The following is a 56,246-nucleotide window of genomic DNA, read 5'->3' as shown; positions in this document are numbered from 1 at the left end:
GCGGCGGTAGGCAACCCGAGGTGTTCACCGGGGCGACGCGCGGGCAACACCTCGGCAACACCGGCGTCCGGCACCCTGCTCGGGTCCTGCCGACCGAAAAACGGAACGCTCATGACCACTTCCCCCGTGGACACCGACGAGCAGCTCCCCGCCCCCGCACGGCTGGCCGATGTGCCCGGCTGGTTCTTCCCGGTCGACCAACTCCTCTTCGACTGGTTCCTGACCCGGCAGCGCCAACGCGACGAACCCGGCGACCTGTTGGAGGTCGGCGCCTACCTGGGCAAGAGCGCGATCTTCTGCGGCCGCTACGTAGGGGACGGCGATCGCTTCACCGTGTGCGACCTGTTCGACTCGCCCGCCGAGGACTCCTCCAACAGCGCCGAGATGGCGAAGTCCTACTCCACCCTGACGCGGCGCGCCTTCGAGGCCAACTACCTGTCCTTCCACGACGCGCTGCCCACCGTCGTACAGGGGCCGTCCTCACTCGTCCCGGAACATGTTCGGGAGAACAGCTGCCGCTTCGTCCACATCGACGCCTCGCATCTGTACGACCACGTGCACGCCGACATCGAGTGCGCCCGCGCCCTGCTGCGGCCGTACGGCATCGTCGCCCTGGACGACTTCCGCGCCGAGCACTGCCCGGGCGTCGCCGCCGCCACCTGGCAGGCGGTCACCACCGGCGGCCTGAACGCGGTCTGCATCACCAGCACCAAGCTCTACGGCACATGGGGCGACCCCGGCCCGGTGCGCGACGAACTGCTCGGCTGGCTGGGCGAGCGCCGCGACCTGTGGCACGAGGTGCAGTCCGTCGCCGGCGCTCCGCTGATCCGCATCGACGGCAGAAAGGCCGTGGCCCCGCCCCACCCCGCGTCCCGGCACCGGTCAGCAGCCGCCCCGGGACAGGCCCAGGGCGACCGCCCGCGGCCCGCGGCCCGCCGCCTGGCCGCACGGGTCGTGCCGTCCGCGGTGGCCAAGGCGATCGGCGCCGCACGGCGGCGCCGCTGAGCCGGAGGCGGCCCACGGTGTCGTGAAGTAAGCACAATCCCCCTCGGGTTGGCCCGTCCACGTGGCGGCCCGGCGCTTCGCCGGGCATGCTGCGGTGTGCAGGCCACAAACCGGCGGAGGAGGGACACTGTGGGAACGGCCTTCGCGCTGCCGCTCGTTGGTGTCGCGTTCGCCATCGCGGCACCGCGGATCCTGGCGCGGGCCGACTGGCAGGAGCGTGAACCCGTGGTCGCGCTGTGGGTTTGGCAGTGCGCCGTCGCCGCCGTACTCCTGTGCTTCGGGCTGTCGTTGCTCGTCACCGCCGCCGCCCTGTGCGCTCCGCTGCGCGACCGGCTGTTCTGGATCGCGCCGCGCGGTGTACAGGACTCCTACGACCTGACGGTGGGCGGGGCCTGGCGCGGGGTGTTCGCCGCGGTGCTGGTGACCGCCGCGGTCCACGTCGTGCTGCACCTGGTGCGGGAGGCGCACATCGCCCGCATCAGCCGTCGCCGCCGCTACCACGAGCTGCGTCGGGCCGCCCCACCGCTGCCGTACGAGAGCCGGCAGCGGTGGCGGGCGCGCCGAGCCGAGCGGCTGCTGGTGATGGAGAGCCCACGGCCGCAGGCGTGGTCGCTGCCGCTGCCGCGCAGGCCGCTGCCGCTGCCGCGCAGGCCGCTGCAGCTCGTGGTGTCCACGGGGGCGATGCGCCGACTCAGCCAGGAGCAGTTGGACGCGGTGCTCGCCCATGAGCGCGCCCACGCCAGGGCCAGGCACCATCTGCTGCTGCAGTCCGCCGGGGCCCTGGCGACCGCGTTCCCCGGCGCCTCGCTGTTCACCGCCTACGCGGACCACTCCGCGCGGCTGGTGGAGCTGGCCGCCGATGACGCGGCGGCCTACCGGCACGGCCATCTGGCGACGGCCCTGGCGCTGCTCGACCTCAACGAGACCCGGCTCGGCGCGTCCCGTTCGGTGCCCGCCGCCTGGGCCCCGGGGACGCCCCCGCCACCGCCCGTCGAGGAGGTGGCGGCGCGCGTCGACCGGCTACTCACCGGGGCGCCACGGCTGCGGCCGCTGCAACGGCTCAATCTGACCGCGGTGGGCCTGCTGATGATCCTGGTGCCGGTACTGGTCACGCTCGCCCCCGGGTTGGGCACGCTGCTGACGATGGGCTGGCGGAGCTGAGACCGGTTCCGCTCGGTGAGTCGGACAGGTGCGTGTGGTAGGCATGCGTCGAAGTGGCAGTCGCCAGCAGTGCAGTGGGACGCAAGTGGCACCGTGGACAACGGGAGACGACATGAGCGACACGATGACGGCCGGAACGGTCACCATCACCGCCGGAGACGGCGATCCCGTCGAGGCGTACCTGGCCCGGCCGGTGGACCGCACCGGGTTCGGCGGCGTCGTGGTGATCCACCACATGCCGGGCTACGACGAGGCCACCAAGCAGATGGTGCGCAACTTCGCGGCGCACGGCTACGCGGCACTGTGCCCGAACCTCTACTTCCGCCAGGCACCCGGCGCCAGCCCGGACGACGCGGCGGCCGCGGTCCGGGCCGCCGGGGGCGTCGCCGACGAGCAGTTGATCGGTGACGTGAAGGGCGCGGTACGCCATCTGAAGTCACTTGAGGGCGCCAACGGCAGGATCGGCGTGATCGGGCACTGCTCCGGTGGCCGTCAGACGTTCCTGGCCGCCTGCTCGATGCAGGTGGACGCGGCGGTGGACTGCTACGGCGCCTTCGTCGTCAATGACCCGCCCGCCACCATGCCCGCCACGATGAAGCCGGTGATCGGTCTCGCGCCGCAGCTGTCGTGTCCGCTGCTCGGCCTGTTCGGCGCCGAGGACTCCTTCCCGGCGCCGGATGAGACGGCCCAACTGGCCGCGGAACTGGACCGGTTGGGCAAGGAGCACGAGTTCCACACCTACGACGGCGCAGGGCACGCGTTCTTCTCCGTCGACCGCCCCAGCTACCGGCCGGAGGCCGCCGTGGACGGCTGGCGGCGGATCTTCGACTTCTTCGGCCGCCACCTGTCCGCCTGATCAGGAGCCCGACATGTGCACCTACCTGACCGAGAAGATCTCCATCGACGGCAGCGGCAAGGGCGCGCTGGGGTGGTTCCCGCTCACCCATGCGACGGTCTATGTGGACCACCCGCAGCACGCGCCGCAGGAACACACCCTGAACATCGACTTCATCAACCCCGAGCAGGGGCCGGGGGCTCGGGTGGCGGTGGAGCTGACCGAGGAGTCCGCCCTGGCGCTCGTGCGCGCCATCCACGACGCGCTGGCCGCGGCCCCTCCCGGCCTCGCCTCGGCCAACCAGGGCAAGTAGCGGCCCGACCAACCACCGTGCTTTCAGCGGTAGTTGCCCGTGTGTCCCAGGCTGTAGCGGCCGGGCTGCGGGAAGAACGCCAGCCCGTGCGGGTTGGCGCCGACCGGGATGCGGGCCAGTAGCCGACCGTCCGCGGTCCCGAACACGTACACCTCGTCGTTGTCGCGGCCGGACAGCCACAGTTGGGTGCCGTCGGCGCTGACCCCGCCCATGTCGGGCGAGCCGCCGCCCGGTATCCGCCAGGTGGCCGTGGTGGTACGGGTACGCGGGTCGACCACGCTGACCGAACCGTCCTGGCGGTTGGAAACGTACAGCAGCGTCCCGTCGCGGTTGGGGTAGATCCCGTGCGCCCCGGCCCCCGTGGGAATCCTGCCCTGCTCGCGCATGGTCGAGCCGTCGACCAGGACCAACTCCCCGCTGTGGAAGCCGGCGACGTAGAACGTGCGCCCGTCCGGCCCGAGCCGGACGTCCTGCGGCATCGCCTCCGGGCCGAGGTCGAGTTCACCGAGGATCCGCAGGGTGGCCGTGTCGTACTTCAGCAACTGTCCGGAGAACTCGCAACTGGCGATGAAGTAGCGGCCGTCCGGTGAGAAGTCGGCGTGGTTGATGCCTGAACAGGGCACGGTTACGCTGCGCCGCAGCGCCATGGTGCGGGGGTCCCGCACGTCCAGGTGGTTCCGGCGCTCCGCCATGACGAGGGCGGAGCCGCCGTCCGGGGTGAAGTACAGGTTGTATGGCGCGTCGACCGCAACCGGCTTGCCCGGCCGGGCGGTTCGCGGGTCGAGCGGTACGAGCTGGTTGCTGCCGCTGGCGTCGACCCACAGCGTCCTCAGGTCCCAGGACGGGGTCACGTGCTGCGGCAGCCTTCCGACCGGGTAGTGGCCGACGACGCGGAAGGTCCTCGGGTCTATCACGGTGACGGTGTCCCGGTCGCGGTTGGGCGAGTTGCTGGAGCCGCCCATTCCGGTCTCTCCGCTGTTGGGCACATAGACCAGTTCGGGGTCGCCGGCGACGGCCGGGCTGAGCATTCCGGTCCGGGTGAACGCATAGGCGTCGGCCAGCGTGGGCGGGCGGTTCGGCGGGTTGGCCGCGCCGCCCTGCGCTATCCAGGGGATCCCGCCGGTCGGGTGATGAGGGGCGGTGGCGGCCTGCCCGGCCCGCGCCGGCTGGGGGCGGCCTGGCCGGACGGACGCGCTGGCGCTGTCCTCGTGTGCGGCCAGCGTACTGGCCGCCACGGCGCCCGCGATGAGCGCGAGGCCGCAGACCAGTGAGATGCGGAGGGGGCGCGCACGCACCGGTGGCCTCCCGTCGTCGTGTGGACTCGATACGGGACAAACGTAGGCACAGCGCATTGATGTCGCGACTCGTCGACCAGGGCGCGGAGCCGGCTCCCAGAGCAAACGAAGATCGACTGGCGGAAGTCCGGGGGAGGGCGTATGCGTTCGGCTCCCTTGGCCTGCGGTCCCCTCGGCCCACCACACGGCTTCGGCGCTCACCGGGCCGGGGGCCGCCCCGTGCGGTGCGCGGTCGATAGTGGGGGGATCGGCTGGGCATCGCACGGGGCGGTGTTGCTGTGAGAGCGCACTCCCGTTACGCGCCTGCCCTGAACCACGTCCACCAAACCACATCGGTTCAATCGGGGGCGCGCACATTGGTGGCCGCCCCGCTGAGAGGCGGCCTCACCTGCTGCTACGGGTAGTTCACCAGATCCGCCACACTGTGCGCCGAACTCGACGGCCCACCGGTGTTGTTGACGATGCGAGGGATCGTCCACGTGCTGCCCGGGCCCTGCTGTACGGCGGTGCGGCGCCGCTGTTCTTGTTCCCCACGGTGGCCAAGCCCGACGGCGGAGCGCCGACCGCCTTCGCGGTGCGCGCCGACACCAGGGCCAGACAGGCCGCCCGCGACCGGGGCCAGCGCGGCGCGAGAGCGCTGATCGGTGCTGTGGGGGTGCGGTCCTCGGGCCACATCGCCCTCCTGGGGCGGAAGTTTGGTCAGGACTTAGTTCAGGGCGTGATTCAACTGGTGTGGTGATGGCCCGTCAAGGGATTCGCCAGCCTGGAGCGTGGGTGCCGGGGGCCGCCGCCTAGGATGTGCGGCGTATCGATTCCGCTGGGGCGACCGAGGAGCCGCGGGAATGAGTGTGCGCGTCGAGCGCGAGGGTCCGGTCACCACGGTCGTGCTGTCCCGGCCGGAGTGCCGCAACGCGGTGGACGGGGCCACCGCCACCGCGCTGGCCGAGGCGTTCCGCACCTTCGACGCCGACCCGCGGGCGCGGGTCGCCGTGCTGTGGGGCGAGGGCGGAACGTTCTGCTCCGGAGCCGATCTCAAGGCGGTCGGCACCGAGCGCGGCAACCGGGTCGAGCCGGACGGCGACGGCCCCATGGGTCCCACCCGGCTGCGGCTGACGAAGCCCGTGATCGCCGCCGTCAGCGGCCACGCCGTGGCGGGCGGACTGGAACTCGCCCTCTGGTGCGACCTGCGGGTGGTAGAGGAGGACGCGGTGTTCGGTGTCTTCTGCCGCCGCTGGGGCGTACCGCTTGTCGACGGCGGCACCGTACGGCTGCCCCGGCTGATCGGCACCAGCCGCGCCCTCGATCTGATCCTCACCGGCCGAGCCGTGGACGCCACCGAGGCGCACGCCATCGGCCTGGCCAACCGCCTGGTGCCGCACGGCCGTTCACGCGCCGCCGCCGAGGAACTCGCCGCCCAGATCGCCCGGTTCCCGCAGACCTGCCTGCGCGGCGACCGAGCCTCCGTCCTCGCCCAGGACGGCCTGACGGAGGAGGCGGCGATGGCCGTGGAACTGCGGCACGGACAGGCCGCCATGGCGGAGGCGGTCAGCGGAGCCGCCCGGTTCACCGCGGGCGCCGGGCGCCACGGGGACTTCTCCCAGCTCTGACGTCGGCCCGCCGGCCCGCCGCAGCGCTTGCGTCCGCGGACCCGGAGGGTGACGGTGGGTGACAGGGGAGGGCCACGGGCGGTGCCCGCTGTCCGCGGCGGCCACTGCCTATCCGGAGGACGACCGCCATGACCTCGCGAAACTCGCTGGCGGAGTACCGTCGCAAACGCGACTTCTCCCGGACACCGGAGCCCGAGGGCGGCCCGGGCGACGAGGGGCGCGAGTCCCGGTACGTCGTACAACTGCACGACGCCAGCACCCGGCACTTCGACTTCCGCCTGGAGGTCGACGGAGTGCTGAAGTCCTGGGCGATCCCGAAGGGCCCGTCCACCGATCCCCACGACAAGCGGCTGGCCGTTCCCACCGAGGACCATCCGCTGGAGTACCGCGACTTCGAGGGCGTCATCGACGGCGAGCAGTACGGCGCCGGAACCGTGCTGGTGTGGGACTCCGGGACATACCGCAATCTGAGCGAGCGCCACGGCAAGCGGATCCCGTTCGCCACGGCGCTGGCCGACGGCCACGCCTCGTTCTGGCTGGACGGCAGGAAACTGCACGGCGGGTTCGCCCTCACCCGCATCCGCCCCGAGGCGTGGCTACTGGTGAAGAAGGACGACGAGTACGCCTCCCGCGCCGGAACCCCGGAGCCGAGCCGCGCCAAGTCGGTGCGCAGCCACCGTACGCTGAAGCAGATCGCGGCCGACGTCAAGGCGGGCCGCAAGGGACGCAAGCGCTCCGGCGGCGCCCACTGGCACGGCAGCCGGTCATGAACGACGAGCTGCGGCGGCTGCCCCGGGACCAGCGGGACCTGCTGCGTCCCGCCCCGCGCCCCCGCGAGGTGCGCCCGATGCTGGCCGTGCTCAGCGACCGGCGGTCCTTCGACGACGGATGGATCTTCGAACGCAAGCTGGACGGGGTACGCGCACTGGGCTTCCGCGAGGACGGCCGAACCGGGCTGCTGTCCCGAACCGGGCGGCGCGTGGACGCCACCTACCCCGAGATCATCGAGGCCCTGGAGCGGCAGGAGTGCCACGACTTCATGGTGGACGGCGAGATCGTCGCCCTGGAGCACGGACGCACCAACTTCGCCCTGCTGCAACGGCGGATGGGCCTGACCAGGCCGCACGACGTGCGGATGAGCGGTGTGGCCGTGACGTACTACCTCTTCGACCTGCTCCGCCTGGACGGCCAGGACCTCACACGGCTCCCGTTGCGCACCCGCAGGTCGTTGCTGCGCCGCACCATCGAATTCCGGTCGCCGCTGCGCTTCACCACCCACCGCAACACCGGAGGCCCCGACCTGCTGCGGCAGGCGTGCGAGCGGGGCTGGGAGGGCCTGATCGCCAAGCGGGCCGACGGGCGCTATGCGCAGACCCGGTCCAGGGACTGGCTCAAGCTCAAGTGCGCTGCCGGGCAGGAGATGGTGGTCGGCGGATTCACCGAACCGTCCGGGAGCCGCGTCGGCCTGGGCGCGCTGCTGGTGGGCTACTACGCGGACGGCGAACTGCACTACGCGGGCAAGGTGGGAACCGGATTCGACACCGCCACCCTGCGCCGCCTCAGAGCACGGCTGGACGAGCTGGAACAGCCCGGCTCGCCGTTCGCCGATGAGGTCCGGGAGCGCACCGCGCACTGGGTGCGGCCCGAACTGGTCGTGCAGGTCGGCTTCACCGAGTGGACCCGGGACGGAAAGCTGCGGCACCCCCGCTTCCTGGGCCTGCGCGATGACAAGAGCGCCCGCGAGGTGGTGCGCGAACGGCCCGTCGGGGCGTGAGGGGTGAGTGCGCATGGAGTCACCGGCGGACGCTCATGTGATGCCCAGTAACCCGGGGCTGCGGCGGGACATCGGTGTGATCGGCCTGATCTGGGCCTCGGAGGGGTCCATCATCGGCTCGGGCTGGCTGTTCGGGTCGCTCTACGCGGCGCAGGCCGCCGGAACCGCCGCACTGCTGTCCTGGGGGATCGGCGCGCTGGCCATCATCGTGCTGGCCTTCGTCCACGCCGAGCTGGGGGCTATGTATCCGGTCGCGGGCGGTACCGCGCGGTTCCCGCACTACGCCTTCGGCAGCGTCGCCGGGGCCTCCTTCGGCTGGTTCTCCTGGCTCCAGGCGGTCACCGTGGCACCGATCGAGGTCATGGCCTCGCTCAACTACCTCAGCGTGCACGTCGGTTGGGTGCAGACCGGCAAGAACCACCTCACCGCGTCCGGCTACGGCCTGGCCGTGGCGTTCATGGCCTTCTTCGTTGTCGTCAACTTCCTGGGCGTCAGATGGCTGGCCCACACCAACAGCGCCGCGACCTGGTGGAAGATCGCCGTTCCGCTGGTCACCATCGCGGTGCTCGCCGCCGCCAGGTTCCACGCGGACAACTTCGCCCACCAGGGCTTCGCCCCGTTCGGCGCCAAGGGGGTGCTCTCCGCGGTGAGCACCAGTGGTGTCATCTTCGCCCTGCTCGGCTTCGAACAGGCGGACCAGCTCGCAGGTGAGAGCCGCAACCCGGCCAGGGATATCCCGCGCGCGGTGATCGGCTCGATCCTCATCGGCACCCTGGTATACGCCGCCCTACAGGTGGTCTTCATCGCCGCCCTGCCGCACAGCGCCTTCGTACGCGGCTGGGCCAACCTGACGTTCAGCGGCAAGGCCGGGCCGTTCGCCGGTCTGGCCGGCTCGATCGGGCTGGGCTGGCTCGCCGCGCTCCTGTACGTCGACGCGGTGGTCTCACCCACCGGCACCGGGCTGATCTATGTGACCGCCACATCCCGCGTCTCGTACGGCCTGTCCCGCAACGGCTATGTGCCCGAGATCTTCGAGCGCACGACCAGGCGCGGAGTGCCGTGGTTCAGCCTGCTGTTCGCCTTCGCCATCGGACTGATCGTCTTCCTGCCCTTCCCCACCTGGCAGAAGCTCGTCGGATTCATCACCTCCGCCAGCGTGTTGATGTACGCCGGCGCGCCGCTCGCCTTCGGTTGCCTACGCAGGCAGGACCCGCACCGGCCGCGCCCCTACCGACTGCCGGGCGGAGGGTTCTGGGCGCCCGTGGCGTTCATCGTGGCGAACCTGATCATCTACTGGGCGGGCTGGGACACCCTGTGGCGGCTGGGCATGGCGATCGTGCTCGGGTACCTGCTGCTGGGCTGTTCCGCGGCGCTCAGGCTCAACCCGAGGGCGCCGCGGCCGGACTGGAGATCCGCGCAGTGGCTGCCGGTGTATCTGACCGGAATGGGCGTGGTCTCCTGGCAGGGCGGCTTCTGCAGCTCCGGACCCGCCTCCCGGGTGGCCTGCGGCGCGGCCGACCGCATTCCGCTGTGGTGGGACATCGCCATCATCGCGGCGTTCAGCCTGGTGATCTACTACTGGGCGCAGCTGGTCCGGCTGCCCGCCGAGCGGACCCTGGAGTACATCGGATCCGTCGAGCCCGTACCCACCAGGTGAGCCGACCGGTTCGATAGCACCTCCGGCTGACGCCCGGCGTGGGGTGCGGGCGCTCGGCTGACCTCATGCCTATGGTGAGGCTCCGCCCGAGGCGGGCCAGCACGGGGCGCGCAGGGGATCCCTGTCAACCAGTGACGCCGGGTTACCGAATAGTGACCGAGAGTCAAGAGGCCGTGCTCCGTACGCGGTTGGCTCGTTGAACCCGTACGACCACGCCGATCGCAGACCGTAGAACGCAGCCCTGAAGACCGCAGACCCGAAGGAGGAGGCGTGCCCCCATACGCTCCTGCCGCCGGACCGGAGCCCCGGTCACGCAGCGCGCCCGCCGCCCCGCAGCAGCGCACCCGGTACGTGTCCGAGCGGCCGGACAGGGTGGACGACGGCCCGAGCGCCGGACCGCCGGACGGTCGGCCGCCCCGGCACAGGACACCGGATCGGGACCGGCTGACCTGGCTGATCTGCGCGGGCGTCGGCCTTGGGGTGCTGGGCACCACCGCCCTGTACGCCAACCCGGGCGCCATGTTCCGGTCCACCCGGTCGGCGTCCGCCGAGGTGCGCCCCACGCACCACGCGGTCGCCCCGCCCGCCGCGCAACCCCGGCCGTCGGTGCGGCGGTTGCCCGGAATCGGGGCGCGGTTCGGCTCGGCGATCCCGGCGAACGCCCGGCAGGCCCTGGTGGTGGTCGGTCAGGGACCGGGCTCGTGGATGTCCACCGCGACCCTGTGGAGCCGTGACGACCACGGCGACTGGCACCCGAGCGAGACCTGGACCGCACACAACGCACTGCGCGGCTGGACCCCCTCCCACCGGATGGACGACCTGCGCAGCCCCATCGGCGTCTTCTCCCTCACCGCCGCCGGAGGACTCGCCCCGAACCCCGGCACCAGGCTTCCGTACGACCACTCCCCGGCGTTCCGCGCGGTGGGGGCGGGCTTCGAAGGGGAGCCGCTCACCGGCTCCTTCGACTACGTGGTGGCGATCGACTACAACCGCGTGCCGGGCAGTTCACCGCTCGATCCGCGCACACCACTCGGCCGGGGACGCGGCGCGGGCCTGTGGGTGCACGTGGACCACCAGGGGCCGACCCACGGCTGCGTGGCGCTGTCCCGCGAGCACATGGTCGAGCTGCTGCGCAAGCTCGACCCGGCCGCCCACCCGGTGATCGTGATGGGGGACAAGGCGGCGCTGCGGCAGTGACGGCACCGCCGGGCAGCCGCACACGCGGGCCAACCGCCCGGCGGCCGGGCCGGATTGTCAGTGGGTCACGGCATGATGGCGGCATGGAGACTCCGCCGCGCCACGACCGGCTCCTGGCCCGGGTGACCGCCCGCGCCAGGGAGCGCTGTGCCCCGCTACGACCGCCGGTGTCCGAGGGGGAGTTGGCGGCGGCCGTGCGGATACTGGGGTTCCCGCTGCACCCACTGCTGGACCGGCTGTACCGGGAGGTGGCCGACGGCGGCTTCGGGCCGGGGTACGGACTGTTCCGGCTGTCAGCGCTCGCTGACGACCGGTCGAGTGAGACGGCGGGACCCCTCACCGCCGCCTACCGGGACCGCCGGGCACCCAACCTCCGGGACCGGGACTGGTTCTGGCCGGAGGGCGTGGTGCCGGTCCTGACCTGGGGGTGCGGCATGCTCGCCTGCGTGGACTGCCGCAGCCCGCGGGGCACCGTGCTGCTGTTCGAGCCCAACGCGGTCCAGGACGACTGGGCGGACGCCTGGTTCGTCGACTCCGACAGCCTGGCCGACTGGCTGGAGACCTCCCTCGACGGCACCGGCTGGTACAGCGATCCCGATGCGGACGACCCCTGGGCCGAGGCGGACCGTGCCGCCGCCCCGACGCAGCCGCGCCCGTGGGGCGCGCCGGCGAGAGCGCGCGGGGCGGCGGCTCAGCACGGATCGGTCAGCGACCTGCGCGGATGCGCCTCGGGCTCGGTAGAGGAGGCGGTCATCACCATATAGGTGCTGCCCGGCTGTCCAGCCGCGCCGCCGTGCCGGCCGTCCGGGGTGAGGGCCAGCGCCCGCAGCTCGGAGCGGAACGCGTCGGGCAGCGTGGCCGCGTCCCGTAGCGCGGTCTGGCAGGCCTCGCCGGGATCGTGCCCGGCGGCCAGCAGGTCCACCACGGTACGGGCGGTGCCGCCACGCATCGCCAGCTCACCGCGTCCGGTGCAGGCGGCACCGCCCGCCCGCAGATCACACCAGTTGCCCGCGCCCGGCACCGCCGAATCGCCCACCCGCCCCGGGTACTTGTAGGGGAAACCGGAGGTCGAGACGCCCACGCACATCTCGCCGGAGGAGTCCAGGGCGATGATGTTGATGGTGCCCCACGGCTCGGCGTGCGGTGCCAGCCGGCGGATCAACTCCACCGCGTTGGCGCGGTAGTGGTGGTCCCCGGGGAGCGCCGCGGTGTTCTCTCCCTCGATCGACGCGGTGGACCACGCGACCTGCTCGCGCCACATGGTCCGGGACTTCTCGGTGATCAACTCGGCCTTCTCGAAGCCGCATTCGCGGGCGAACAGCGCGGCCCCCTCGCCCACCAGCAGGCAGTGCTGCGGCAGTTGCTCAAGTACCGCCCGGGCGACCGAGATGGGGTGCGGATAGTCGCGCAGCGCCGCCACCGCCCCGAACCGCCGGGTGGAGCCGAGCATCATCGACGCGTCCAGCTCCACCACACCCTGGGCGTTGGGGAGTCCGGCAGTGCCCACGTAATGGTCGTTCGGATTGTCCTCGCAGTGGTGCATAGCGGCCTCCACCGCGTCCGGGGCGGAGCCACCGCGCCGTAGCACGTCCATCCCCGCTGGCAGGCCGACCTCGCTGCGCTCGCTCCCGATGATGACTGCGTTCGCCATGGCCCTCCGTACGTAGGACGTGCAGGTGCTCGGGCGCAGTCTGGCACCGCGCACCCTGTCCGTTCCAGAACGCCTTGCTGGCTTACGGGTGATACACGTCGGAAGTGAGGTTGCGCAGCGTGACCGGCGGCAGGTACTCGCGGATGAGCGTGCGCTCCCACCACGCGCCGGTGCGCCGCAACTCCCGCCAGTTGGTGAAGCGGTATTCGTACAGGCGGGCGCGGACATGGGTCGGCGGGGAGCCGGGGAACGGGTTGTCCCGCAGCAGCTTGAGGGTGGGCCGGTCGTTGTGCAGCAGCTTGGCGGCGAACGGCAGGAACCACGACTCGGCGTAGATGGACGACATCCCGGCGAACCACATCAGCCAGTCGAGCCGCAGATGGTAGGGCGCCCACTGGCGTGGCAGCCGCTTCGGGTCGCCCGGCTTCCCCTTGAAGCCGTACTCGCGCCACACCGTGTCGGGGGTGATCTCCGGCTCGTCGGTGCCCTCGACCACGATCTCGGTGCGGATCCGGTTGATGCTGCCGAACGCGCCGTAGGCGTTGACCAGATGGAACCGGTTGAACGAGTAGTTCATGACCTGGCCGCGCGAGAAGAGGTTGCGTGCGGGCCAGTAGCTGAGGACGGCCACCCCCGTGACGAAGGCGAGCACCAGGACCTCGAACCACAGGGGGGCGGCGGGCTGCGGGGGCGGCTTGGGCAGCCCCAGTACGTCCGCGGCGCGCGAGCCGTCCACCGCGGCGAGCGCGAGGACGATCGTCAGCCAGTTCAGCCAGGCGAAGTTTCCGGAGGCCACCAGCCACAACTGGGTGACGATGACCAGCCCCGCGGCCACGCTGGCGGTGGGCTGCGGGGTGAACAGTGCCACCGGCACCACGAGTTGGGCGACATGGTTGGCACCCACCTCGACACGGTGCAGCGGCTTGGGCAGATGGTGGAAGAACCAGCTCAGCGGGCCCGGCATGGGCTGCGTCTCATGGTGGTAGTACAGGCAGGTCAGATCGCGCCAGCACGGGTCGCCGCGCAGCTTGATCAGGCCCGCGCCGAACTCGACCCGGAACACCAGCCAGCGGAACAGCCACAGCACCAGCACCGGCGGGCCGGTGCGGGCGTTGCCCAGGAAGACCGCCAGGGCGCCCGCTTCGAGCAGCAGCGACTCCCAGCCGAAGCCGTACCAGAGCTGCCCGACGTTGACGATCGACAGATAAAGCGCCCAGAGCAGCAGCCACATCAGCATGGCGGCCCACAGCGGTACGAGATCCGCCGCTCCCACCATGATCGCGGCCGACACCACCGCGCCGGTCCAGGCGGTGAGGGCGAAGAAGCGATCCGAGTAGTGCAGGTGGAACAGGCTGGGCGCACGGCGGAACGGCGCCCAGGTCAGGAACCGCGGAATCGGCAGCAGTCCGCGCTCGCCGAGCAGCGCCCGGAACTGGTTGGCCGCCACCAGGAACGCCACCAAGTACAGCGCGGCCAACGACCGTTGGACGACCAGCCGGGTCAGCCAGTACCCCGGCGCGGTGAACCACTGCATGTCCCATTGTGTGAACAACCCGCGCCCTTGCGCACACCCAGACACGGGCGCATAGTTGTTTTACGTCGGCTAACTATTTGTGACTCCGGGGCACGCGAGCGCAGGCCTCCAGATAAGGCGCCGCCACCCGAGTCCGCGCGGGAGGCGCACATGCGTTGGACCGCCCAGGACCACCTCGGCGCCAAGTGGGTGGTGCTCTCCAACACCACCCTCGGCACGCTGATCGCGATGATCAACAGCTCCATCGTGCTGATCTCGCTCCCCGCGATCTTCAACGGACTGCGCCTCGACCCGCTCCAGCCGGGCAACATCAGCTATCTGCTGTGGATGCTCATGGGCTACATGCTGGTCACCGCGGTCCTGGTGGTCACATTGGGCCGCCTGGGTGACATCTTCGGCCGGGTGAGGATCTACAACGCCGGATTCCTGATCTTCACCCTTACCTCGGTGGTGCTCGCGCTCGACCCGCTGCACGGCGGCGCCGGGGCGCTGTGGCTGATCGGCTGGCGGGTCGCGCAGGCGGTCGGCGGTTCGATGCTGATGGCCAACTCCGCGGCGATCATCACCGACGCCTTCCCGGTCTCCCAGCGCGGCATGGCGCTGGGCGTCAACGTGGTCGCCGGCATCTCCGGCTCGTTCATCGGCCTGCTGCTGGGCGGGCTGCTCGCCGAGTGGAACTGGCGCTCCATCTTCTGGGTCAACGTGCCGATCGGCCTGCTCGGCACCGTGTGGGCGTACCGCTTGCTGCACGACACCGGGATCCGCGGCCGGGCACGGATCGACTGGTGGGGCAACATCACCTTCGCCGTCGGCCTCACGGCGCTGCTCGCCGCCATCACCTACGGCATCCAGCCCTACGGCGGATCCACCATGGGCTGGACGAACCCATGGGTACTGGCCGGTCTGATCGGCGGGACCGTGGTGCTGGCGCTGTTCTGTGTGATCGAGGCCAGGTCCGCGGAGCCGATGTTCCCGCTGCGGCTGTTCCGCAACGCCGCCTTCGCGGGCGGCAGCGCCGGAACCCTGCTCGGGGCGATAGCCCGCGGTGGACTGCAGTTCATGCTGATCGTCTGGCTGCAGGGCATCTGGCTGCCGCTGCACGGTTACGACTACGCCGACACACCACTGTGGGCGGGCATATACCTGATACCGCTGACCGTCGGCTTCCTGGCGGCGGGGCCGATCGCCGGGCACCTGTCGGACCGTTTCGGCCCGCGGCCGTTCGCGGCGGGCGGGCTGGTGGTGATCGCGCTCTCGTTCGGCGGGCTCCTGCTGCTGCCCACCGACTTCGGCTACCTGCCCTTCGCGCTGCTGGTGTTCCTCAACGGGCTGGGCAGCGGCCTGTTCTCCGCGCCCAACACGTCGATGATCATGTCGAGCGTGCCCGCGGAGGCCCGTGGCGCCGCCTCCGGCATGCGGGCCACGTTCCAGAACGCCGGGATGGTGCTGTCCATCGGTGTCTTCTTCTCCCTGATGGTGGCCGGGCTGTCGGGCTCGCTTCCCACCGCGCTGACCGGCGGCCTCACCGCGCAGGGGGTGCCGACCCAGGCGGCGCATGCCATCGCCGCGCTGCCTCCGGTCGGTACGCTGTTCGCCGCGTTCCTGGGGTACAACCCGGTCCAGCAACTGCTCGGAGCGCATGTGCTGGGGCAGCTACCGCCGGGCCACGCCGCAGTATTGACGGGGCGTCAGTTCTTTCCGCACCTGATATCGGGTCCGTTCCACGACGGCCTGGTGGTGGTCTTCTGCCTGGCGATCGCGATGTCCCTGGTGGCCGCGCTGGCCTCGCTGGTGCGCGGTCGGGCGGAGGGCGCCGAGGGTACGGATACGGTGAGCGAACAACACTCCGCGACGGCGCGTATCCGCTGACCAGGCGGGCCCGCGCCCGGTCAAGGCTCCGAGGAGGGGCGCGGTGGACACGACCGACTCCAAGGCGACCGGTCCCAAGGCGACCGATCAGAACGCACTGGGCGGAATCGATCCTGCGACGGTCTCCCGGCTGCGTCTGGCGATCGCCCGCATCCACCGGCAGATGGTTCAGGCGTCCAGTGGGCAGGGCCTTACGTTCGCCCAGTTGTCCGCGCTGGCCAGGGTGGAACAGCACGGTCCGCTGCGCCTGGGTGAGTTGGCGGCCCGCGAACGGGTGGCGGCCTCCTCGATGACCAGGACCCTGGCCCCGCTCACGGCGGCCGGTCTGGTCGGCAAGGCCCCGGATCCGCAGGACGGCCGCTCCTGGCTGATCGAGGTCACCGCGCACGGCCGCGAGGTGCTGGCCGAGATCCGCCGGGAGCGCTCGGAGATGCTGGCGGCGCGCATCGGCGGGCTCACCGCCGAGCAGTGCGCGGCCCTGTACGCGGCGATCCCGGTGCTGGAGGCGCTCACCGACGAGCCCGAGTAGCCCGTTCGGCTGCCCGAGGCGCGACGCCCGTACCCGCCTGCTCGCTGAAGGGGCGTGGCTTCGGGTAGCGGTGCACAGTAGGAGAAGCAAACAGGGCGGAATGCGGGGATATGCCCCGGCGCCCCGCCCGTGCGGTGACGCAGATGGGGAGCACAGCGATGTTCGAGGCCGGCGACATCCGGGAGTGGCGCGGCCACGACGTGGTCGACGACCAGGGCAAGAAGATCGGCTTCCTGGAGTCGGTCTATGTGGACACGGCCACCGACCAGCCCGCGTTCGCCACGGTGACGATCGGCATCCCCACCCGGCGCCGCCTGGTCTTCGTACCCCTGGGCGGGGCCACGGTCGGGCCGTCGTACCTCCAGGTCAGGTATCCCAAGGCACAGGTGAAGGACGCGCCGTGGATCGGGACCGACGGCGAACTGCTGGCCGCTCAGGAGGCGGCGGTGTTCGCCCACTACGAACTGGCGTACCAGACCGGCTCCGGTGGCGAACGCCGGCTGGCCCGCCGGTGACCGGGCGCGGAAGGAGGATGGGATGGCACTGTTCCTGCTGATCGTCATTCTGGCGATCGTGCTGGGCATCATCGGCGCCGTGATCAAGGGACTGTTCTACCTGCTGGTCATCGGCGTGATCGTGTTCCTGGTCGATCTTGTCTACCTGCGCACCCGGATGCGCTCCAGGCGCCGCCGCTCCCTGCGCTGACCGCGGACGTGGCACCGGGCCCCGGCCGCGCGTTGCGCAGCGGCGGGGGCCCGGTGTGCTTTACGGGTGGGCGTCAGCCGGTGAAGGCGGCGGTGCCGTTCGGCGTGCCGAGCCCGGTCGGGCCGTCGTAGCCCTGGCCCGCGTTGCACAGGTACGACGGGTCGCAGCTTCCGTTGGAGCCCGAGGTCACGTCGTTCAACGCGGAGGTGTTGTTGTAGGGGAACGAGGCGGGGTTGCTGCCCGAGGACGGGGTGCCCGCCAGGGCGTAGACGCTGGCGATGATCGGCGACGAGGCGCTGGTGCCGCCGTAGACGTTCCATCCGCTGGCCTGGTAGGTGTCGTAGACCGCCACACCGGTGGCCGGGTCGGCGACCGCGGAGACGTCGGCGACCGTACGGTTGGAGCAGCCGGTGTCGGTCTGCCAGCTCGGCTTGGTCTCGACGGTGGAGCAGCCGGAGCCGGTGCCCTCGCCGCCCGCGCTGGAGCCCCAGACGCTCTCGGACCAGCCGCGGGAGCTGGAGTCCTGGGTGAGCGAGGTGCCGCCGACCGCGGTGACGTTCGGCGAGGCCGCCGGGTACTCCACGCCGTAGCCGCTGTCACCCGCGCTGGCGGTGATCACGACGCCGGGGTGGTTGAAGTAGTCGCTGTCGGCCTGGGTGTCCGAGGGGTCCTCGGAGCCGCCGTAGCTGTTGGAGACGTACCCGGCGCCGAGGCTGACCGCCTCGTTGACCGAGGTGCCCAGGTCGCTCATGCTCGCCGAGTTCGCCTCGACCAGGATGATGTGCGCGTTGGGCGCGATCGCCGAGACCATGTCGAGGTCGAGGGATATCTCACCGGCCCAACCGGAGTCGGCCGAAGGGTAGTTGGTGCTGCCGTCCTGGGCGACCTTGCTGAAGCAGCCGTTGGCGGTGGAACACTCCGGCAGCCCGTACTGCTGGCGGTAAGTGGCCATGTCCGCTTCGGCGTTGGGGTCGTCCTGCGCGTCGACGATGGCGATCGTCGCACCGGCGCCGCCGTTGGCGGGCAGGTTGTAGGCGCTGAGCAGGTCGGACGGCCCGTAGCCGGAGGGGGTGGCGTTCGGGCTGAGCGAGTGGTGCTGCATGATGTCGGTCCGCATGAACGCGTTGCAGGCCATCATGCCGGGCTTGGTGGGGGCTGAGCACAGCCGCTTGACGTGGGGGTGGTGAGCGGCCGGGGTCGCGACCGCGGCGCCCGCCGGAGCCGCGGTGGCCAGGCCCGCCGCGATCAGCGCCGCGGCTGAGAGGGATGCGGCGGCGGCCTGGCGGATCGGGCGTCTGGACAACGCAGAGGAGAAGGTGCGCAAGGAACAGCCCTCCAGTGGGGGTTGGGACGACCCACGGCGGCGTCGGTGTGGGGTGGCGCCGTCGTACGAGTCCCGGTGCAGGGAAATGGAGCGTGAAGTGCGCTGCGCGAAAGGGTCTCGGCAGATGCGGGGCGACGGCAGTCAGGGGGAAGATAGTCATGACCATGACATCCAACTGCCTGCCACCCCGCAAAGTGGTGTCTAACGAGGAGCAAAGTAGCCGACATGCTCCCTGGCCACAAGGGAGTTGACGTAGCCGAGGGCGGTGAACCCCCGCTTATGGCCAGGTGAGCACTGGTGGTTGAGAGATGGACGGTGCCGCTGGGAAGCCGCCCCGGCCCGGGATCAAGGGGCGGAGACAGGGACGTCGGGACTGTCGGCGAAGGCCTGGATCGGCGACATGGCAACGCCGTTGACGGTCACCGTCTTGAACGTGCTCACCTGGGCGCAGGACTTGGACTGGTCGGCGGTCTCGGCGTGCGCGTTGTCGGTCGCCGCCTTGGTGTCGGCCGGAACCGGGGTCGAGCTGGGCGGGGCGGGGTAGAGGTCACCGGTGGTCCAGTCGGTGCCGAGGACCAGGGTCACGTCGGAGACGGAGTCGTCCTGCTTCAGATGCGCGGCGGGCAGATGCAGCGCCCGAGCCACCGTCTGGGCCTCCGCCTGCTTGCCCGCGGGGTAGCGCAGAGTGGTGGCCGACGCGGCGGAAGGGGCGTTCGCGGAACTGGTGGACGGGCTGAAGCCCTTGTCCACCAGGGAGGTTGCCACGTCAGCGGCCCGGCCGGTGGCTCCGCTGCCGTTCTCCACCGCCACGGCTATCTGGGAGTCCGGCACGCTGCTGGCCGAGGGGGAGGGCGAGGCGGTCGCGGTCGAGGTCGCCGCGGCGGCGGCCGAGGACTTGTCGCCGCTACCGGTGGTCAGCGACTGGTCGTTGGCGATCGTGTCGAACAGGTTCTGCGCGGCGGGGGACACCAGTACCCGTGAGTCGTCCTGCGGGTCCGGGATGTTCTGCATCGTGGTGAACGTGATGCGGTTGGACGGCACCTTGTTGAGGTCGTCGGCCAAGCCGAGCAGCTTGGGGATGCTGTCCAGGCCATTGTCCACGGTGAGCGCCTTGGTCGCCGCGTCGGCCAGCCCGTACAGCGCGCCGGGGTTGGTCAGCGTGCCCGCGCTCTTGAGCGTGCGGATCATGGACGACAGGTATATGTGCTGGCCGTAGGTGCGCCCGAGGTCGCTGCCGTCGCCGAAGCCGTGCCGCGAGCGGACGAACTCCAGCGCGGACACGCCCTTGAGCGTGTGGGTGCCCTTGGCCAGCTTCAGGTGTGAGTACGGGTCGTAGACGTTGTTGTCGACGCACACCGGAACGCCGCCCACGGCGTCCGACATGTTCACCACACCCTGGAAGTCGATCATCATGAAGTGGTCGATGGGTATCCCGGTGAGCTGGTGCACGGCCGCCACCGTGCACCCGGGCCCGTACTGCAGGGTGCTGTTTATCTGGTCCCGGTGCGCGGACATCACCGTGCCGTTCTGTGGATCCTTGCAGGCGGGCAGGTTGGTCATGGTGTCGCGCGGCACGCTCATCACGGTCGCGTTGGAACGGTCCGCCGAGACGTGGACCACCATCTCCACGTCCGCGTTCTGCCCGCCGCCGCTGCCGCAGTCGCCGCCCAGCTTGCAGTCCGCGGCGTTGTTCCGGCCGTCGGAGCCGAGCACCAGGATGTTGATCGGCGTGCGGCCGAACGCATCCGCTTTCTCCTTGCCCGCGTCCCCGCTGGTGCCGCCGAACAGCGGCACGCCCTTGATGTTGCCGTTGAGGTGCTCGTAGAGCACGGCGACCCCGCCCGCCGTCACCAGCACCAGTACCGAGGCGGTGATCGCCACGGTGCGCCCGACGCGGCGCTTGCGCCGGGCCCGCCGCTTGGCCCTTCTGCCGCCACCGGTCGCCGAGTCGTCCCGGACACCGCGCTCGCTCACTGAGGCCTCGCCGTTCGCCACGGAGGCATCCGTGTTGTCCGTTGCGTCAGTCATGCGTCACCCTCACGCGGTCAAGCCGGGTCATCCGGCATTGGTTACCAGGCGACGGCACGATGGGACAGGCGCGCGTCGCGGTGCATCCCTGGCCGGGTAGACGAACGAGGTCGAACACAGGTTGCGCAGTTGCGCAATCCAGAAAGCCTCGCTGTGCCGTCGAACCGTCCCTGGGCTGGGGCGATACGTTACGTCAAGCACCTAGCGTGGCTGGCGCGACGTCCTGTGTGAGCCGTTCCGGCATGAGCGTGGCGGCGGTGACGAGGTGCGGGCCGACCGCCCGGTACACGCTGAGGCGGGCCTGTCCGCGGGCCTGGACCACGCCCGCCAGCTTGAGTTTTGCCAGATGCTGACTGACCGCCTGCGGCGTGCCGCCCACCCGCCGGGCCGGCTGCGAGACATCGTTTTCCCGATGGGCGAGGGCCCACACGATGTGCGGACGCATCGGAGACGACAAGAGTGCGAACGTGGCCGCCGCCAGGTGCAGAGCCTGCGCCGGGGGATCCCCGCGTCTCGCAGCCGGTGCCGCAACCTGCCCCGGACCCCGCCCTCGTCAAGGTACGCGGCCATGTACCCGCCACGGTCGTCGGGTGGCTCCAGAGTAGCCGAATAAGTTGCTACATTGCGCAACTAAGCAAGTAGCGATCCGTTGCGAGAGGTGTCACGACCGTAGCCGGGTCGCCTTGCCCTGCCCATAGGGCAAGCCCAGCACGCTGCCGGGACGGACAGCCCGGCCGATCGATTGAGGGATTGCGTATGGCGGGCCGCCCAGCCGATGCCTTGGGGGAGAACGCGGAGCGGTGGCAGGACGGGAACGGGCCGGAAGCCGAGCCGCTCTCGGCGCGGTGGGTGCCGCAGCAGGCGGTGAGCCGGTCACGGGTCGGTGCGGTCGCCGCACGGAGCCGCGCCGCGCGCGGCGCGGCGGCCAGAGCCCGCAGAGGGGAGCGGCATGCCGCTCCCGCCCGGGGCGTGATGCTGCTGCTGGCGCTGCCGGTGATGGGGGCGGCGCTGGACGAGGCACTCGGCGCGCGGCTGGGCTGGGCCTTTCTGCTCACGGCGGTCGCCGCGGGCGGGGTCGGTGCGGCCTCCTGCCCCCGGTCGGCGCTGTGGTGGCTGGTTCCGGCGCCACCGCTGGTGGTGGCGTTGGTGACGGTCGGCGCGGAGCTGCTGTACGGCCCGGCGGCGTTCCGGGGTGGCAAGGGGCTGACCACCGGCGCGGTGCGCTGGGGCGTTGACGCGTTCCCTGCCATGGCGGCGGCGGAGGCGGCCGTGCTGGCGGTGCTGCTGGTCCGGTACGTACGGACCCGGGGTGCTGGGAGGGCCGGGAGTGCCTGAGCGGTACGGCGCGGATCGGGCGAATTCGGGCGGACACGCCACGCGACGGATCTCCCAGCGGGCCGCCGCGGGCCGCAAACGGCAGCGGCCGGGGTCGCCGTCGGCGCTGACCGTGCTGTGCCGGGTCGTCATGTGCTGCGCCTCGGCGCTGGTGCTGGTGGCCAGCGGCATGGCGTGGGCCGCGTACCACTATCTGACCGGCGGGCTGAACACCTCCGACGCGCTGGACGCGGTGCGCGGTCGGGCGCCCGCGCACCTGGACAACTCGGTCAACCTGCTGCTGATCGGCCTGGACAGCCGCAAGGACATGGACGGCAACGACCTGCCCAAGCAGTTCGTCGAGGCCGAACTGCACGCCGGATCCAGCGACATCGGCGGCTACAACACCAACACCTTGATCCTGATGCACATCCCGGCCAACGGCGGCAAGGTCACCGCCTTCTCCGTGCCCCGGGACGACTACGTCGAGGTGCTCAGCGGCGACGGCACCCCCGGCGGGATGCACAAGATGAAGGAGGCCTACGGGCTGGCCAAGGCCGCCGCCGAGAACAGGCTGGCCGCCCAGGGTGTCAGCGGCGCCGACCTGGAGCACCAGAGCCGCGAGGTCGGCAGGGAGGCCACCTTGGCCACCGTGCAGCAGTTCCTCGGCGTGCCGATCGACCACTTCGCGGAGGTCAACCTGCTCGGCTTCTACGACATCGCCAAGGTGCTGCAGCCGGTCCAGGTGTGCCTCAAGCATCCGGTCCACGACCACTACTCCGGCGCCGACTTCCCGGCCGGCTACCAGGACCTCAACCCCCGGCAGGCGCTCGCCTTCGTACGGCAGCGGCACGGCCTGACCGGCGGTGATCTGGACCGTACCCACCGGCAGCAGGCGTTCCTGTCCTCCGTCACCCACAAGCTCAAGGCCCAGGGGATCTTCGGCGACCTCGGCAAGATGCAGGGGCTGCTGGACGTGGTGCGGAAGGACCTGGTCATCGACAGCAGCTGGAACGTACTGGACTTCGCCCAGCAGGCGCCCAACCTCACCGGTGGGAACGTCGAGTTCCACACCCTGCCGATCGCGGGGTTCGCGGAGCGCGGCGGGGAATCGGTCAACCTCGTCGATCCACGGGAGATCCGGTCCATCGTCGGCCGGATGATCGGCTCGGACACGGCCGCCGACGGTGCGCACCGGGCTCCCGAGCACGGCCCACCGGCGGTGGTCGACGTACGCAACGGCTCGGGGGTCGGCGGTGCCGCCGCGGCGGAGTCGAAGGCGCTGACCGCGCTGGGGTATGTCGCGGGCGTCGTCAGCAACGCCCCCGCGCACGCCACGACGACGGTGGTCTACGGCGCCGGTGTCCAGGAGGCGGCCCGGCAGATCGCGGCGGAGGTGGGGGCGGCGGCGCCGCTGGCCAGCACCGCCGTACCGGCGGGGCGTGTCGTGGTGACCCTCGGCACCGGGTTCACCCCGAGGGCCGCGGACACCTCGGAGTCCGACGACAAGCCGCCGCACGAGGCCGAGACCACCGACCGCTCCGCGGTGCGCAACGCCCCTGACCCTGTGCCGGCCTCGGTCTTCCAGGGCCAGACGGTCAGGATGGGCGGCATTCCCTGCGTGGACTAGGCCCGTACGTACCACCAGCAGCGAACCCGAGACGAGAGAAGAAGGAAAGGACGGTCGCCCAGCATGCCGCAGGGGGAGATACGACAGCGGCGGGAGGTCAATCTGCGCATCGGTGCGGCCGTGGCCGAGATAGAGGGCCTGTACGCCGCGCTGTTACGCACCACCCAGCCGCGTCAACGCGTCCGCCTGCTGGCCGGGTTGGCCAAGGCGGGCCGACGCCTCACCGTCCTGGCGCTGCTGCCGCCCGAGCGCACGCCGCCCACGCCGGCCTCCGGTTCACGGCGCCGACGCCGCCGGATGCTGGCCGAACGCGGTGCCGCCTGGATCACGGCCCGGTTCTTGGACCGCGACGCCGGATGACCCGGGCGGCCGGTCATCTCTTGAAAGGCCGCCGCAACCGGCCCCTTGTGGTACGGGCGCCACGGCGCAGCCGGTGACCGAGCGCCGACTCGGCCGGTACGGTCCTGGCCAACTGGCTTGCCAGCCACTGGGATCGCTTCTCCACGTCGAGCTCGTCCAGTAGCCGGTCGATGCTGGCGATGAGCGCTCCGTGCAGTTGCCAGCGCTCCCAGTGCTGTTGCGCCTCGGCGCGCAGCAGCGCGGCGATGTGGTCCCGGTCCTCGCGTGCGTCGTGTAGCGCCTGCTCCAGCTCGGCCTCCGCGCGCTCGGCGCCCGCGGTGACCTGGGCGCTGATCAGTTGGCCGAAACTGTGCACAGCATCGGCGATATGGGTCAACAAGTGGTCAAGTTCGGCCGACAACTCATCCTCGTACACCGATTCCTGCTGACTGCGCTCCATCGACAGATCGCTCAGGGAGCGGCACAGCGTGCGCAGTACGACGACGCACACCTCAAGGGTGTCCAGGCCGCTGCGCAGGATCAGCCGCGCCATCGCGCCCTGGCGGACCCGGGGATTGAGCCGCGTGCTCTCCTCCGCCCTGCGGAGGAACTCGTCGAACCGGGCGATGTCGTTGTCCAGTCGCCGTGCGTCGTGCAGCCAGGCGATGGTCTGCTCGGAGGTGGCACCCGCGCCCAGTTCGGCAGCGATGCGCAGCAGGAACTGCCGGATCCGTTCAGCCAGTTCGGCCACCGCCTCACCCGCGGGCTGTACGAAGACCGGTGGGGCGACCAACAGGTTGAGCAGCACCCCGATCACGGCGCCGATCACCGTCTCCAGCACCCGGTCCAGCGCCTCGCTCTGCGGAGTGGAGACCCCGAGGATCAGCATGCCGCTGATCGCGACCTCCGCGACGAACTCGTCCACCCGGATCAGATGGCCGATGAGCAGCGAGGCCAGGATGATCAGACCGAGGCTCCACCAGGTCAGCCCGAACAGCGCGCTGAACGCCACCGCGATCAGCACCCCGGCCACCACGCTGCCCACCCGGCGGATGCCGGTGGTCAGCGTGGTGTAGAGGGTGACCTGGACGACCAGCAGCGCGGTGAGCGGGGCGGTGAGCGGGGACGGGTTGTTCGACAGCCGTACGGCGGCGATGTAGCTGATGACGGCGGCGGCCGTGGACCGCAGCATCTGCACGACGACGGGTTCGTTGCGCAGCCTGATGAGGCCGACGAGCGGAGTGGGGACGGCGGGCACCTTGCAGCTATCCCCGCCGGGTGCGGCCCGGACACCGTACGCGTAGGCCACCGGGGTGAAACGGTGCAGAAACAGTCGCAGAACCATCAAATGGTGTCAGCGGAACGGAAGTCTGATGTCACATCACGGGACTACGGCTATCGCCTCCAGCTCGACCAGCGCCTCGCGGTCCCACAGCCGGGAGACGCCGATGACCGCCATCGCCGGGTAGTCGCGGCCGACCAGCCGGTGCCAGACCCGTCCCAGATCCGCGGCGTGCGCCCGGTAGTCCTCGATGTCGACGCAGTAGACGGTCAGCTTGGCCAGCTGATCCGGCTCGCCACCGCCCGCCCGCAGCGCGGAGAGCAGATTGTCCAGCGCCAGCTCGAACTGCGCCACGATCCCGTCGCCGACGATCGCCCCCTGGGCGGAGAGCGCCGTCTGGCCCGCCAGGAAGACCAGCGTGCCACCGGCCGCGCGCACCGCGTGGCTGAAACCGGTGCTGGGCGACAACTGCGGCGGATTGATCCGCTCCAACCCACCACGTGTACCGTTCGCGCTCGCGCCCATGTCGCCGTCCTCCCGCCGTCGGTGCCGGATGTGATCGCTCCGTACATCTATCCGTTGACCGGTCGGTCGGGGAAGACCCCGGCCGGTCCGGTTCCGGCACCCGGCCGCCGAACGGCGGACGGGCCCCGACCTGATGGTGGTCGGGGCCCGTCGTGAACCGTTCCCGGCGCCGCAAGCGCGGCGGCCGCCGGACCGGCTCCATCGCGTCGGTACGCCTGAAGCCTCCTCAGAACCGGTCTGCCAACGGCTCCGCGGAGGGTCGTGCCGACGGGCGAGGCGCACGGCCCGGGGCCGCCTGGCGGCGCCTACTTGCAGACGTTGCCCGCGGCCGGGTTCAGCAGCCCGATGACGTCGATCGAGTTGCCGCACACGTTGATCGGGAGGTTGATCGGTACCTGGATCACGTTGCCGGAGAGCAGGCCGGGGGAGTTTGCGGCGCTACCGCTCGCGCTCGCGCCGCCGTGGGCGGCGGCGGCGCCCGCGGCGCCGATGACCGCCGCACACGAGGCCGCGGCCAGCGCGGTGGCCTTGATGAGTCGCTTCATTTTCGTCCTCCTCATTCAGGTGGTGGAACGGAGTCCGTAATACCCAATGAAAAGGCAGATAAGTAGTATTTCGTGCCATTTGCCACCGGAGTGCACCCGGAGTGCCTAATTTCGCGGGCGTTGCGACACGGATGAGGGCCGGGCGGACGCCGTCGCCTGCGTCTGCCCGGCCCGCGTACGGCGACCTGCCGGGAGGAATGGCGGAAGGTCGCCGGGCCTAAGGTCTGAAGAATCGATTCCCCAAACCCAATTGGGTACGGCCGTAAGCGTGCACCCACGTGCGAGTACTACTACCGGTGAACGATCCCCGGGTCTGATGGGCAACGCCCTGGACTCCGTGATCACCTGTCTGGGCGACTACCGGGGGAAACCCCAGGCCAACCCGTCACACCGCGGGTCCACGGCGTGGCCGTCGGCCGCCCGCCACGTCGTCGGCGCGCCGCATCCGTGGATGCGGTACCCGGGCGACTGCCGGAGAGGAGGCGGCGCGGCACACGGGCGGCGCGGAGGCGCCGACCGGAGGGGCCGCGGGCACCCGGCACGACCCGTCAGCCAGCCGCGCACCGTGCGGATCCGTGCCGTGCGGATCCGTGCCCTGCGGGAGGGATAACACCAGCCGGGGCAGCAGGCCCGGCACCGCGAGTCCCGGAAGCAGGTACTTCCACATCTTCGTCACCCGGGATGTCAGGTCCCGCCGCTCCTCGTAGACCTGGGAGAGCAGTTGGATCCCGGCGAACGACCCGACGATGAGCTGTGCGACCTCGCCCGGCTCCACCGTGGCGAGCAGTTCGCCGCCCTCCGCGGCCTCCCGTAACAGCCCGCGGATGACGTCCGCGGAGGAGCGGTACGGCAGCGTGTCCGGCCGCGTGAACGAGGACTGGCCCGTCGTCAGCCGTACCGCCGCGCGGAGCACCGCGTCATGCTGGAGCCGGTCCGCGAAGCGCAGGGTGAGGTCGATCGCCGCCTGGAGCCTCACCGCGCGCTCCGGCGGGACCAGCACCTCCGCCCGTGCGGCCACCACCGCCTGGGCGATGGCCTCCTTGGACGGGAAGTGGAAGTACAGGGCGCCTCTGGTGAGTCCGCATCTGGCGAGGATCTCGGTGGTGCTCGCCCCGTCGTAGCCCAGTTCGTCGAAGACGGCCGCCGCCGTCTCCACGATCACCCGGCGGGTCCTCGCGGCCCGGTCCTGCTGCCCCATCCCGTCCCCCGCGCGCCTTGCCCCTGTCATCCCGATCCCGGTTCGACCGTTCCGCCGACCGGGGGCCACGCTGTCCGGCCCGCGGCGGTGCTTGTGTGGTTGTCCTGTCTGGTGGCCCTGCTGTCTGGGCATGGTGTCGGTCCGTGAACGCCTCCGGCAAGTACGGATCTTCAGCCACAGTGGCAACATCCATGGCCAACACGGGATCAGCTGCCGAAGCCGACCCAGATCCGGTGCCGCTGAGGCATCGTCATATCGCCCGTAGCCTGCCACACTGGTTGAATCAGGAATCGCCATGTCGGTCCGCGGATCTCGCCCACCGACGGGCTCGTCGACCTCAACGCTGAGGAGACGTCGCCGTGATACACACCGATCCCCTGCCCGGTGACATCGGGCTCACCCAAATCCCAGGCTCCGCAGGCACGCTCATCCGCATCGGGCAGTGGCTGAACGGCAACGGGTTCGCCGACTACGAACACGCCTTCCTGGTCCTGCCCGACGGCCGCCTGCTCCAGGCCGAGCCGGGTGGGGCGCGGATGGCCTCGCTGGAGGAGTACTCCGGCAAGCGCACGCTCTACGCCTACCCGCCGGAGCTGACCGACGGCCAGCGGGCGGCGATCTGCACGGCCGCCGCGCGTTACGTCGGCGTGCCGTACAGCTTCCTGGACTACGCGGCGATCGCCTCGCACAGGTTCCGGCTGCCGATACCGGGACTGCGCCGGTACGTGGCCTCGACCCGGCACATGATCTGCTCCCAACTGGTCGACCAGTGCTACCAGGACGCGGGCGTGCACCTGTTCAACGACAACCGCTGGCCCGGCTATGTCACACCGGAGGCGCTCTACGACCTGCTGGCGAAGGGACAGCGGGAGCAGCGCGCGGCGGCGTGACCGCCGCTCACACTCCCACCCAGCCGGGTGCTTCGGTGTGCGCCGCGCGGTGTTCGGCGGCCGAGCCGAGGATCGGCACCTCGATCACCGTGGGGCGCCCCGCGTTCAGGGCGTCCCGGATCGCTGGGCCGATCCGCGCGGTGTGCCGGACCCGTACCGCGTCCAGTCCCAACGAGCGCGCCAGCAGCGGCCAGCGCACCGCGGGACGCACCAGGTCGATGCCCGGATACCCGGCCGCCTCCGCGGGATCCGCGGGTTCCCGGACCGCCCGGTACTCCGCGTTGTTGAGCACCACCACGACCACCGGCGTCCGCTGGGCGGCCGCGCTCCACAGCCCCTGCACGCCGAACATCGCCGAGCCGTCGCCCACCACCGCCACCACCGGCCGTGCCGGATGGGCGAGTTGCAGGCCGACCGCCGCGCCGATGCCCCAGCCGAGCCCGCCGCCGACGGTGTGGTGGTAGTCGCCGGGCCGTCTGATGCGCAGCGCCCGCCACAGTGCGGGGCCGGAGCTGACCGCCTCCTCCACCACCACCGCCGACTCCGGTAGCGCGTCGGCGACCGCCTGTACCGCTGCCGTGGGCCGCATCGGTGCCGCGCAGGCCGCCGCGCGGGACTCCTCCCGCCAGGCCAGCCGCTGGGCGACCAGCCGTTCACCGGTGCGCGCGGCTCGCCGTACCGCCTCGGCGGCGGACTCCGGTGTACGGCGGGAGCGCACCTCGGCGGTGATCGCGGCGAGCGTCGGCCGCATCGCGCCCACCATGCCGACCTCGACCGGATGGTTCCGCGCTATCTGCGCAGGATCGGTGTCCAACTGGACCAGCACCACCTCCTCCGGCACCGCGCTCTGCGGCCGGAAGTGGTGCGGGCGGATGGTGACCCCGGCGAAGAACACGATGTCGTGCTCCGCCAGCACGCGGTGGATGGCGGCGTTGTCCGGCGGCAGCGGCCAGGCGGTGAGCGGGTGCTCCGAGTCGGCGTTGACCGCGTCGAACATCGGCTGCGGATAGACGGCGGCACCCAACTCCTCGGCGAGTTCGCGAAGTTCGGTGTCGGCGCCGCTCTGTCCGACCAGATCGCCGGCGACGATCGCGGGCCGTCGGGCCGCGGTCAGCACCTGCGCCGCCCGTGCCGCCTCGGGCGCCGCGCCCAGCTCGGGCAGCGGGGAGCGCGGCGGCAGTACCAGCCGGGCCGGAACGGAGAGCACATCGGTGGGGATGGAGACGAACACCGGTCCGCTCGGCGCGGTACGGGCCCGGCGAAACGCCCGGCGCATCACCACCGGCAGGTCCTCGGCGCGGTGCACCTGCTCGGCGCAGTGGGCTACCGGCGCAGCCATCGCCACCAGGTCGCCGGTGAGCATCGGGCCCTGGGCGAGGTGGCGCTGGTCCTGCTGGCAGGCGAGCACCACCATGGGGGTCCGCGAGCGCAGTGCGTTGAGCATCCCGATCGATCCGTTGGCCAGGCCGCCCGCCGCGTGCAGGCTGACGAAGGAGATCCGGCCGGTGCCACGCGCGTAGCCGTCCGCCATGGACACCGCGGAGTGCTCCTGCAGAGCGAGCACGTACGGCAGGTCGCCCGCCGCGGCCACCTCCCTGATCAGCGGAAGCTCCGTGGTGCCCGGGTTGCCGAAGATCCGGTCGACTCCCTCGTCCCGCAGCAGGTCGACCAGGAGCCGGGCGGGCGGCTCCAGGGCAGGCTGATGCCTCGTCATCTGTGGTCCCCCCGTGGTACTCGTGTTCGGTCGTGCGACGTCAACGACCAGGGTTTCGGCGGTAGTTGGCGGTGGTTACCGCCGGAAGCCCTGGTATCCGCGAACACGCCCGCACCCGCCCGCGCGGTTGCGTTCAGTGCCGCCGCATGTAGGAGAAGTAGAAGGTGCCGGCGGCCATGGCGAGGCCGAAGACCAGCCCCAGCAGGCAGGACCTGAGCAGCGACCAGCCGCTGAGGTTGAGCAGATAGCCCATCGCCATGCCGAAGACCACCCCGTAGGCGGCCGCCTGGCTCTCCGCCTGCATCCAGTGCTGCCGCCTGCCGATCACGAAGCAGACCGCCCCCAGCACGACCGCGGCGACCAGCCCGCGTAGCGCCGCGATGCCGGCGTCGACGCCGTTGGCCTGCTCAAGGAAGAGGGCGTAGGCGCCGAAGGCGAATCCGAGGACGGCGGGCACCACCCAGCCCGAGCGGTGGCGCTGTGTGACGCGCTGGTGCGGCCTGCCGTGCCGCGCCGGCTGCACGGGATGCGTCGTGCTCATGGCGGACCTCCATTTCCCCGCGCCGGGGACCCCTCCATTCAGGCGACACCCGTGCGGCGGGGACGGCAAGTCGATCAACGGGTACCGGGCGCCGCCCGTCGCCCCCACCCACGACGGCGTGGCTCAACCACCCTCCGCCGGCCGCACGTTGACGGGGTCGCGCGGGTCGGTCAGCAGCGGGCCGCCGCCCAGGGGGACACCCGGGGGCGTCTTGCGGCGCGCGCCGTCCGTCGGGGTCAGCCGGACCTCGCGGGTCGCCATCCGCAGCAGCGCGGGCCGGTGGGTGGTCATCACCACGGTCCGGTCGGTGACCAGTCGGCGCAGCGCGGCCACGACCAGCCGCTCGGCTTCCACGTCCAGCCCGGAGGTCGGCTCGTCCAGCAGCACGATCGGCGCGTCGGCGAGCAGCGCCCGGGCGATGCCCACCCGCTGCCGTTGCCCGCCGGACAGCCCGGTGCCGCCGTCGCCGAGCCGGGTCTGCAGCCCGTCGGGGAGCGCCTGGGCGAAGTCGGTGACCAGCGCGGCCTCGGCGGCCTCGGCCACCTCGCGGGGGGAGGCGTCGGGCCGGGAGTAGCGGATGTTGTCCGCCAGGGTGCCGGAGAACAGGAAGGTGTCCTGGAGCACCACCGCGACCTGGCGGTGCAGCCAGCGTTCCGGCAGCTCACTGGTGGCGTGGCCGTCGATGCGCACCGCGCCTCGGGTCGGCCGGTACAGACCGGCGATCAGGGCCAGCGCGGTGGACTTGCCCACCCCGTTGGGGCCGGTGAGCGCCACCCGTTCGCCGGGTTCGACGGTCAGGTCGAGCCGGCGCAGGGCGGGCCGCCGTCCGTAGGCCATCGTGACGCCGCTGAACTCGATCCGGCCCAGGGCGCGGGCGGGCAGGTTCTTGCCGCTGCCGCCGGACGGGCGAGGCTCGTCCAGGATCGAGATGATCCGCTCGGCGGAGGCCTGCCCCTGGCTGAAGGTGATGGACAGCTTCGACAGCGACCGGATGGGGTTGATCATCCCGGCCAGATAGCTGAGCGCCACCACCAGATGGCCCACGCTCCACCAGCCGTGCGTCACACCCGTTCCGCCGACCCACAGCAGGGACGCGGTACCGACCGCCGTCGCCACTTCCAGCAGCGGCACCCGACGGGCCTGGATGTCAGTGGCGTCCAGGCCCGCCCGCAGGGTGCCGTCGCTCTCCGCCGCGAAGTGCTGGTCGTGCAGGTCCTGCCGGCCGAAGGAGTGCACGGTCCTGATGCCGCGCAGGGACTCGGTGACCAGTCCGGCCAGCCGTCCCTCGGCCTCCCGCTGCCGTCGCGCCGCCCGGTGGCCCAGCCGGCGGATGCGTGCCCCGGTGACGAGCACCAGCGGAATGCAGCCCAGGCCGATCAGGCCGAACCGCCAGTCGAGCAGCAGCAGGGCGACGGCGAAGCTGGCGATGGACAGCAGCCCCGGGAACAGGGTGGAGAACAGCGCCACCAGGCTGTCCTTGATCCGGCCGCAGTCGGTGATGATCCTGCTCGTCGACTCGCCCACCGCCTGCCGGTCGTGGTAGCTCATCGGCAACCGCTGGAGATGGGCGTACGCGTCCGCGCGGATCGCCACGCTGATGCGTTCGCCGGTACCGTTCATCACCCGGTCGCCCGCGTAGTCGAACGCCCCGGACACCACGGCCAGCAGCACCACGGAAGCGGCGGCGGTGGTCAGCATCGCGGTTTTCCCGGTGCCGAACAGATCCAGCAGCGAACTGAGCGGATTGTGCGAGGAACTCATTCCGAGTACCCGGTCGATGACCGCGGCGACCGGCCACGGTGTCGCCAGGTCCGCGGTCATCTCGCAGATGCGCAGACCGAATCCCAACGAAAGTATCCGCATATACGGAGTGCCATAGCCGCGGAATCGCCATAGTGCGCGTTCGGTCTTGTAGGTGCCGCTCATGTCGTCACCGCCGGAGTGGATGTGCCTCTCATCCGGGCCCGCAACTCGGCGTTGCCGCCCTCGGGGTGGATGCCGTGGTCGGCCATGGCGGCGCGGACCGCCGGGGCGAGCGCGGCGTCGGCGGCGAGCAGTTCGCGCAGCAGTTCGGAGAAGCGGTTGCGCCGGTCCTGCTCGTCCGCCACCGCCCCTTCGGAGCTGCCGAGCCCGGACAGTGCGCGCAGCAGCATCCGGTCGAAGCGTTCGCCGTCGCCGCCGTCCGCCAGCACCCGGCAGCGCGCGGTCCACAGGGCCGAGGCCCAGATCGTGCCGTTGGCGTGCGCGTGCCCGCTGGACCTGGGCCGTAGGAAGGCCATGGTCCAGCGGGCGTCGAGTCGGCGGCGCCGCGGATCCCACTGCGGGATGTGCCTGCGGTGCCAGCCGTAGATGTCCGGGGTGCCCAGCAGCACCGCGGTCAGGAAGTCCGCGGTGCCCTCGTCCAGGGCGACCTTGCCGCTGTGCTGGTCGTCCGGCGGGCGCAGCCGGTTCGCCCGGAAGTCGGCGGTGTGCCGGCAGATGTGGTGGCCCACCTCGTGGTACACGATGGCCGCGTTGTGCGCCGGGGCGTTGAAGTACGGTGCCCCGGTACCCGGGACGAAGGCGCGTCCGCCACCGAGGTGGACCTCACCGGTCGGTGCCACCGGGTACGGCTCGGGCGGGCTGACGTCCCCGGGCAGCCGGTAGTGGCCGCCGCCCCAGCGGCTGGGGGAGGCGTGGGCGCCGACCCGTACCACCAGGTGCGGCAGCGGTTCCCCCAGCAGGTCGGCGGCGAAGCGCAGAGCGCGCTGGGCGTGGTACGCGGCGTTGGTGAGGCCGAACGCCCGCGCCTGCCGTTCCGCCTCCGCGCCGGCCAGCGGGCCGCCGCCCGCCGCTGGCTCGTACACCAGGTCGGGGCGGTGCAGCGGCTCGCCACCGCGCTCGTCGCACACCGTCACCTCGGCCAGCGCGAGTTCGGCGGGCCCGGCGATCTGGGCCGCCAGTTCCACCTCAGCCAACCGGCCCGGCCCGACGCCGCCGTCCGGCAGGTAAACGGCGGCCCGCATCACTGTGCGAGGGCGTGGTCGGCCAGCAGATCGAGCGCCGCCCCTTCGGCGAGCTGGGCCGGGGACAGCACCGGTAGACCGGTGACGGCGGCGGCCTCCCGGGCGGCCAGCGGGCTGGCCGTCACCAGACCGCTGACGGCCAGTACCGGCACGTCCGTCGACCGGAGCAACTCGACTCCGGCGTGGGCGGCGAGCGCGTCACCCACCGCGAGCACCGTGCCTTGGCACACCTCGGACAGCGAGGCGGTCAGCAGCCGGGTCTCATCCTGCAGCAGTCCGTCCGCGATCTCCAGCACGATGGCGTTCGCCCCGTCGTGCACCAGGGTGTCCCGCATGGTGAGCATCGTGGAGCGGAGCCGGTCGGTGGGGTAGCCGAAGGTGGAGGACATCCCGAAGTCCAGGAAGTCGACCACATGGGCCGCTCCCGCGTCGAGGTACGTCCAGCGGTCCTTGCCGCTCCCGGAGCCGGTCACCTTGGCGGCGCCCGCCACCAGTCCGGCGCGGGACCAGCCGCTGATCAGCCCGGCGGCGGTGGTGGTCTTGCCGGAGTTCATCGAGGAGCCCACCACGGCGATGGCGTGCGGGCCGTTCCCCGGCGCCGCGACCGGCGACGGGGGGCGCGGTCTGGCGAAGTGCTCCAGGGACAGCGGCAGGCTGTCCTCGTTGGTGAGCGCGCCCACGATCTCCAGCTCGGTGGGCGCCTGGCAGCTGGTGTGCCAGGAGACCGCGGTGCCGATCACGCCGCCCGCGGTGAGCAGGTGGGCGCGGGGGCCGGGGCGGTGGTAGCCCTCGTAGAAGTCGGTCGCGTACCGGTTGCCGCACGCGCCGACCACCAGGTCACCCTTGTGCAGTCGCACACCGCGGCCGTGGGCGTCCTCCAGCCGCTCATGGCCGCCCACCCGGGTGACCTCCGCCACCACCAGGTCGCCCAGCTGTGGCGGTGAGCACAGCCCGCCGAGCCGACACCTTCTCATGTCGGTGATGCGGCGGGTCACATGACTCCATTTCGCCGTGGACAAGTCCCTCATCGGTACTCCCAATAGGCCCAAAGCCTCGACCGGCGAGGAGCCTTTCGTAGATTTGAAAGCCGCAGCTGTCGCGGCCTTGCCGGTAACTGGGGCGTTTTGCACGGTCATTGCGGCTACGCCGGAATCGGGCTGGTGGAAATCTGCGGCACTGCCATCAGTACTATCAGCACTATCATCGTGATTCCTTCCCGTTGGCCTCGCAATCCGGCGCGCCAGTCCGGTAGGCCAGCTGGGTAACCGCCCCCGGTTTTCCAGGATTCTGACGGGGTGGCGGGTGTGCTCCTGACGCCGGATCGGATACCTCGCTGGTCGCCGGAGTGGCTGCGCGCTTCGGCCATGAGGGCGACGCCGCACGGCAGTTCGGGTGGGATCGAAGTCATGGGGATGGGGGGAAATAGTCGCACTCCAGGGGTGGCTCCGCTCCGGTGGCGGATCACCGGGCTGGCCGAGCGGTCCGCTCCGCGGCGGCGTCGCCGAGGCGCTCGTGGCTTCCCAATCCGCTATGCGGCGGCTGTGAGTTGGCTGTGCGCCTGATGGGTCGTCGCGCTCCGGCCGCACCTGACGTAAACAGAAATTCTTGGTAAATTCCCGGGCTTGTGCGGTCGGCGTGCCCGCCACCCGCTGCGAATCCGGGGCGGCGTTCGCGGCTCGGCCGCCGGGGGATGTGGGTGGATGTGCGTAGTTGCCGACCGCCGTCGGTCCGGGCGCTGTGAGGTTACCCGCGGTCCGGGAACCGAATCCCCGGGAATCGCATTCTTGTACAGCGGATAACCTCTCCGAGTGCGGGAGGGGGCGCGGCACGATCTGCCGGTGTCACCTCGCCGTGCCAGGCCGGACGGCGTCCGGCGTGTGCCGAAGACGACAAGCAATTCCCGAGGGACCATGACAGAAACGAGCCGGCTGCTGCACTCCAAACGGATTGTCAGGATCGGTCGTGCCCCGGACAACGACGTCGTCGTCAGGGACCTCATGGCCTCCAGGTACCACGCCGAGCTGCACACCACGGAAGCCGGCGGGTTCGAGGTCGTGGACCTGGGCAGTTCCAACGGAACCTATGTCAACGGCCGTGCGGTCGAACGGTGCGAGATAGGTCCGAGCGATCTGGTGGGCATCGGCCAGACGTCGTTCCAACTCGACGGCGACCGACTGGTGGAGCGCGGGGACGCCGAGTCCGGAGCCTTCACCGCCCGCGACCTGACCGTCAGGGAACGGCACCGCGGTGAGTACAAGACCCTGCTGGACTCGGTCAGCATCGACCTGCCGGAGAAGTCGCTGGTCGCGATCGTCGGCCCGTCCGGTTCCGGCAAGTCCACCCTGCTGCGCGCGCTCACCGGCTACCGGCCCGCCGACTCCGGCGAGGTGCTGTACGACGGTCGCGACCTCTACCAGCAGTTCGCCGAACTGCGGCACCGCATCGGCCTGGTGCCGCAGGACGACATCCTGCATCCGCAGCTCACCGTGATGAAGGCACTGCGCTACGCCGCCCGGCTGCGCTTCCCGCACGACACCGACGCCGCCGAGCGGGACGCCCGAGTCACCGAGGTGCTGGCCGAGTTGGGCCTGTCCCACCGGGCCGAGAACCGGATCACCGCGCTCTCCGGCGGCCAGCGAAAACGCGTCTCGGTCGCCCTGGAACTGCTCACCAAGCCCGCGCTGCTGCTGCTGGACGAGCCGACCTCGGGACTCGACCCGGGGCTCGACCGGCAGGTGATGCAGATGCTGCGCGGCCTCGCCGACGGCGGTCGCAGGATCGCGGTGGTCACCCACAGTGTGGCCAACCTCCACATGTGCGACCGGCTGCTGGTACTGGCCCCCGGCGGCCGGACCGCGTACTTCGGGCCGCCGCAGTACGCGCTGGAGTTCTTCGGCCACGACGACTGGGCCGACGTCTTCCGTGACTTCGACCAGTACCCCGACCGCGACTGGGCCGCCATCTACCGCCAGTCGATCCACCACCGCACCTACTCCGCGGGCAAGGCGGAGGAGGAGGCCAGGTCCACCGAGTCCGAGCGGACCGCGGACGACCCCGCCGAGCAGCCGCAGGGCGTGCCCTCGGTACGGCCGCCGAAGCCGCCGAGCTGGGGCTCACAGCTGGTGACCCTGGTGCGGCGCAACTTCTCGGTGATCGTGGCGGACCGCGGACACGTCGGACTGCTCGCCGCGCTGCCGCTGATCATGGGCGTGCTGAGCGCCGCGGTGCCGGCCGCGTACGGCTTCATGGCCGCCAGCCAGCCCGCCGGACGTCCGCTCGCCTGCGGCCCGATCGCCAACGTCGACGCGCAGTGCGTACTGCTGGTGCTGGCGATCGGCGCCTGTCTGACCGGTACCGCCAACTCGGTGCGCGAACTGGTGCAGGAACGCGTGATCTACCAACGCGACCGCGCCACCGGGCTGTCCAGATCCGCGTACGTGCTCTCCAAGGTCACCGTCCTCGGCGTCATCACCGCGGCCCAGGGCCTGATACTCGCCGTGATAGGTCTCGCGGGCCGCAAACTCCCCACCGCCGGGCTGGTCACCCAACCCTCGGCGATAGAGCTGGTGTTGGTGGTGGTGCTGCTCGCCATCACCTCGATGATGCTCGGCCTGATCATCTCCGCGCTGGTACGCACCGCGGAGAAGACCATGCCGCTGCTGGTGGTCTCCACCGTGGCGCAGGTGATGTTCACCGGAGCCATCTTCCCGATGTTCAACGACACCGGGCTCGCCCAGCTCTCCTGGCTCTCCCCGTCCCGATGGGCGGTCGCCGCGCAGGCCGCCACCATCGACCTGACCCGGATCGGGCCGCCCGCCGACGCCGCGCACCCCAAGCTCGCCGACCCGCTGTGGGCGCACACCGCGGCCCAGTGGTCCATGGACGTCAGCGTGCTGGTCGGGCTCGGCGTGATGGGCGTGGCGGTGGTGACCGGAATGCTGCGGCGGCACGAGCCACAGGTAATGCGCCGCCGCTGAGCCCAGCCGCTCCCGGGACGCGGCGGTCCCAGAACTGGCTGCCGCGGCTCGGCTTCCTCCGTACCAACTGCGAATCCGCCGCGAAGGTCATCTACTTCGCCGGACGGCCGGTCCAACTGCGCCAGTTCGTCGACGCACTTGGCGCCCGGTCGCCCGCCCGCCGCCGACTGCGCCGCGCCGAACGGCGGTTGGCCACTAGCCGACCCTGTCCGCCAGTTCCGAGCGCTGCCTGTCGCCCAGGCCACCGACGCGGCGGTCGGGGTCGATGCCGATCTCGTCCATCAGCGCGCCGACCTTCGCCGGGCCCAGACCGGGGACGGCCCTGAGCAACTGGGAGACCTTGGTCTTGGCGACGACCGGGTCGGTCTTGGCCGCGGCCAGCACCTGGCTCAGGCGCTTCTTGCCCGAGCGGACGCTGTCCAGCAGGCCGGTCCTGGCCCGCCGGGCCTCGGCGGCCTTCTGCAGTGCGGCCTGGCGCTGTTCCGGAGTCATGGACGGCAGGGGCATTCGGGGCTCCTTCGCTCGGGTCGACATCGTGAATATGTGCCCTCACGCCGGCACCGGCCTCACTGCGATCACCCGAAGGGACGGTCCGGACCGAACCGCGCCCGGCCCGCGCGATCCGTGCCGACAGGCGCTGGCCAGCGGTCGGAGATACCGTGTGGTCACTGGGAGGGAGGGAGGTGGAGGCGCCATGGCGCACGCGGTCTGGAGCGGCGTGCTGTCGTTCGGGCTGGTCACCGTGCCCGTCCAGATGTTCGGTGCGACCGAGAGCCACACCATCCGCTTCCACCAGCTCCAGCGCGGCACCGCCGATCGGGTGCGCAACAAGCGGGTCAACGAGCGCACCGGCGAGGACGTCCCGCTGTCGGACATCGTCAAGGGCTACGACATCGGCGACGAGTACGTGGTCGTGGAGCCGGAGGAACTGGACGAGGTCGCTCCCGGCCGGTCGAAGAAGCTGGAGATCAGCGGATTCATCGACCTGGACGAGATCGACCCGGTCTACTACGACAGGACGTACTACGTCGGGCCGCGCGGCGACGAGTACGCGAAGGTCTACGCCCTGCTGGTGGAGGCGATGAAGAAGGCGGGCAAGGCCGCTATCGCCACCTTCGTTATGCGCAACCGCGAGTACCTGGTGGTGGTCAAGCCGGTGAACGACGTCCTCGTCGTCCACACCCTGCACTGGGCGGACGAGGTGCGCGACCCGCACCGCGAGATCGGCGGGCTGCCGGAGAACGCACGGGTGGAGAAGCGGGAGCTGGACACCGCCGTGCAACTGGTCGACGCGCTCAGCGTCGACTGGGACCCGCAGGAGTACCGCGACAGCTACCAGGAGCGGGTGCGCGAACTGCTGGAGGCCAAACGCACCGGCGGCACCGTGGAGAAGGAGGAGCCGCCACCGCGCTCCACCAATGTCATCGACCTCAACGAGGCGCTGCGGGCCAGCGTGGAGCGGGCCAAGGGCAAGCGCGGCACCGGTGGCAAGAAGCGCGCCGAGGCCGAGAAGGCCGGGAGGGCCGAGAAGGCCGGGAAGAAGGCGGAGAAGGCGGAGAAGGCGGAGAAGGCCACCGCGGAGAAGGCCACCGCGAAGAAGCGGGCGAAGAAGCCTCCCGAGGCGGCCGACCTCGCCGGGCTCAGCAAGACCGCGCTGTACGAACTCGCCACCGAGGCCGACATCCCCGGCAGGTCCACGATGAGCCGTGAGGAACTGGTCGAAGCGCTCTCCGCCACCGGCGGACGGCGCAAGGCCAGGGCGTCGGCCTGACCGCGATGCCCGTAGCACCGGACCGGCAGGCCCTGGACGTCGACGGCCACCGCCTGGTCCTCACTCATCTGGACAAGGTCCTCTTCCCGCAGACGGGCACCACCAAGGCCGCCGTGCTGCACTACTTCGTCCGGGTGGCCCCCGAGATGCTGGACCACTGCGCGGGGCGGCCCGCCTCCTTCGTGCGCGCGCCGGAGGGGCCGGACGGTCAGAGCTGGTACGCGAAGAACCCGCCCCCGGGCCTGCCCGACTGGGTCACCGTCACCCAGGTGGCCAGCCGGGAGGGCCCGGCGCCCTATGTGGTGATCGACTCCACCGCGTCCCTGCTCGCCATGGTCAACCTCGGTGCCTACGAGATCCACGTGCCGCAGTGGACCGCCGCGAACGGTCCGGACGCCCACGACCGGATGGTGTTCGACCTGGACCCGGGGGAGGGCGTGGACCTTGTGCTCTGCTGCCGGATCGCGCTCGGCGTTCGGCGACTCCTCGCGGAGGACGGGCTGGAGGCGTATCCGGTGGTCTCCGGAGCCAAGGGCCTGCACCTGTACGTTCCGTTGCGGCCGACGGCGGAACGGCGGGTGTCCGACTACGCCAAGGCGCTGGCGGTACGGATGCAGCGCGAGCATCCCGATCTGGTGACGGCGGTTATGGCCCGTGCGGCGCGCCCGGGCAAGGTGTTCATCGACTGGTCGCAGAACGCCTCGGCGAAGACCACCGCCGCCCCCTACACCCTCAGGGTCAGACCGCGGCCGGCCGTCGCCGCCCCGGTGACCTGGGACGAGGTCACCGCCAGCGAGCACCCGGACGACCTCCGGTTCACCCCGGACCAGGTCGCCGACCGGGTCGCGGAGCGGGGCGACGTCCTCGCCGACCTGGCCGACCCGGCGGGCGCCCACGAACTTCCGGACCGGGTCAGGAACCGGCGGCGCGGCTGAACCAGGCCCCAACTCCCGCAGGTAATCGGCCAGTTGCGGCGGCTCGTGCACTGCGGGTCGGCTTGGCGGGTGCTGGGCGCGCTGCTGGCGGTCTTCGCCTGATGTTCGCGCTGCCGAAGCGTGCGCCGCGGCACGGAAGGAGGCGGTGCCGGTGGGGTGACCGGGATGGATGCGACAGCGTCGGCACCGTGACCGGGGGATGGTCACGGTGCCGAGGCCGCTGTCGGTCAGGAACCGCCGATCTGCTTCAGTGAGGGGACGTTGTCGGTGACGTTCGCACCGTTCTGACTCCCCGCGTTCTTAACGCCGTTGACGGTGTTCTGAATCTGGTTGAAGTCTGAATCGCTGGCGTTTCCGCCCCTGATCTTCGCGCCCAGGTCCTTGAGCTTGTCCACGCTTCCGGTGAGCGGGGCCACCGCCTTGGACAGCAGCGGATCGCCCTTGGCGTCGCGGATCGCGGCCTTGTAGCGGTTATAGGCGAAAGTGGCGGCCAGACCCCCCTTTACCAGCGCGCCGGTACGTCCCTTGGTGCCTTTCTTGAACGTGCCCGCCTTGTACGGCTTGTAAATCCACTGGTACACCGCTCCGGACGCCAGGCTCGCATTGGCCACGAACTTCGTCTTGGCGAACCGGACTTTGTCCGCCGAACTGGAGGCGGAGGGCGCGGACGAAGCGGAGGACGTTTGCTTGCTCTTGCCGGAACAAGCGGGCACCACCAACAGCAGCGCTGACATCAGCGCCGCGAGAACACCGTGCCGTAGCCGGTAGGGGGATGACAGCACCGGATCACTTCCCTTGATTTCGCGGCCCGTCCCCGCCTACGGCGGCCTGGGCGGTTTTCTGGACGTCCCATCGGGGCCGAGGCTCTTGACCGGACTCTTTCCCGGCCCTCGGCATCGCACCACCTCGATAGCGCCAATCGGGTGAACAAGGGACAGAAATGCCGAGAAGCCGCCAAATGTGGCGAGTTGGGCAGTAGCCCGATAGTGTGACGTGACGGACTCGTTTGCAGTAAGTGCACTTACTCCTCGTGGTAGGTGCACTTCATGACGAAGGGAGAAGTGCAGTGACCCCCACGAAGTCCCACTCCGCTCGTCTCGCTGTTGCCGGAGCCCTCTCCGCCGCCCTGCTGACCGGCGGCGCCGGGGGTGCGATCGCCGCGTCGCACCCGATCCACCCGGCTCCTTACCGCGCTCCGGCCAAGTCGTCCATCAGCATCAGAGTCAGCCCGACGACCGTCAAGGCCGGGCAGCAGGTCACCGTCATCGGCCGGGCCCAGGGTCTGAAGTCCGGCAGCAGGGTGCAGCTCCAGCACCGTAGCAACGGCAAGTGGACCTCGCTGCACGCCAGCACGACGGTCCAGAGGGGCGGCGCCTACAAGCTGACCGCCAAGCTCAACTCCAAGGGCAAGCAGGTACTGAGGGTCTACGACGGCACGACCACGTCGTCCCCGGTAACCGTCACGGTGCACTGACGCGCCAGGCGCACTCTCCGTTCAGGGCCGCCCCCGCACACGCGGGGTCGGCCCTGAACGACGCCCCCGTCACATTCTCATCACACAAGCCCCCTACGATCGTCACATGGCCAATGCGATCGAACTCCCTGACGACCTGATCGCCCTGCAGCGTGCCGCGGACGAGGCCCTGGCGGCGCTGGGTGGTCCCGATGTGGGGTCACCGTCGAACTGGTCACCACGGCAGCGCCAGGAATGGGACGAACGCTGGGAGACCTACCGGCAGGCCGCGCACGCCCTCAACGCGCACCCCCTGATGCGGCAGGCCGCGGCGGAACGCCGGCACCGGGAGCTGCGAAACGCGCTGCGCGCCGCCGCCCGCTGCCACGGCTGACGCTAAGCGGGCGAATTCGCCGAGGCCCGCCGAAGCGGCCCGAGCAGAACGCCAGTTCGGCGGTGGACACCCGATCGGGGCGCCACCCACTCGGCGGGCATTACGGCCGGACCTACGGCGCCACGCCTGGGAATCGGCGCCGGAGAACTCGTCCGGAGCATTCCGCCAGGCGGCTGTGCCGTGGTGGCGGAAAGCAACCGGAACGGCCGCGACGCGCATGGAATCTGACGCCTTGCCAATTGTCGGATAATCGCCTAGGGCTTTTGACATGGCAGTAAACGGCTGACGCCACCACTGCCAGTGGGCCCGCCAGGAATTTTCCTGGTCCGTTTCAGGAGGCAGCACGGCATGCAGGCAAGGTTTCTCGCGTACGGGCTCGCCGCCGTGGTGGCGGCGGGCGCGGTGGGCACTCCCGCAGCGGCGGCTTCCCATATGGACGCCGCGAGTTCATGGGACCATCTCGCGCAGTGCGAAGCCAACGGCAACTGGCACATAAACTCAGGGAACGGCTACTACGGCGGTCTGCAGTTCAGCGGGCACACCTGGCGCGCCTACGGCGGTGGCGCCTACGCGTCCCGGGCCGACCGGGCCAGCCGCTCACAGCAGATCGAGATCGCCAGCAGGGTGCTGTCCCGTCAGGGGCTGAGCGCCTGGCCGGGCTGCTCGGGCCGGACCGCACTCGGCGACGACAGCCACGTCAGCCGTGGCTACTGGCGCCGTACGTACCGCTACGGGTTCCTGCGGCACCACTACCGGTTCCACGCGCACCACCGGCGCTGGCTCCGTGGCCATCGGCACCACCACCATCGGTTCCACTGGCGCCACCGCCACCACCGGTACTGGTTCCACTGACCGACGTACGGCGGCCTGGCCCCCGGTCGGGTGGCCAGGCCGCCGGTGCGGTCAAGTGGGCGACGGATCCGTACGCCGGTGGAGGGACCCGTGGCGTGTGAGCCCCCGGACGCGGAGTACGCCGGGCTCCAATGAGCCAATGGATGCATTTGTACTACTGTCGCGCGGTACCCGAGTCGAAAGTCCAGGGGCGGCGATCGGGGCGGGCTCATGAGCGCGCCGGTCGCACGGTCCCGGCGCGCCGTGCTGGGCATGATGGCGGCGGCCCTGACCACCGGAGCCGCGCCCGCGTCGGCGCTGACCGTCCGGCCGCGCGCCAGGACCGAGGCGCGGGCCAGGACCCGGAGCCTGCTGCTCGCCGCCGACCAGGCCAGTGAGCGGGTACTGGTCCTCGACCCCACCGACGAGTCCTGGGCCGAACACGGCACCCGCGCCGCCCTGCGCTCCGCCGCGAGGGCGGCGCTGTGGTCCTGGTCGCCGACCGACGACGGCAGCCTGAACTTCCTGAATCCGCAAAGGAGTTGGCGCAACGTCAGCGAGGCCAAGCACCGGGTGGTGGACGGCAGGCAGTGGCTGCTGACCTGCGCGTCGGCCGGCCTGGTCGCGGTGGTGTCCTACCCGCACGGCCGGGTCGCCTGGGCCACCGTGGTCGGCGGCAACGCCCACAGCCTGGAACTGCTGCCGGGCGGCAACGTCGCGGTCGCGGCCAGCACAGGGGGGTTCGTCCGCATCTACACCGCCTCCCAGGGGCCGGGCTCCGCGCGGTACGTCCAGTACGGCCTGCCCGGTGCGCACGGCGTGCAGTGGGACGAGGCCAACAGCACGCTGTGGGCCCTGGGCGAGAGCCAGTTGGTCGGCCTGAAGGTGGACGGCAGCGACGCCGAACCGGAGGTGTCCACCGGGGTGACCGTCAACCTCCCCGACACCGGCGGCCATGACCTGTCCGCGGTCGCGAGGGACCGCAACCGGCTGTGGGTCACCAGCACCCACCACGTGCGGCAGTACTCCATCTCCGATGACGCCTTCGTCGGATATCCCGGGCAGGCGGGGATCGACCGGGCCGGGGTCAAGAGCGTCGGCGACGACCCGGTCACCGGCCAGGTGCTCACGGTGACCCCGCAGTCCGGCAATCCCTGCCAGTGGTGCACCTCGACCATCGACTTCCACGCGCCCGACGGCCGCCAGGACACCGCGGGGGCGAGTCTGTACAAGGCCCGTTGGCTGCTGCCATACGACAGCGACGACGAGTGACCGCGACGCGTCCCCGCCGGGAAACCGGCGGGAAAGCGCGCCGCAGCTCAAATTACGCTCAAGTCATTCCGCCGGTTCGCGACCACCCGGTAATAGTCGGAGCCGGAGGTCCTCCCACCTGAAGCGCGTCTTGACCATTTCTTTACCAGGGGCCCCGGAGACAGCTGAGAGCGGGCTGTCCAAGGGAAACGCGGCGGGCGCATGGAAATTATCTCTGGAAGGTAACTATTCATCGTCGAGTCTTTGCGGACGTATGAACGATCCCTACTCTGAGGCAACTCTTCTCAGCACGCTCTGCCATTAATGGAGAGGCCCCTCATGGTCAGTGTGGACAAGTTCGCCCCGCAGACGGCGCGGGACCCCAGCACGCTCCGTCGCGATGTAGGCCTGATCGGGCTGCTCTGGGCGTCTGTCGGTTCCATCATCGGTTCAGGATGGTTGTACGGCGCGCAGAAGGCCGTGGTCGTCGCCGGACCGGCCGCCATCATCTCGTGGACCATAGGCGCGATCGCGATCGTGCTGCTCGCCCTGGTCCATGCCGAGCTCGGCGGCCTCTTCCCGGTAGCGGGCGGTACCGCCCGCTACCCGCACTACGCCTTCGGCGGGCTCGCCGGTATGTCCTTCGGCTGGTTCTCCTGGCTGCAGGCGGCCACCGTCGCCCCGATCGAGGTCGAGGCGATGATCGGCTACGCCGGTCACTGGTCCTGGGCGCAGGGCTTCCTCAACAAGGACCAGACGCTGACGGTGAGCGGCTTCATCGTCGCGGTGATCCTGATGGCCGTCTTCGTCGCGGTCAACTTCCTCGGCGTCCGGCTACTGGCGCACACCAACAGCGCCGCCACCTGGTGGAAGGTGGCCATCCCGCTGCTCACGATATTCGTGCTGGCGGCCACCCACTTCCACGGCGGCAACTTCACCTCGCACGGCTTCGCACCGTTCGGCGCCAAGGGTGTGCTGGGGGCGATCAGCACCAGCGGAATCATCTTCGCGCTGCTCGGCTTCGAGCAGGCGATCCAGATCTCCGGTGAGAGCAAGAACCCCAAGCGGGACATCCCGCGGGCCACCATCGGCTCGGTGTTCATCGGCGCGGGCATCTACCTGGCGCTGCAGATCGTCTACATCGGCGCGCTGCCCGGCAGCTCCTTCGCCAAGGGCTGGGCCAACCTCAACTACGCGGGAATCAGCGGGCCGTTCGCCGGTCTGGCGACCGTCGTCGGACTCGGCTGGCTGGCCTGGGTGCTGTACATGGACGCGGTCATCTCCCCCGGTGGTACCGGTCTGATCTACGCCACCTCCACGTCGCGCATCTCCTACGGTCTGAGCAAGAACGGCTACGCTCCCACGCTGTTCGAGCGCACCAACGCCCGTAGCGTTCCGTGGTTCGGTCTGGTCATGGCCTTCGTGACCGGCGTGATCTGCTTCCTGCCGTTCCCGAGCTGGCAGCAGCTGGTCAGCTTCATCAGCTCGGCCAGTGTCCTGATGTACGCGGGTGCCCCGCTCGCCTTCGGCGCGCTGCGCTCCCGGCTGCCGGAGCGGGACCGGCCTTACCGGCTGCCCGGCGGTGGCCTCATCTCGCCGCTGTCCTTCGTGATCGCGAGCCTGATCATCTACTGGTCCGGCTGGGACACGCTGTGGCGGCTGGGCGTCGCCATCGTCCTCGGTTACGTACTGCTCGGCTCGTACGCGCTGTACGCCAACCGCAAGGGTCTGCCGAACGCCCCGATGCTGAACTGGAAGTCGGCGCAGTGGCTTCCGGTCTACCTGATCGGCATCGGCGTGATCTCCTGGCAGGGCGGCTTCGGCAACGGCACCGGCGCCATCCCGCTGTGGTGGGACATCGCGCTCATCGCGGCGTTCTCCCTGGGCATCTACTACTGGGCCCGCGCCACGGCGCTGTCCAGCGAGGAGATCCAGCGGAACATCGACTCGGTGACCGTGGTGGACGAGGGCGGCCACTGAGCCTCCCCCCTCCCGACACGTGGAGCCCGGCCGGTCCCCTCGGCCGGGCTCCACGCATTCCCGCGTCAGCGCGCGTCATCCCGTGGCACAACGCGGCCAGGGGTGCCGGGACTCGAGCTCGGCGGCCAGGTCGAGCAGGGTGTGCTCGCCGCCCAGCGGCGCCACCAGCTGCACCGCACCCGGCACCGCGCCCGGCTGGCCGCCCAGGGGAACGCTCATCGCGGGCCAGCCGGCGAGGTTCCACGGCGGGGTGAGCGGTGAACACCGCGTACTGCCAACCAGGTTGGCCAGCCAACCGCGCTCGTGCCACGGCCCCGCGGCCGGACCCGGGCGGGCCAGCGCCGGCATGACCAGCACGTCGTAACGGGCGAAGAACGGCGCCAGGCGCTCGCGCAACCGGGTCCGCAGATCCGCCTGCGGCAGCCCGGTACGGGCGAGGACCCGGCCGACCGCGCCGTGCCGCCGGGTGCGCCGGGTCAGCAGCCGCACCGGCAACCCCTCGGCGTCCGCCGCGGTGCCCGCGGTCCAGCGGGCGAACACCGCCGCGCCCAGCCAGACCGGGTACGGCGGGTCCGCCGGGGTGACGTGGTGCCCGGCGGCGGCCAGCAACTCGCCCGCGCGACGGGCGGCCTGGGCGTACGGCGCGGTGACGCCGACGCCGGGCAGCGGGCTGCGCACCGAGACGGCGACGCGCAACGGGCCGACCGCCGGGCGGGCCGCGTCCGGCGGATCCTCACCGGCCAGCACCCGAAACATCAGCCGCGTGTCGGCGGTGGTGGTGGCCAGCGGGCCGTTCTCCGACATGCCGAACCAGTCGCCGTTGCCGATCCCGGCGGGCACCGTTCCAAAACCCGGCTTGAGGCCGATCAGGCCGCAGTTGGCGGCCGGTATCCGCAACGAGCCCATCCCGTCGTTGCCGAGGGCGATCGGTACCATCCCGCTGGCCACCGCCGCCGCGCTGCCGCCGGAGGAGCCACCGGACGTGCGCGCCCGGTCCCACGGGTTGCGGGCGATTCCGTAGACGCTGTCCGCGGTACCGAAGACGCACAGTTCGGGCACGTTGGTCAGGCCGACGACCACGGCGCCGGCGGCGCGCAGTCGTCGCACTGTGGGGTGGTCGGCCGTGGCCGGGGTGTCCATGGTGGCCGCGGAACCGTTTCGGCATGACTCCCCGCGCACCGGCAGGTTGTCCTTGACGGCCACCGGGACCCCGGCGAGCGGGAGCCCCGCGAGATCCGGGCGGGCGGCGACCTCGTCCGCCTCGGCCAGCGCGAGTTGGGCGCGCACGGTGCGGAAGGCACCGATTCCGGCGTTCTCGCGCTCGATCCGAGCCAGATGCTCGGCCACCACCTCGCGCGGGGTGACCCGGCCCTCGCGTACGGCGGCGGATATCTCAACGGCGGTACGTCCAGGCCAAGTTGGCATACGCACTGACCTTTCCTCGGGCCATGTCCGACGGGTGGTGGAGTTCGGGCGTCGAGCCTATGTCCGAGGTCAACGGTCAGGCGAGGGCGCCGTCCCGCTCGGCGCAGACCGAGCGCAGCAGCAGTACCGCGATGTCGTCGGTCCGGTGCCTGGCCTGCTCCGCGTTCCTGGTGAGCGCGTCGGCCAGGGCGTCCAGCGGTCCGTCGTCGAAGCGGGCGAGCTTGCCGCCCAGCGCGTGCAGCGCGTCGTCCAGGTCGACCCCGGGAGCCTCGATCAGACCGTCGGTGTACAGCGCGAGCACCGTGCCGACCGGCATGGGGATTCGGGTCAGCGGATAGCTGGTGACGGCCTCCGCGCCCAGCACGATCCCTCCGGCCACCTCGGGCACCCGCACCTCGCCGTCCGGGGTCCGCAACAGCGGCCGGGGGTGTCCGGCGCTGGCCAGCAGCGCGTACCTCCCGCTCAGGTGCACCCGCAGATATATGCAACTCGCGAGCAAATTGGTATCGAGGTCATTCATCAGGCGGTTGGTCTGGGACAACACGGAGCCCGGGTCGGCGCCCGCCGTCGCATAGGCGCGGACCGCCGTCCGGATTTGGCCCATGAGCGCCGCGGCTGCCACATTGTGCCCCTGGACATCACCGATCACCGCGCCCGCGGTGCCGCGGTCTATTCGCAGGATGTCGTAGAAGTCGCCGCCGATATCCATTCCCTCGGTCCCGGGGAGATAGCGGGCCGCCGTCTCCAGTCCGGGCAGCAGCGGAAGGGCATGCGGCAGCAGGCTTTCCTGGAGGCCGTGGGCGAGTTCCAGTTTGGCGTCGTACATCCGGGCCCGGTCCATGGCCTGGGCGATCAGACCACTGAGCGAGGTGAGCACCGCGCGTTCATGGACGGTGAAGTGGTGCGGCTGGTCGAAGGCGAGGACGCAGGTGCCCACCAGTCGGCCCGACGCCACCAGCGGCAGATATGCCCAGGCGGACATGGTGTCCCGCATCTGCGGCCGCACCGGATACATCCGTTCCAGTTCCTCGCGGGACTCGAAGAACGCGGGCGCCCCCGAGACCAACGCGTGGACTCCCGGTGTGGCGGCGGTCAGCGGCGTGCTGTCGAAGGCGTCGATGAGGCCCGGCGGATAGCCGCGATGGCCCGCCACCAGCAGCCGGTCGCCCTCGGCGATCAGTACCGCCACCGCGCGGGCGCCGAACGAGGGGACGATCTGGTCGGCCACCAGGTCGACCACGTCCACCACCCCGACGGCCTGGGTGAGCTTACTGGCGAGGTGCAGTATGTGGTAGTACGCGCCCGCCCGGGTGGGGACCTCGGCGTCCGCGGCCAGCATCGGGCCCGGCGCGTCTCGCGGTGCCACGTCGGCCTCGTTGATCCGCACGGTGATCCCGGAAGCGTCCGGATACAGCCGGAAGGCCAGCCAGCGGTCGGGTGGTCGCAGCGCCACGAAGGACGAGATCTGCCGACTGACCGTCGCCGCCCGGTAGCGGTCCTCGTACACCGGATCCCGTAGCCACGGCAGTACGTCCCAGGGGCGGGCGCCGAGCAGTCGGAAGACGGGGGCGCCCAGCAGGTTGGCCGCCCTGGGCGTGACCCAGGTCAGCCGACCCCGCGCGTCCAGCGCGCATATGCCCTCCGGCAGCCGCTCGACCATCGCCGTGAGGCTCTCCGGGGTACCGGGGCCGCCGCTCTCCGCCGTGATCATCAGCGGCTCCGGCCCGGCGCGTACGGGGCGGCCCGCCGCGGTGGCGTCGCGCAGCAGGCGGGCCAGGTCAGCGGAGAGTGCCATCAGGGCGTCGTGCTCGGTCTCCGACAACTCCGCCGAGTGCCAGCCCGGCCAGCACGTGAAGACGACCCCGAGCGCCGCACCATCCGCCACCAGCGGCAGAGCGGCGAGCGAGAAGGCGTAGGGCAGGACCAGCGCGAGGGCCGGATAGAGCCGCACCATCGCCTCCTCGCCGCCCACCCACACCAGTCGGCGGTCGCGCATCGCGTCCGTCACCGGCGCGGTGGTGGACAGCGGCACATGCTCCCACGGCCGGACGAACTCCCGCGAAAGGCCCAGCATCATCACCAGTTCCAACCGCTCCGCGTCCGGCCCAGGAACGTAGAGCGCGGCAATATGGCAGCCCAGCCGGTCCCGCGCCGCGTCCAGGCGCGCCAGCAGGGCGTCGAGATCCTGGCGCACACCCTGATCGATGGCGTCCGTCCCGGAGCCCGGCGCCGCGGACCGTGAGTCGCGAGCCATGGGCACCTCCACGTCTGCCCATTCTCGCCCCGATCGCCCGGATGAACGACCCCTGTCCGCGAGGGGCGCCGCCACTCGGTGTCAGCGTGTCGGCACAGTACGTGACTCCCGTCCTATGGTGGCGAGTTGGTCACCCACTCCAGGACGGCCATCGCGCTGGGCAGCTTCATCGACGCCTGAGTCCAGGCCAGCGAGCGCGGGCCGTCCAGTACCGCCGCGGAGACCTCCTCGCCCCGCCGGGCGGGCAGGTCGTGCATGAACCAGGCGTCCGGCCAGCGGTTGACGAACGCCTGGTTCACCTGGAACGCCCCGTCGGCGCCGCTGCCGCCCCAGCGCGTCGTGTAGACCACGTCCACCTCGCGCGGGAGACGACGTGGGTCGTGCAGCTGCTCCAGGCGCGCCCCGGTGCCGACGGCTCGCTTCGCGGCGCGGTCCAACTCCCCTTCGGGCACGGCGTGTTCACGCGGGCAGACGAACGTGGCGCGGGCGCCCTGCACCGCGCTGAGCCCATGCGCCAGGGCGACCGCGGTGCTGTTGCCCTCGCCCACGTAGAGCAGCCGCATGCCGGACAGGTCGCCGAACCGCAGCAGCAGCGTCGCCAGGTCGCAGATGCCCTGGGTGGGGTGCTCGTCGGCGGCCATCGCGTTGACGGTGGGCAGTTGCCCGTACCGGGACAGCACCCGCAGCCCCTCCAGCGGTCCCGTGGTGCGGGCCACCAGGGCGTCCAGCATGCAGCCGAGCACTCTGCCCGTGTCCGGCAGCGGTTCCCCGGCGGACGACTGGAGGTCATCCGGTCCGTACGGCACCGGTGTGCCGCCCAGCCGCAGTGTCCCGACCGTGAAGGCGGTACGGGTGCGGGTTGAGGGCCCGGTGAACAGCGTGCCGACGACCCGGTCGCGCAACGGGCGGTCATGCGCCTCGCGGTCGTCGAACAACTCCGTTGACCTGCGGGCCAGTCGGATGACGGCGGCGGGCGCCAGGTCGGCCAGCGAGAACAGGCCGCGCTCCGGTTCCGATGGCCCTGCCACGATGTCCACCATGCTCGGGCGACCCCCTCGGTCGGCTGGTCAAACGTGGCCTCAGCCGGGGGAAGGTAGCAACCGGAACGCCCCGGCACCATGCGGCGGGGAAACGAATCGGCCGCGCGTCACCCCCTCGGCGGCCCGGAGGAACCCGGACGCTGCTGCGGGCCGGTGAAGTGCGGTCACGGTGCGTGGTTCCCGCGGCGCGCGGGGGTACCCATCGCTGGTGTCGCAACCGCCGCTGGAGGAGACGCCGCCACCCCGCGCGGTGAGCCCTGCCCGCACCCCGGTCCCGGGCGCCGCGCAGGACGTCAGGGTCGAGGAACGCAAGCTCCACCGCCGACTGGGCTGCTGGGGCCTGGGCGCGATCGGCTTCAGCGACATCGTCGGTTCCGGTTGGCTGTTCGGCGCGATGTACGCGGCGCGGATCGCCGGGCCGCTGTCCCTGCTGTGCTGGTTGGCGGCCGGTGCGCTCGCCGGTCTGGTCGCCCTGGTGATGGTCGAGCTGGGTGCCAGCCGGCCGGAGGCCGGGGGTACCGTGCGCTGGCCGCTGTACGCCAACGGGCCGCTGGTGGCGGGCGTGATCAGCTGGGCGGTGCTGCTGTCGGTGGGGGCGCACGCCGCGGAGGTGACCGCGATCCTGCGGTACGTCTCGCACTGGCTGCCCTGGCTCTACCACGGTGCCCGGCTGAGCTGGGCAGGGCTGTCGCTGGCCGCGGCCGTCACCGTCTCGCTCGGTGCGCTCAACTGGTTCGGCGTCCGGCTGTTCGCCCGGGTCAACCTGCTGGTCTCGGTGCTCAAGCTGGCCGTGCCCACGATCACCGTGGTCCTGCTGCTGGTCTCCGGATTCCATCCGCACCGGCTGACCGAGCACGGCGGCTTCGCCCCCTACGGGTGGTCGGCAGGGCTGACCGCGCTGTCGATGGGCGGTGTCGTCTACTCGGTGAACGGCTTCCAGGCACCGGTGGAGTTCTCCGGCGAGGCGCGCGACCCCCGGCGGGACATGCCGCGCGCGGTGCTGACCGCGATCGGGCTGGCGGTACTGCTCTACGTCGGACTGCAGTTGGCCTATTTGTGCTCGGTACCGGAGCAGGCACTGGCCCACGGCTGGCACGGGGTCAGCTTCGACTCGCCGTTCGGCCAGCTGGCGCTGCTGCTCAATCTGCACTGGCTCGCCCTCCTGCTGTACGCCGACGCCGTGGTCTCACCCGCCGGCGGGGCCTTCGTCGGTGTGGCGGCGCACGCCCGGCGCACATACGCGCTGGCGAAGAACCGGATGTTGCCGCACTGGTTCATGCGGGTGCACGCCGGTTCCGGCATTCCGCGCCGGGGGCTGGCGCTGAACCTCGCGGTGACGTTGCTGTTCCTGCTGCCGTTCGGCGGCTGGCAGGACGTGGTCAGCACAATCGGCAACCTGTTCCTGCTGGGGTACGCCACCTCGGCGGTGGCCGCGTACACCCTGCGGGTGGCGGGCCCCGGGCGGGTGCCGGGGGTGCGCTGGATCGCACCGGTCAGCTTCGTGGTGGCCACCTTGTTCGTGTACTGGTCGAGCTGGCACCGGTTGCGGGTGACGCTGCCGCTGGCGCTGCTGGGGGTGCCGCTGTTCTGGTGGGTACGGCGGCACGAGCCAACCGCCGTACTCCTGAGGGAGGTTCGCAAGGGCGCCTGGCTGCCCGCCTGGCTGCTCGGCCTGCTGGCCTGCTCCGCGCTGGGCGCCTTCGGCGGCACCGCTGTGCTGCCCCAGCCCTACGATTCCTTCGCGGTCGCCGCGTTCAGCCTCGGGGTGTTCGGCTGGGCGGTGCGCTCGGGGCGCCGGCACCTCGCGGAGGGCGCGGCGACCGCACCCGGCGGTATGGCGGAATTCCCGCGCTGACAGGTGGTGACCCGGCGTTACCGTAAGAGGCTCCAAGGAGGGGAGTTCCCATGGCGATGTCTCCGTCGCGGGGCGCGGGCGAACCGGATGAACCCTGGCAGTGGAGCGAGTCCGTCTGGCGGACGCATGTCGAACGGGTACGGGCCGGGCGGAGCCTGGCACCCGAGCGGTGGCCCGGCGGCGCGAAGGCGGCGGTGGCACTGTCCTTCGACGCCGACCACGAGTCGATCCCGCTGCGCGACCGGCAGACCGGTCCCGGCAGGCTCTCCCAGGGCGAGTACGGGGCCCGGGTCGCGGTGCCCAAGATCATGCGGCTGCTGGAGCGGCGGTCCATCCCCGCCACGTTCTTCGTGCCCGCGGTCATGGCGCTGCTGCGCCCGGACGAGGCGCGCGGCTATGCCGAGGCCGGCCACGAGGTGGGCATCCACGGCTGGATCCACGAACGCAACACCGCGCTGAGCCCGGACGCCGAACGGGAGCTGGCCCATCGCAGCGCGGACACCCTGGAGCGGATCTGCGGCAAACGGCCGGTGGGCATCCGCACCCCCTCATGGGAGTTCGGCGAGCACACCCTGGAGATCAGCGCGGAGTTGGGGCTGCGGTACGACTCCTCGCTCATGGCGGACGACGAGCCGTACGAGATCGTGGCGGACGGCCGGCCCACGGGCATGGTGGAGATCCCCGTCGAGTGGATACGCGACGACGCCCCGTACTTCCCCCGGCACCCGGGCACCGCGGCGGGCCCGGGTGTGACGCCCCGGGACGTCGGGCGGCTGTGGCGCGACGAGTTCGACGGTGCCTACGCGCAGGGCGGGCTGTTCCAACTCACCCTGCACCCGCATGTGATCGGGCACCGCTCCCGGCTCGTCGTACTTGAGGAGCTGCTGGACTACGTCCACGACCGGGGGGACGTCTGGTACGCCACCCACGCGGACATCGCCGACCATGTGGCGCGCGACGCGGGCCTGACCTGGAAGCCGCCGCGGTGACCTAGAAGTTGACGCGCGCCGCCTCGTCGGCGCGGCCGACGGACTCCATGCCGTAGGCGTGCTTGTAGGCGTCGCGGATCTCCTCTATGTCCGCGTCCCGGGCCCGCGCCTGCGCGGCCGGGTAGAGCAGGATCAACTCATAGGACCGTTCGCGGTTGATGCTGCCGGAACGGTCACGCCACTGTCCCCGGCCCTTCTCGATGGTCAGCCCCGACTGGAAACGCGGGGTGACGTGCTGGGCGACGAACGCGAGGAACTGCTGGTCGGTGACGGGCGGTTGACGGGTGTGCCGCCCCGTGCCGAAGAACAGCCGGGTGTCGACATACGCGTCGCCGCGCAGCGGGCCGGTCGCGGGCGCGGACCGCTGGGCGGAGCCAAGCGCGGCGTGGACGGCGGGAGTCGCGATGACCAGCACCAGCAGCGCGGCGAACAGCGCGGTGAGCGCGGCGAGGAACAGATGCGGCTTGGAGACGTACAACGCGGCGGTCCCTTCGATCCGGGGGAGGTCATGCCGGGGTGTCGGGCAGGGGCAGCAGTAGGGCGAGCTGGTGTGCGGCGTCCCGTAGCGGGACGGGAGTGCCGGAACGGCACCCGATGGCCCGGATCGTTTGGCGCAGCGAGCTGACCGCCCGCCCGGAACCGATCGCGTGCGCGTACGGCATCAGCCGTTCCGCCGACTCCCTGGCCTGGCGCCAGGCTCCGGCGCCGACCAGCGCCGCGAGCAGCTCGGTGCTGAACAGCACACGATAGGCGGGGGCGTCGCAGCCGCCGTCCTGGCTGACGCCCTCCAGCAGTTCGATCGCCCTGTCCCAGTCCTGGAGCGCCGCGAGGGTGATGCCGCGGTGGCCGTCGAGTTCGTGCTGGTCCACCCACCAGGCCCAGGGCGGATCCCGGTCGGACAGTCCGTCCAGAAAGAGGCTGTCGGCCCGGTCGAACGCCCTCAGCGCGGTGGCCCGTTGCCCCGCCATGGCGAGCGCGCGGGCCTGCCGAACGGCGAAGACGGTGGCGACCCTGGCGGTGGGCGCGGTGGCCAGACCGAGGGCGGCGGTGTCGTACGAGGCGCGTAGCTGGCCGATGTGCGCCTGCTGCATGCTCAGGTTGGCCAGCACCAGCCGTTCCGTCGCGCGGTCCGCACAGCACCGGGCCATCGCCAGTGCCCGCTGGTTCAGGCGGTGGGCGAGTGCCTGTTCCTCGGCGTCGAACAGGATCCAGGCCGCCACCTCCCGCAACTCGGCCACCGCCGCGCACAGTTCACGGTCGGCGAGCGACTGGTACGACCGGTTGGCGGCGAGTGCGGCGGAACGGGCCGCGGCACGGGCGCCCACCCGCTGGTCGAGGGTGAGCAACCGCCGGGTCGTCGCGACGACGGACGCACGGCAGCCGGGGCCGCGGCTCTCCATGGACTCCTCCCTCGGGCCTGGCTCAGCGGTGCGGCGCCTTGCGGAAGCTGTCGGCGACCCGGGTCAGCCAGACGATCTCCTTGCCGAAATCCTCGTTGCGCGCGCCGGGGAACGCCACTGTTGGTCCGCCGGACGGTGCCGCGTTGTCCGATCTGGCCCGTAGCGCCGCCTTCAGGCGCAGCGCCTCACGGGCTGCCGAGGGCGGCTCGTCAGGGGCGCTGCCGGGCCGCTCGGCCTGCGGTCCGACGTAGGGGCGCAGCGCCAGCTGGGCGTCCCTGATCTCGATGACCCGACGGTAGAGCCGGTAGTCGAGGTCGCGCGGCGGCAGCAGGTCCAGCAGCGGGGACGGCGGCGGGTCCAGGGCGATGGTGGGTACCGCTCGGTACAGCGCCCACCACAGCGGGCGCAGCCGCCGGTAGGCCCGGTAGCTTTCCAGCCAGCGGGCGGCGGCCGACAGCCGGGGGCCCCAGGACGGCACCGTCCACCCGAACAGTTGCAGCAGGGACCCGATGTCCCCGGTGAACCAGTACAGCGAGTCCCATGACGCGGTGTCGAAGCCCAGCCGGGTGGCCGCGATCTCGGCGTACCGGACGGCGCAGTACAGCAGCACCAGCGTCGCCCCGGCGGTCACCGACCACATGCCCAGCCGCAGCCACTGCCGGTTGGCGATCCTGGCGTACCTCAACGACAGCCGGAACGCCGAGAGTTGGCCCGCCGTGCACACACCGAGGTAGCAGCACAGGTAGGCGGCGTAGCGCGGATTGGACATGTTGAGCAGGAGCGCGGACTCCGCGCTGGCCGGATGCCGGGTGGGGTCCACCACGTAGAACATGACCAGCAGCACGGACAGCGCGATGCCGAACCCGAGCAGCCTGCGCCGGGTCCTCAGACGTGCCTCGGCCGGTGGGTGCGACCAGTGGATGAGCACCACCTGCTGGGCCGCCGTCAGCACCACCACCGCGGCCTGCACCAGGATGGTGGTGATGTTCGGATAGGCGAGGAACCGGCAGATGTGCTCGCGGAACGCGTCCAGGTCGACCAGGAAGCTGAGCCCGGAGCACAGGAAGTACACGCACAGCGCGATCATCGCCGGATTGCGGCGGCTGCGCGACAGCGCGGGCAGCTTGTAGAGGAACGCCGACAACCCCGCGACGGCGCAGGTCCAGGAGAGGAACTGGTACTCCATGCGTCAGATCCGGCCGTGGGCGCGACCGTCGCGCCCGG

The 56,246-nt window shown here is 71.1% G+C and carries 53 protein-coding genes (1 of these 53 only partly in view); 28 read left to right on the top strand and 25 right to left on the bottom strand.

Annotated elements, in window-relative coordinates; all coding sequences use genetic code 11:
• Positions 1–111: 111 nt before the first annotated feature.
• From O5O46_RS29195 to O5O46_RS29180, 4 genes are all read left to right on the top strand, one after another.
• On the top strand, positions 112–1,005 hold the full coding sequence (locus tag O5O46_RS29195; RefSeq protein WP_269858616.1) for a class I SAM-dependent methyltransferase: 894 nt from the start codon (positions 112–114) through the stop codon (positions 1,003–1,005).
• A gap of 129 nt (positions 1,006–1,134) precedes the next feature.
• A complete protein-coding gene (locus O5O46_RS29190; RefSeq protein ID WP_269858615.1) occupies positions 1,135–2,166 on the top strand; it encodes a M56 family metallopeptidase in 1,032 nt (343 codons plus the stop codon).
• A 112-nt stretch (positions 2,167–2,278) separates the two neighbouring features.
• Positions 2,279–3,022: a dienelactone hydrolase family protein gene (locus O5O46_RS29185; protein ID WP_269858614.1), complete on the top strand. Its 744-nt coding sequence runs from the start codon at positions 2,279–2,281 to the stop codon at positions 3,020–3,022.
• A 13-nt stretch (positions 3,023–3,035) separates the two neighbouring features.
• Positions 3,036–3,314 carry a DUF6295 family protein gene (locus O5O46_RS29180; RefSeq protein WP_269858613.1) on the top strand — a complete coding sequence of 93 codons (279 nt, stop codon included), beginning with the start codon at positions 3,036–3,038 and terminating at the stop codon, positions 3,312–3,314.
• A 23-nt stretch (positions 3,315–3,337) separates the two neighbouring features.
• On the opposite strand, the gene O5O46_RS29175 is transcribed toward O5O46_RS29180, so the two are convergent.
• On the bottom strand, positions 3,338–4,609 hold the full coding sequence (locus O5O46_RS29175) for a YncE family protein (protein WP_269858612.1): 1,272 nt from the start codon (positions 4,607–4,609) through the stop codon (positions 3,338–3,340).
• A gap of 394 nt (positions 4,610–5,003) precedes the next feature.
• On the bottom strand, positions 5,004–5,282 hold the full coding sequence (locus O5O46_RS29170; protein ID WP_269858611.1) for a hypothetical protein: 279 nt from the start codon (positions 5,280–5,282) through the stop codon (positions 5,004–5,006).
• A 169-nt stretch (positions 5,283–5,451) separates the two neighbouring features.
• Here O5O46_RS29170 and O5O46_RS29165 point away from each other — a divergent pair, with 169 nt between their 5' ends.
• The 6 genes from O5O46_RS29165 (at position 5,452) to O5O46_RS29140 (ending at position 11,608) form a co-directional block, all read left to right on the top strand.
• Entirely contained in the window at positions 5,452–6,216 is a 765-nt protein-coding gene (locus O5O46_RS29165) for a crotonase/enoyl-CoA hydratase family protein (RefSeq protein WP_269858610.1), read from the top strand.
• Between the two features lie 128 nt (positions 6,217–6,344).
• Entirely contained in the window at positions 6,345–6,986 is a 642-nt protein-coding gene (locus O5O46_RS29160; RefSeq protein WP_269858609.1) for a DNA polymerase ligase N-terminal domain-containing protein, read from the top strand.
• The gene (gene ligD / locus O5O46_RS29155; protein WP_269858608.1) at positions 6,983–7,990 is read left to right on the top strand and encodes a non-homologous end-joining DNA ligase; all 1,008 of its coding nucleotides are present in this window, start codon (positions 6,983–6,985) and stop codon (positions 7,988–7,990) included. The genes O5O46_RS29160 and ligD (O5O46_RS29155) overlap by 4 nt, the downstream gene beginning before the upstream one ends.
• 40 nt (positions 7,991–8,030) lie before the next feature.
• On the top strand, positions 8,031–9,647 hold the full coding sequence (locus tag O5O46_RS29150) for an APC family permease (protein ID WP_269858607.1): 1,617 nt from the start codon (positions 8,031–8,033) through the stop codon (positions 9,645–9,647).
• 270 nt (positions 9,648–9,917) lie between these two features.
• Positions 9,918–10,844 carry a L,D-transpeptidase family protein gene (locus tag O5O46_RS29145; RefSeq protein ID WP_269858606.1) on the top strand — a complete coding sequence of 309 codons (927 nt, stop codon included), beginning with the start codon at positions 9,918–9,920 and terminating at the stop codon, positions 10,842–10,844.
• A gap of 83 nt (positions 10,845–10,927) precedes the next feature.
• Entirely contained in the window at positions 10,928–11,608 is a 681-nt protein-coding gene (locus O5O46_RS29140; protein WP_269858605.1) for an SMI1/KNR4 family protein, read from the top strand.
• Here the strand turns inward: O5O46_RS29140 and O5O46_RS29135 are convergent.
• Together O5O46_RS29135 and O5O46_RS29130 are read right to left on the bottom strand one after the other, a co-directional pair.
• The gene (locus O5O46_RS29135; protein ID WP_269858604.1) at positions 11,536–12,495 is read right to left on the bottom strand and encodes a N(4)-(beta-N-acetylglucosaminyl)-L-asparaginase; all 960 of its coding nucleotides are present in this window, start codon (positions 12,493–12,495) and stop codon (positions 11,536–11,538) included. The genes O5O46_RS29140 and O5O46_RS29135 overlap by 73 nt on opposite strands.
• 82 nt (positions 12,496–12,577) lie before the next feature.
• Positions 12,578–14,029 carry a lipase maturation factor family protein gene (locus tag O5O46_RS29130; RefSeq protein ID WP_269858603.1) on the bottom strand — a complete coding sequence of 484 codons (1,452 nt, stop codon included), beginning with the start codon at positions 14,027–14,029 and terminating at the stop codon, positions 12,578–12,580.
• A 150-nt stretch (positions 14,030–14,179) separates the two neighbouring features.
• Here O5O46_RS29130 and O5O46_RS29125 point away from each other — a divergent pair, with 150 nt between their 5' ends.
• The 4 genes from O5O46_RS29125 to O5O46_RS29110 all read left to right on the top strand — a co-directional run bounded on the left by O5O46_RS29125 (position 14,180) and on the right by O5O46_RS29110 (position 17,132).
• The gene (locus tag O5O46_RS29125) at positions 14,180–15,898 is read left to right on the top strand and encodes an MFS transporter (RefSeq protein WP_269858602.1); all 1,719 of its coding nucleotides are present in this window, start codon (positions 14,180–14,182) and stop codon (positions 15,896–15,898) included.
• A 43-nt stretch (positions 15,899–15,941) separates the two neighbouring features.
• Complete coding sequence (locus O5O46_RS29120) at positions 15,942–16,427, top strand: MarR family winged helix-turn-helix transcriptional regulator (protein WP_269858601.1); 486 nt, start codon at positions 15,942–15,944, stop codon at positions 16,425–16,427.
• Between the two features lie 158 nt (positions 16,428–16,585).
• Entirely contained in the window at positions 16,586–16,942 is a 357-nt protein-coding gene (locus O5O46_RS29115; RefSeq protein ID WP_269858600.1) for a PRC-barrel domain-containing protein, read from the top strand.
• A gap of 22 nt (positions 16,943–16,964) precedes the next feature.
• Positions 16,965–17,132: a hypothetical protein gene (locus O5O46_RS29110; protein ID WP_269858599.1), complete on the top strand. Its 168-nt coding sequence runs from the start codon at positions 16,965–16,967 to the stop codon at positions 17,130–17,132.
• Between the two features lie 73 nt (positions 17,133–17,205).
• Here the strand turns inward: O5O46_RS29110 and O5O46_RS29105 are convergent, their stop codons facing one another.
• The 3 genes from O5O46_RS29105 to O5O46_RS29095 form a co-directional block, all read right to left on the bottom strand.
• Positions 17,206–18,456: a S53 family peptidase gene (locus tag O5O46_RS29105; protein ID WP_269858598.1), complete on the bottom strand. Its 1,251-nt coding sequence runs from the start codon at positions 18,454–18,456 to the stop codon at positions 17,206–17,208.
• Between the two features lie 345 nt (positions 18,457–18,801).
• Positions 18,802–20,484 carry an LCP family protein gene (locus O5O46_RS29100; RefSeq protein ID WP_269858597.1) on the bottom strand — a complete coding sequence of 561 codons (1,683 nt, stop codon included), beginning with the start codon at positions 20,482–20,484 and terminating at the stop codon, positions 18,802–18,804.
• A gap of 193 nt (positions 20,485–20,677) precedes the next feature.
• Complete coding sequence (locus O5O46_RS29095; protein WP_269858624.1) at positions 20,678–20,971, bottom strand: ArsR/SmtB family transcription factor; 294 nt, start codon at positions 20,969–20,971, stop codon at positions 20,678–20,680.
• Positions 20,972–21,240: 269 nt separating this feature from the next.
• Between O5O46_RS29095 and O5O46_RS29090 the strand changes: the two genes are divergently transcribed.
• The 3 genes from O5O46_RS29090 (at position 21,241) to O5O46_RS29080 (ending at position 23,788) form a co-directional block, all read left to right on the top strand.
• Entirely contained in the window at positions 21,241–21,819 is a 579-nt protein-coding gene (locus O5O46_RS29090) for a DUF6542 domain-containing protein (RefSeq protein ID WP_269858596.1), read from the top strand.
• The gene (locus tag O5O46_RS29085; protein WP_269858595.1) at positions 21,812–23,428 is read left to right on the top strand and encodes an LCP family protein; all 1,617 of its coding nucleotides are present in this window, start codon (positions 21,812–21,814) and stop codon (positions 23,426–23,428) included. The genes O5O46_RS29090 and O5O46_RS29085 overlap by 8 nt, the downstream gene beginning before the upstream one ends.
• Before the next feature lie 63 nt (positions 23,429–23,491).
• A complete protein-coding gene (locus O5O46_RS29080; RefSeq protein WP_269858594.1) occupies positions 23,492–23,788 on the top strand; it encodes a hypothetical protein in 297 nt (98 codons plus the stop codon).
• 13 nt (positions 23,789–23,801) lie between these two features.
• Here the strand turns inward: O5O46_RS29080 and O5O46_RS29075 are convergent, their stop codons facing one another.
• The 4 genes from O5O46_RS29075 to O5O46_RS29060 all read right to left on the bottom strand — a co-directional run bounded on the left by O5O46_RS29075 (position 23,802) and on the right by O5O46_RS29060 (position 27,317).
• Positions 23,802–25,112: an FUSC family protein gene (locus tag O5O46_RS29075; protein WP_269858593.1), complete on the bottom strand. Its 1,311-nt coding sequence runs from the start codon at positions 25,110–25,112 to the stop codon at positions 23,802–23,804.
• 36 nt (positions 25,113–25,148) lie between these two features.
• Positions 25,149–25,574, bottom strand: coding sequence for a RidA family protein (locus O5O46_RS29070; RefSeq protein WP_269858592.1), 426 nt, complete (start codon positions 25,572–25,574; stop codon positions 25,149–25,151).
• Between the two features lie 305 nt (positions 25,575–25,879).
• Positions 25,880–26,119, bottom strand: a complete 240-nt coding sequence (locus O5O46_RS29065) for a chaplin (protein WP_269858591.1) — start codon at positions 26,117–26,119, stop codon at positions 25,880–25,882.
• 385 nt (positions 26,120–26,504) lie between these two features.
• Entirely contained in the window at positions 26,505–27,317 is an 813-nt protein-coding gene (locus tag O5O46_RS29060) for a ScbR family autoregulator-binding transcription factor (RefSeq protein WP_269858590.1), read from the bottom strand.
• A gap of 359 nt (positions 27,318–27,676) precedes the next feature.
• On the opposite strand from O5O46_RS29060, the gene O5O46_RS29055 reads away from it, so the two are divergent.
• A complete protein-coding gene (locus tag O5O46_RS29055) occupies positions 27,677–28,207 on the top strand; it encodes a hypothetical protein (RefSeq protein WP_269858589.1) in 531 nt (176 codons plus the stop codon).
• Positions 28,208–28,214: 7 nt separating this feature from the next.
• Here the strand turns inward: O5O46_RS29055 and O5O46_RS29050 are convergent, their stop codons facing one another.
• From O5O46_RS29050 to O5O46_RS29030, 5 genes are all read right to left on the bottom strand, one after another.
• Positions 28,215–29,921: a thiamine pyrophosphate-binding protein gene (locus O5O46_RS29050; RefSeq protein WP_269858588.1), complete on the bottom strand. Its 1,707-nt coding sequence runs from the start codon at positions 29,919–29,921 to the stop codon at positions 28,215–28,217.
• 133 nt (positions 29,922–30,054) lie between these two features.
• Entirely contained in the window at positions 30,055–30,462 is a 408-nt protein-coding gene (locus tag O5O46_RS29045) for a hypothetical protein (RefSeq protein WP_269858587.1), read from the bottom strand.
• A gap of 123 nt (positions 30,463–30,585) precedes the next feature.
• The gene (locus O5O46_RS29040; protein WP_269858586.1) at positions 30,586–32,388 is read right to left on the bottom strand and encodes an ABC transporter ATP-binding protein; all 1,803 of its coding nucleotides are present in this window, start codon (positions 32,386–32,388) and stop codon (positions 30,586–30,588) included.
• Positions 32,385–33,467 carry a hypothetical protein gene (locus tag O5O46_RS29035; protein ID WP_269858585.1) on the bottom strand — a complete coding sequence of 361 codons (1,083 nt, stop codon included), beginning with the start codon at positions 33,465–33,467 and terminating at the stop codon, positions 32,385–32,387. Before O5O46_RS29035 ends, O5O46_RS29040 begins: the two co-directional genes overlap by 4 nt.
• Positions 33,467–34,462 carry a DUF1611 domain-containing protein gene (locus O5O46_RS29030; protein WP_269858584.1) on the bottom strand — a complete coding sequence of 332 codons (996 nt, stop codon included), beginning with the start codon at positions 34,460–34,462 and terminating at the stop codon, positions 33,467–33,469. The genes O5O46_RS29035 and O5O46_RS29030 overlap by 1 nt, the downstream gene beginning before the upstream one ends.
• Before the next feature lie 915 nt (positions 34,463–35,377).
• On the opposite strand from O5O46_RS29030, the gene O5O46_RS29025 reads away from it, so the two are divergent.
• On the top strand, positions 35,378–37,444 hold the full coding sequence (locus tag O5O46_RS29025; protein ID WP_269858583.1) for an ATP-binding cassette domain-containing protein: 2,067 nt from the start codon (positions 35,378–35,380) through the stop codon (positions 37,442–37,444).
• Between the two features lie 195 nt (positions 37,445–37,639).
• On the opposite strand, the gene mihF is transcribed toward O5O46_RS29025, so the two are convergent.
• Positions 37,640–37,951, bottom strand: a complete 312-nt coding sequence (gene mihF, locus O5O46_RS29020; RefSeq protein WP_269858582.1) for an integration host factor, actinobacterial type — start codon at positions 37,949–37,951, stop codon at positions 37,640–37,642.
• A gap of 187 nt (positions 37,952–38,138) precedes the next feature.
• Between mihF and ku the strand changes: the two genes are divergently transcribed.
• Together ku and ligD (O5O46_RS29010) are read left to right on the top strand one after the other, a co-directional pair.
• Positions 38,139–39,215 carry a non-homologous end joining protein Ku gene (gene ku, locus O5O46_RS29015; RefSeq protein WP_269858581.1) on the top strand — a complete coding sequence of 359 codons (1,077 nt, stop codon included), beginning with the start codon at positions 38,139–38,141 and terminating at the stop codon, positions 39,213–39,215.
• A 5-nt stretch (positions 39,216–39,220) separates the two neighbouring features.
• Positions 39,221–40,150, top strand: a complete 930-nt coding sequence (ligD, locus tag O5O46_RS29010; RefSeq protein ID WP_269858580.1) for a non-homologous end-joining DNA ligase — start codon at positions 39,221–39,223, stop codon at positions 40,148–40,150.
• Between the two features lie 227 nt (positions 40,151–40,377).
• Here ligD (O5O46_RS29010) and O5O46_RS29005 read toward each other — a convergent pair whose 3' ends face one another.
• Positions 40,378–40,929, bottom strand: coding sequence for a hypothetical protein (locus O5O46_RS29005; RefSeq protein WP_443072650.1), 552 nt, complete (start codon positions 40,927–40,929; stop codon positions 40,378–40,380).
• Positions 40,930–41,216: 287 nt separating this feature from the next.
• On the opposite strand from O5O46_RS29005, the gene O5O46_RS29000 reads away from it, so the two are divergent.
• The 5 genes from O5O46_RS29000 (at position 41,217) to O5O46_RS28980 (ending at position 46,059) form a co-directional block, all read left to right on the top strand.
• Entirely contained in the window at positions 41,217–41,624 is a 408-nt protein-coding gene (locus O5O46_RS29000; protein WP_269858578.1) for a hypothetical protein, read from the top strand.
• A 106-nt stretch (positions 41,625–41,730) separates the two neighbouring features.
• Positions 41,731–41,997, top strand: coding sequence for a hypothetical protein (locus tag O5O46_RS28995; RefSeq protein WP_269858577.1), 267 nt, complete (start codon positions 41,731–41,733; stop codon positions 41,995–41,997).
• Positions 41,998–42,345: 348 nt separating this feature from the next.
• Positions 42,346–42,849 (top strand): transglycosylase family protein, encoded by a 504-nt coding sequence (locus O5O46_RS28990; protein ID WP_269858576.1) that lies wholly within the window; start codon positions 42,346–42,348, stop codon positions 42,847–42,849.
• Between the two features lie 210 nt (positions 42,850–43,059).
• On the top strand, positions 43,060–44,100 hold the full coding sequence (locus O5O46_RS28985; protein WP_269858575.1) for a DUF6528 family protein: 1,041 nt from the start codon (positions 43,060–43,062) through the stop codon (positions 44,098–44,100).
• Between the two features lie 318 nt (positions 44,101–44,418).
• Positions 44,419–46,059 carry an APC family permease gene (locus tag O5O46_RS28980; RefSeq protein WP_269858574.1) on the top strand — a complete coding sequence of 547 codons (1,641 nt, stop codon included), beginning with the start codon at positions 44,419–44,421 and terminating at the stop codon, positions 46,057–46,059.
• Positions 46,060–46,134: 75 nt separating this feature from the next.
• Here the strand turns inward: O5O46_RS28980 and O5O46_RS28975 are convergent, their stop codons facing one another.
• The 3 genes from O5O46_RS28975 to O5O46_RS28965 all read right to left on the bottom strand — a co-directional run bounded on the left by O5O46_RS28975 (position 46,135) and on the right by O5O46_RS28965 (position 50,766).
• Complete coding sequence (locus tag O5O46_RS28975) at positions 46,135–47,484, bottom strand: amidase (protein ID WP_269858573.1); 1,350 nt, start codon at positions 47,482–47,484, stop codon at positions 46,135–46,137.
• A 76-nt stretch (positions 47,485–47,560) separates the two neighbouring features.
• Positions 47,561–49,738 carry a SpoIIE family protein phosphatase gene (locus O5O46_RS28970; protein ID WP_269858572.1) on the bottom strand — a complete coding sequence of 726 codons (2,178 nt, stop codon included), beginning with the start codon at positions 49,736–49,738 and terminating at the stop codon, positions 47,561–47,563.
• Between the two features lie 113 nt (positions 49,739–49,851).
• Positions 49,852–50,766 (bottom strand): ornithine carbamoyltransferase, encoded by a 915-nt coding sequence (locus O5O46_RS28965; RefSeq protein ID WP_269858571.1) that lies wholly within the window; start codon positions 50,764–50,766, stop codon positions 49,852–49,854.
• 220 nt (positions 50,767–50,986) lie between these two features.
• Between O5O46_RS28965 and O5O46_RS28960 the strand changes: the two genes are divergently transcribed.
• Positions 50,987–52,633: an APC family permease gene (locus tag O5O46_RS28960; RefSeq protein WP_443072649.1), complete on the top strand. Its 1,647-nt coding sequence runs from the start codon at positions 50,987–50,989 to the stop codon at positions 52,631–52,633.
• Positions 52,634–52,683: 50 nt separating this feature from the next.
• Positions 52,684–53,622, top strand: coding sequence for a polysaccharide deacetylase family protein (locus tag O5O46_RS28955; RefSeq protein ID WP_269858570.1), 939 nt, complete (start codon positions 52,684–52,686; stop codon positions 53,620–53,622).
• A gap of 1 nt (position 53,623) precedes the next feature.
• On the opposite strand, the gene O5O46_RS28950 is transcribed toward O5O46_RS28955, so the two are convergent.
• The 4 genes in view from O5O46_RS28950 to O5O46_RS28935 are tightly spaced (at most 28 nt apart) and all read right to left on the bottom strand, a layout consistent with a single transcriptional unit that may run on beyond the window.
• Positions 53,624–54,100 carry a DUF3574 domain-containing protein gene (locus tag O5O46_RS28950; RefSeq protein ID WP_269858569.1) on the bottom strand — a complete coding sequence of 159 codons (477 nt, stop codon included), beginning with the start codon at positions 54,098–54,100 and terminating at the stop codon, positions 53,624–53,626.
• A gap of 28 nt (positions 54,101–54,128) precedes the next feature.
• Positions 54,129–55,022: a DNA-binding protein gene (locus O5O46_RS28945; protein ID WP_269858568.1), complete on the bottom strand. Its 894-nt coding sequence runs from the start codon at positions 55,020–55,022 to the stop codon at positions 54,129–54,131.
• A 22-nt stretch (positions 55,023–55,044) separates the two neighbouring features.
• Complete coding sequence (locus O5O46_RS28940) at positions 55,045–56,208, bottom strand: MAB_1171c family putative transporter (RefSeq protein ID WP_269858567.1); 1,164 nt, start codon at positions 56,206–56,208, stop codon at positions 55,045–55,047.
• Between the two features lie 3 nt (positions 56,209–56,211).
• Positions 56,212–56,246, bottom strand: the 3' portion of a protein-coding gene (locus tag O5O46_RS28935; RefSeq protein WP_269858566.1) for a toxin. Its footprint extends 547 nt past the window's final position; only the last 35 of its 582 coding nucleotides appear in the window; its start codon lies beyond the right edge, outside the window — the gene reads right to left on this strand; the stop codon is at positions 56,212–56,214.

Source organism: Streptomyces sp. RPT161, assembly GCF_027533845.1.
GTDB classification, from domain to species: domain Bacteria; phylum Actinomycetota; class Actinomycetes; order Streptomycetales; family Streptomycetaceae; genus Streptantibioticus_A; species Streptantibioticus_A silvisoli_A.
This window is presented reverse-complemented; position numbering and strand designations above follow the sequence as displayed.

What these genes read in the sequence shown, in the direction of transcription:
- O5O46_RS29195 (WP_269858616.1), top strand. Translation starts at nt 112, where the DNA reads ATGACCACTTCCCCCGTGGACACCGACGAGCAGCTCCCCGCCCCCGCA.
- O5O46_RS29185 (WP_269858614.1), top strand. Translation starts at nt 2,279, where the DNA reads ATGAGCGACACGATGACGGCCGGAACGGTCACCATCACCGCCGGAGAC.
- O5O46_RS29180 (WP_269858613.1), top strand. Translation starts at nt 3,036, where the DNA reads ATGTGCACCTACCTGACCGAGAAGATCTCCATCGACGGCAGCGGCAAG.
- O5O46_RS29165 (WP_269858610.1), top strand. Translation starts at nt 5,452, where the DNA reads ATGAGTGTGCGCGTCGAGCGCGAGGGTCCGGTCACCACGGTCGTGCTG.
- O5O46_RS29160 (WP_269858609.1), top strand. Translation starts at nt 6,345, where the DNA reads ATGACCTCGCGAAACTCGCTGGCGGAGTACCGTCGCAAACGCGACTTC.
- ligD (WP_269858608.1), top strand. Translation starts at nt 6,983, where the DNA reads ATGAACGACGAGCTGCGGCGGCTGCCCCGGGACCAGCGGGACCTGCTG.
- O5O46_RS29150 (WP_269858607.1), top strand. Translation starts at nt 8,031, where the DNA reads ATGCCCAGTAACCCGGGGCTGCGGCGGGACATCGGTGTGATCGGCCTG.
- O5O46_RS29140 (WP_269858605.1), top strand. Translation starts at nt 10,928, where the DNA reads ATGGAGACTCCGCCGCGCCACGACCGGCTCCTGGCCCGGGTGACCGCC.
- O5O46_RS29135 (WP_269858604.1), bottom strand. Translation starts at nt 12,495, where the DNA reads ATGGCGAACGCAGTCATCATCGGGAGCGAGCGCAGCGAGGTCGGCCTG.
- O5O46_RS29130 (WP_269858603.1), bottom strand. Translation starts at nt 14,029, where the DNA reads ATGCAGTGGTTCACCGCGCCGGGGTACTGGCTGACCCGGCTGGTCGTC.
- O5O46_RS29125 (WP_269858602.1), top strand. Translation starts at nt 14,180, where the DNA reads ATGCGTTGGACCGCCCAGGACCACCTCGGCGCCAAGTGGGTGGTGCTC.
- O5O46_RS29115 (WP_269858600.1), top strand. Translation starts at nt 16,586, where the DNA reads ATGTTCGAGGCCGGCGACATCCGGGAGTGGCGCGGCCACGACGTGGTC.
- O5O46_RS29110 (WP_269858599.1), top strand. Translation starts at nt 16,965, where the DNA reads ATGGCACTGTTCCTGCTGATCGTCATTCTGGCGATCGTGCTGGGCATC.
- O5O46_RS29100 (WP_269858597.1), bottom strand. Translation starts at nt 20,484, where the DNA reads ATGACTGACGCAACGGACAACACGGATGCCTCCGTGGCGAACGGCGAG.
- O5O46_RS29090 (WP_269858596.1), top strand. Translation starts at nt 21,241, where the DNA reads ATGGCGGGCCGCCCAGCCGATGCCTTGGGGGAGAACGCGGAGCGGTGG.
- O5O46_RS29080 (WP_269858594.1), top strand. Translation starts at nt 23,492, where the DNA reads ATGCCGCAGGGGGAGATACGACAGCGGCGGGAGGTCAATCTGCGCATC.
- O5O46_RS29075 (WP_269858593.1), bottom strand. Translation starts at nt 25,112, where the DNA reads ATGGTTCTGCGACTGTTTCTGCACCGTTTCACCCCGGTGGCCTACGCG.
- O5O46_RS29070 (WP_269858592.1), bottom strand. Translation starts at nt 25,574, where the DNA reads ATGGGCGCGAGCGCGAACGGTACACGTGGTGGGTTGGAGCGGATCAAT.
- O5O46_RS29065 (WP_269858591.1), bottom strand. Translation starts at nt 26,119, where the DNA reads ATGAAGCGACTCATCAAGGCCACCGCGCTGGCCGCGGCCTCGTGTGCG.
- O5O46_RS29060 (WP_269858590.1), bottom strand. Translation starts at nt 27,317, where the DNA reads ATGGGGCAGCAGGACCGGGCCGCGAGGACCCGCCGGGTGATCGTGGAG.
- O5O46_RS29050 (WP_269858588.1), bottom strand. Translation starts at nt 29,921, where the DNA reads ATGACGAGGCATCAGCCTGCCCTGGAGCCGCCCGCCCGGCTCCTGGTC.
- O5O46_RS29045 (WP_269858587.1), bottom strand. Translation starts at nt 30,462, where the DNA reads ATGAGCACGACGCATCCCGTGCAGCCGGCGCGGCACGGCAGGCCGCAC.
- O5O46_RS29040 (WP_269858586.1), bottom strand. Translation starts at nt 32,388, where the DNA reads ATGAGCGGCACCTACAAGACCGAACGCGCACTATGGCGATTCCGCGGC.
- O5O46_RS29035 (WP_269858585.1), bottom strand. Translation starts at nt 33,467, where the DNA reads ATGCGGGCCGCCGTTTACCTGCCGGACGGCGGCGTCGGGCCGGGCCGG.
- O5O46_RS29025 (WP_269858583.1), top strand. Translation starts at nt 35,378, where the DNA reads ATGACAGAAACGAGCCGGCTGCTGCACTCCAAACGGATTGTCAGGATC.
- mihF (WP_269858582.1), bottom strand. Translation starts at nt 37,951, where the DNA reads ATGCCCCTGCCGTCCATGACTCCGGAACAGCGCCAGGCCGCACTGCAG.
- ku (WP_269858581.1), top strand. Translation starts at nt 38,139, where the DNA reads ATGGCGCACGCGGTCTGGAGCGGCGTGCTGTCGTTCGGGCTGGTCACC.
- ligD (WP_269858580.1), top strand. Translation starts at nt 39,221, where the DNA reads ATGCCCGTAGCACCGGACCGGCAGGCCCTGGACGTCGACGGCCACCGC.
- O5O46_RS28995 (WP_269858577.1), top strand. Translation starts at nt 41,731, where the DNA reads ATGGCCAATGCGATCGAACTCCCTGACGACCTGATCGCCCTGCAGCGT.
- O5O46_RS28990 (WP_269858576.1), top strand. Translation starts at nt 42,346, where the DNA reads ATGCAGGCAAGGTTTCTCGCGTACGGGCTCGCCGCCGTGGTGGCGGCG.
- O5O46_RS28985 (WP_269858575.1), top strand. Translation starts at nt 43,060, where the DNA reads ATGAGCGCGCCGGTCGCACGGTCCCGGCGCGCCGTGCTGGGCATGATG.
- O5O46_RS28980 (WP_269858574.1), top strand. Translation starts at nt 44,419, where the DNA reads ATGGTCAGTGTGGACAAGTTCGCCCCGCAGACGGCGCGGGACCCCAGC.
- O5O46_RS28975 (WP_269858573.1), bottom strand. Translation starts at nt 47,484, where the DNA reads ATGCCAACTTGGCCTGGACGTACCGCCGTTGAGATATCCGCCGCCGTA.
- O5O46_RS28970 (WP_269858572.1), bottom strand. Translation starts at nt 49,738, where the DNA reads ATGGCTCGCGACTCACGGTCCGCGGCGCCGGGCTCCGGGACGGACGCC.
- O5O46_RS28955 (WP_269858570.1), top strand. Translation starts at nt 52,684, where the DNA reads ATGGCGATGTCTCCGTCGCGGGGCGCGGGCGAACCGGATGAACCCTGG.
- O5O46_RS28945 (WP_269858568.1), bottom strand. Translation starts at nt 55,022, where the DNA reads ATGGAGAGCCGCGGCCCCGGCTGCCGTGCGTCCGTCGTCGCGACGACC.
- O5O46_RS28940 (WP_269858567.1), bottom strand. Translation starts at nt 56,208, where the DNA reads ATGGAGTACCAGTTCCTCTCCTGGACCTGCGCCGTCGCGGGGTTGTCG.